The sequence below is a fragment of the Sphingomonas sp. S2-65 genome (genome assembly GCF_021513175.1).
GTDB lineage: Bacteria > Pseudomonadota > Alphaproteobacteria > Sphingomonadales > Sphingomonadaceae > Sphingomonas.
This window is the reverse complement of record NZ_CP090953.1, coordinates 2999320-3056990: the sequence shown is the minus strand read 5'-3', so window position 1 is coordinate 3056990 and position 57671 is coordinate 2999320. Positions and strand designations below refer to the sequence as shown.

General features: G+C 65.7%; 48 protein-coding genes (2 of these 48 only partly in view). 29 read left to right on the top strand and 19 right to left on the bottom strand.

Annotated elements, in window-relative coordinates:
- Positions 1-54 carry the end of an energy transducer TonB gene (locus tag LZ586_RS14385; protein WP_235076967.1) on the top strand. 462 nt of this gene lie to the left of the window's left edge, so only the last 54 of its 516 coding nucleotides appear in the window; its start codon lies off the left edge, out of view; its stop codon occupies positions 52-54.
- Between the two features lie 33 nt (positions 55-87).
- Here the strand turns inward: LZ586_RS14385 and LZ586_RS14380 are convergent, their stop codons facing one another.
- The gene (locus tag LZ586_RS14380) at positions 88-507 is read right to left on the bottom strand and encodes a GNAT family N-acetyltransferase (protein WP_235076966.1); all 420 of its coding nucleotides are present in this window, start codon (positions 505-507) and stop codon (positions 88-90) included.
- Between the two features lie 157 nt (positions 508-664).
- On the opposite strand from LZ586_RS14380, the gene LZ586_RS14375 reads away from it, so the two are divergent.
- Together LZ586_RS14375 and LZ586_RS14370 are read left to right on the top strand one after the other, a co-directional pair.
- On the top strand, positions 665-2764 hold the full coding sequence (locus LZ586_RS14375) for a TonB-dependent receptor (protein ID WP_235076965.1): 2100 nt from the start codon (positions 665-667) through the stop codon (positions 2762-2764).
- A 173-nt stretch (positions 2765-2937) separates the two neighbouring features.
- Positions 2938-3642, top strand: a complete 705-nt coding sequence (locus tag LZ586_RS14370; RefSeq protein WP_235076964.1) for a phosphatase PAP2 family protein — start codon at positions 2938-2940, stop codon at positions 3640-3642.
- A gap of 133 nt (positions 3643-3775) precedes the next feature.
- Here LZ586_RS14370 and galE read toward each other — a convergent pair whose 3' ends face one another.
- A complete protein-coding gene (gene galE / locus LZ586_RS14365; RefSeq protein WP_235079822.1) occupies positions 3776-4774 on the bottom strand; it encodes a UDP-glucose 4-epimerase GalE in 999 nt (332 codons plus the stop codon).
- Positions 4775-4843: 69 nt separating this feature from the next.
- Here galE and msrA point away from each other — a divergent pair, with 69 nt between their 5' ends.
- Positions 4844-5389 (top strand): peptide-methionine (S)-S-oxide reductase MsrA, encoded by a 546-nt coding sequence (gene msrA, locus LZ586_RS14360; RefSeq protein WP_235076963.1) that lies wholly within the window; start codon positions 4844-4846, stop codon positions 5387-5389.
- 138 nt (positions 5390-5527) lie between these two features.
- Here the strand turns inward: msrA and LZ586_RS14355 are convergent, their stop codons facing one another.
- Positions 5528-6475, bottom strand: a complete 948-nt coding sequence (locus LZ586_RS14355; protein WP_413777345.1) for an L-threonylcarbamoyladenylate synthase — start codon at positions 6473-6475, stop codon at positions 5528-5530.
- 47 nt (positions 6476-6522) lie between these two features.
- Between LZ586_RS14355 and LZ586_RS14350 the strand changes: the two genes are divergently transcribed.
- Positions 6523-8208: an acyl-CoA dehydrogenase gene (locus LZ586_RS14350; RefSeq protein WP_235076961.1), complete on the top strand. Its 1686-nt coding sequence runs from the start codon at positions 6523-6525 to the stop codon at positions 8206-8208.
- Between the two features lie 232 nt (positions 8209-8440).
- Here LZ586_RS14350 and LZ586_RS14345 read toward each other — a convergent pair whose 3' ends face one another.
- The 4 genes from LZ586_RS14345 to LZ586_RS14330 are packed head-to-tail and all read right to left on the bottom strand — an operon-like array spanning position 8441 to position 10539.
- Complete coding sequence (locus LZ586_RS14345; RefSeq protein WP_235076960.1) at positions 8441-9091, bottom strand: hypothetical protein; 651 nt, start codon at positions 9089-9091, stop codon at positions 8441-8443.
- 60 nt (positions 9092-9151) lie between these two features.
- Complete coding sequence (locus tag LZ586_RS14340; RefSeq protein ID WP_235076959.1) at positions 9152-9508, bottom strand: GntR family transcriptional regulator; 357 nt, start codon at positions 9506-9508, stop codon at positions 9152-9154.
- A gap of 18 nt (positions 9509-9526) precedes the next feature.
- On the bottom strand, positions 9527-10123 hold the full coding sequence (locus tag LZ586_RS14335; RefSeq protein ID WP_235076958.1) for a nitroreductase: 597 nt from the start codon (positions 10121-10123) through the stop codon (positions 9527-9529).
- Between the two features lie 38 nt (positions 10124-10161).
- Positions 10162-10539 carry a MerC domain-containing protein gene (locus tag LZ586_RS14330; protein WP_235076957.1) on the bottom strand — a complete coding sequence of 126 codons (378 nt, stop codon included), beginning with the start codon at positions 10537-10539 and terminating at the stop codon, positions 10162-10164.
- A gap of 196 nt (positions 10540-10735) precedes the next feature.
- On the opposite strand from LZ586_RS14330, the gene LZ586_RS14325 reads away from it, so the two are divergent.
- Both LZ586_RS14325 and LZ586_RS14320 read left to right on the top strand, forming a co-directional pair.
- Entirely contained in the window at positions 10736-12526 is a 1791-nt protein-coding gene (locus LZ586_RS14325) for a peptide MFS transporter (protein WP_235076956.1), read from the top strand.
- 423 nt (positions 12527-12949) lie between these two features.
- Complete coding sequence (locus LZ586_RS14320) at positions 12950-15712, top strand: TonB-dependent receptor plug domain-containing protein (RefSeq protein WP_235076955.1); 2763 nt, start codon at positions 12950-12952, stop codon at positions 15710-15712.
- A 262-nt stretch (positions 15713-15974) separates the two neighbouring features.
- On the opposite strand, the gene LZ586_RS18175 is transcribed toward LZ586_RS14320, so the two are convergent.
- From LZ586_RS18175 to acs, 5 genes are all read right to left on the bottom strand, one after another.
- A complete protein-coding gene (locus LZ586_RS18175) occupies positions 15975-16109 on the bottom strand; it encodes a hypothetical protein (RefSeq protein WP_261346008.1) in 135 nt (44 codons plus the stop codon).
- A 313-nt stretch (positions 16110-16422) separates the two neighbouring features.
- Entirely contained in the window at positions 16423-19329 is a 2907-nt protein-coding gene (locus LZ586_RS14315; RefSeq protein WP_235076954.1) for a TonB-dependent receptor domain-containing protein, read from the bottom strand.
- 301 nt (positions 19330-19630) lie between these two features.
- The gene (locus LZ586_RS14310) at positions 19631-22663 is read right to left on the bottom strand and encodes a TonB-dependent receptor plug domain-containing protein (protein ID WP_235076953.1); all 3033 of its coding nucleotides are present in this window, start codon (positions 22661-22663) and stop codon (positions 19631-19633) included.
- Between the two features lie 668 nt (positions 22664-23331).
- Complete coding sequence (locus LZ586_RS14305) at positions 23332-25335, bottom strand: M13 family metallopeptidase (protein WP_235076952.1); 2004 nt, start codon at positions 25333-25335, stop codon at positions 23332-23334.
- Between the two features lie 137 nt (positions 25336-25472).
- The gene (gene acs / locus LZ586_RS14300) at positions 25473-27413 is read right to left on the bottom strand and encodes an acetate--CoA ligase (protein ID WP_235076951.1); all 1941 of its coding nucleotides are present in this window, start codon (positions 27411-27413) and stop codon (positions 25473-25475) included.
- A gap of 169 nt (positions 27414-27582) precedes the next feature.
- On the opposite strand from acs, the gene LZ586_RS14295 reads away from it, so the two are divergent.
- Genes LZ586_RS14295 through LZ586_RS14280 form a run of 4 tightly spaced genes read left to right on the top strand, consistent with a single transcriptional unit; the run spans position 27583 to position 32380 of the window.
- A complete protein-coding gene (locus LZ586_RS14295) occupies positions 27583-29058 on the top strand; it encodes an efflux transporter outer membrane subunit (RefSeq protein ID WP_235076950.1) in 1476 nt (491 codons plus the stop codon).
- Positions 29048-30478: an efflux RND transporter periplasmic adaptor subunit gene (locus LZ586_RS14290; protein WP_235076949.1), complete on the top strand. Its 1431-nt coding sequence runs from the start codon at positions 29048-29050 to the stop codon at positions 30476-30478. Before LZ586_RS14295 ends, LZ586_RS14290 begins: the two co-directional genes overlap by 11 nt.
- The gene (locus LZ586_RS14285) at positions 30468-31175 is read left to right on the top strand and encodes an ABC transporter ATP-binding protein (protein WP_235076948.1); all 708 of its coding nucleotides are present in this window, start codon (positions 30468-30470) and stop codon (positions 31173-31175) included. Before LZ586_RS14290 ends, LZ586_RS14285 begins: the two co-directional genes overlap by 11 nt.
- Positions 31175-32380 carry an ABC transporter permease gene (locus tag LZ586_RS14280; RefSeq protein ID WP_235076947.1) on the top strand — a complete coding sequence of 402 codons (1206 nt, stop codon included), beginning with the start codon at positions 31175-31177 and terminating at the stop codon, positions 32378-32380. The genes LZ586_RS14285 and LZ586_RS14280 overlap by 1 nt, the downstream gene beginning before the upstream one ends.
- A 20-nt stretch (positions 32381-32400) precedes the next feature.
- On the opposite strand, the gene LZ586_RS14275 is transcribed toward LZ586_RS14280, so the two are convergent.
- Both LZ586_RS14275 and LZ586_RS14270 read right to left on the bottom strand, forming a co-directional pair.
- Complete coding sequence (locus LZ586_RS14275; protein ID WP_235076946.1) at positions 32401-32997, bottom strand: nucleotidyltransferase family protein; 597 nt, start codon at positions 32995-32997, stop codon at positions 32401-32403.
- Positions 32984-33898 (bottom strand): XdhC family protein, encoded by a 915-nt coding sequence (locus LZ586_RS14270; RefSeq protein ID WP_235076945.1) that lies wholly within the window; start codon positions 33896-33898, stop codon positions 32984-32986. The genes LZ586_RS14275 and LZ586_RS14270 overlap by 14 nt, the downstream gene beginning before the upstream one ends.
- Before the next feature lie 53 nt (positions 33899-33951).
- On the opposite strand from LZ586_RS14270, the gene LZ586_RS14265 reads away from it, so the two are divergent.
- From LZ586_RS14265 to phhA, 3 genes are read left to right on the top strand one after another with little or no spacing between them, the layout of a single operon-like run.
- Positions 33952-35019, top strand: a complete 1068-nt coding sequence (locus LZ586_RS14265) for a glycerophosphodiester phosphodiesterase (protein WP_413777294.1) — start codon at positions 33952-33954, stop codon at positions 35017-35019.
- Between the two features lie 11 nt (positions 35020-35030).
- Positions 35031-35312 (top strand): hypothetical protein, encoded by a 282-nt coding sequence (locus LZ586_RS14260; protein WP_235076944.1) that lies wholly within the window; start codon positions 35031-35033, stop codon positions 35310-35312.
- A gap of 55 nt (positions 35313-35367) precedes the next feature.
- Positions 35368-36240 carry a phenylalanine 4-monooxygenase gene (gene phhA, locus LZ586_RS14255; RefSeq protein WP_235076943.1) on the top strand — a complete coding sequence of 291 codons (873 nt, stop codon included), beginning with the start codon at positions 35368-35370 and terminating at the stop codon, positions 36238-36240.
- Positions 36241-36328: 88 nt separating this feature from the next.
- Here phhA and LZ586_RS14250 read toward each other — a convergent pair whose 3' ends face one another.
- The 4 genes from LZ586_RS14250 to LZ586_RS14235 are packed head-to-tail and all read right to left on the bottom strand — an operon-like array spanning position 36329 to position 40769.
- On the bottom strand, positions 36329-37270 hold the full coding sequence (locus LZ586_RS14250; protein ID WP_235076942.1) for a 50S ribosomal protein L11 methyltransferase: 942 nt from the start codon (positions 37268-37270) through the stop codon (positions 36329-36331).
- Positions 37260-37958: an SDR family NAD(P)-dependent oxidoreductase gene (locus tag LZ586_RS14245; RefSeq protein ID WP_235076941.1), complete on the bottom strand. Its 699-nt coding sequence runs from the start codon at positions 37956-37958 to the stop codon at positions 37260-37262. The genes LZ586_RS14250 and LZ586_RS14245 overlap by 11 nt, the downstream gene beginning before the upstream one ends.
- Before the next feature lie 38 nt (positions 37959-37996).
- Positions 37997-39352, bottom strand: coding sequence for a methyl-accepting chemotaxis protein (locus LZ586_RS14240; protein ID WP_235076940.1), 1356 nt, complete (start codon positions 39350-39352; stop codon positions 37997-37999).
- Positions 39353-39365: 13 nt separating this feature from the next.
- Positions 39366-40769, bottom strand: coding sequence for a methyl-accepting chemotaxis protein (locus LZ586_RS14235; RefSeq protein WP_235076939.1), 1404 nt, complete (start codon positions 40767-40769; stop codon positions 39366-39368).
- A 120-nt stretch (positions 40770-40889) separates the two neighbouring features.
- Here LZ586_RS14235 and sdhC point away from each other — a divergent pair, with 120 nt between their 5' ends.
- From sdhC to LZ586_RS14210, 5 genes are all read left to right on the top strand, one after another.
- Entirely contained in the window at positions 40890-41312 is a 423-nt protein-coding gene (gene sdhC, locus LZ586_RS14230) for a succinate dehydrogenase, cytochrome b556 subunit (protein WP_261346007.1), read from the top strand.
- Positions 41305-41694: a succinate dehydrogenase, hydrophobic membrane anchor protein gene (gene sdhD / locus LZ586_RS14225; protein WP_235076937.1), complete on the top strand. Its 390-nt coding sequence runs from the start codon at positions 41305-41307 to the stop codon at positions 41692-41694. Before sdhC ends, sdhD begins: the two co-directional genes overlap by 8 nt.
- On the top strand, positions 41694-43496 hold the full coding sequence (sdhA, locus tag LZ586_RS14220; protein WP_235076936.1) for a succinate dehydrogenase flavoprotein subunit: 1803 nt from the start codon (positions 41694-41696) through the stop codon (positions 43494-43496). The genes sdhD and sdhA overlap by 1 nt, the downstream gene beginning before the upstream one ends.
- Positions 43497-43730: 234 nt before the next feature.
- On the top strand, positions 43731-44660 hold the full coding sequence (locus LZ586_RS14215) for a C13 family peptidase (RefSeq protein ID WP_235076935.1): 930 nt from the start codon (positions 43731-43733) through the stop codon (positions 44658-44660).
- Between the two features lie 45 nt (positions 44661-44705).
- Positions 44706-45323, top strand: a complete 618-nt coding sequence (locus LZ586_RS14210; protein WP_235076934.1) for an ATP-dependent Clp protease proteolytic subunit — start codon at positions 44706-44708, stop codon at positions 45321-45323.
- Positions 45324-45448: 125 nt separating this feature from the next.
- Here LZ586_RS14210 and LZ586_RS14205 read toward each other — a convergent pair whose 3' ends face one another.
- A complete protein-coding gene (locus tag LZ586_RS14205) occupies positions 45449-46192 on the bottom strand; it encodes an SDR family NAD(P)-dependent oxidoreductase (protein WP_235076933.1) in 744 nt (247 codons plus the stop codon).
- 127 nt (positions 46193-46319) lie between these two features.
- Between LZ586_RS14205 and LZ586_RS14200 the strand changes: the two genes are divergently transcribed.
- From LZ586_RS14200 to lpdA, 10 genes are all read left to right on the top strand, one after another.
- Positions 46320-46625, top strand: coding sequence for an ArsR/SmtB family transcription factor (locus tag LZ586_RS14200; protein WP_235076932.1), 306 nt, complete (start codon positions 46320-46322; stop codon positions 46623-46625).
- Positions 46626-46710: 85 nt separating this feature from the next.
- Positions 46711-47493 carry a succinate dehydrogenase iron-sulfur subunit gene (locus LZ586_RS14195; RefSeq protein ID WP_235076931.1) on the top strand — a complete coding sequence of 261 codons (783 nt, stop codon included), beginning with the start codon at positions 46711-46713 and terminating at the stop codon, positions 47491-47493.
- Positions 47494-47508: 15 nt separating this feature from the next.
- Positions 47509-48621 carry a cell division protein ZapE gene (gene zapE, locus LZ586_RS14190; protein ID WP_235076930.1) on the top strand — a complete coding sequence of 371 codons (1113 nt, stop codon included), beginning with the start codon at positions 47509-47511 and terminating at the stop codon, positions 48619-48621.
- A 30-nt stretch (positions 48622-48651) separates the two neighbouring features.
- Positions 48652-50571 (top strand): glycoside hydrolase family 2 protein, encoded by a 1920-nt coding sequence (locus tag LZ586_RS14185; RefSeq protein WP_235076929.1) that lies wholly within the window; start codon positions 48652-48654, stop codon positions 50569-50571.
- A 226-nt stretch (positions 50572-50797) separates the two neighbouring features.
- The gene (gene mdh, locus LZ586_RS14180) at positions 50798-51760 is read left to right on the top strand and encodes a malate dehydrogenase (RefSeq protein ID WP_235076928.1); all 963 of its coding nucleotides are present in this window, start codon (positions 50798-50800) and stop codon (positions 51758-51760) included.
- A 35-nt stretch (positions 51761-51795) separates the two neighbouring features.
- A complete protein-coding gene (locus tag LZ586_RS14175; RefSeq protein ID WP_235076927.1) occupies positions 51796-52317 on the top strand; it encodes a hypothetical protein in 522 nt (173 codons plus the stop codon).
- Entirely contained in the window at positions 52317-53207 is an 891-nt protein-coding gene (gene sucD, locus LZ586_RS14170) for a succinate--CoA ligase subunit alpha (protein ID WP_235076926.1), read from the top strand. The genes LZ586_RS14175 and sucD overlap by 1 nt, the downstream gene beginning before the upstream one ends.
- A gap of 141 nt (positions 53208-53348) precedes the next feature.
- On the top strand, positions 53349-56282 hold the full coding sequence (locus LZ586_RS14165; RefSeq protein ID WP_235079820.1) for a 2-oxoglutarate dehydrogenase E1 component: 2934 nt from the start codon (positions 53349-53351) through the stop codon (positions 56280-56282).
- A 24-nt stretch (positions 56283-56306) separates the two neighbouring features.
- The gene (odhB, locus tag LZ586_RS14160) at positions 56307-57569 is read left to right on the top strand and encodes a 2-oxoglutarate dehydrogenase complex dihydrolipoyllysine-residue succinyltransferase (RefSeq protein WP_235076925.1); all 1263 of its coding nucleotides are present in this window, start codon (positions 56307-56309) and stop codon (positions 57567-57569) included.
- A 10-nt stretch (positions 57570-57579) separates the two neighbouring features.
- Positions 57580-57671, top strand: the 5' portion of a protein-coding gene (gene lpdA, locus LZ586_RS14155) for a dihydrolipoyl dehydrogenase (protein ID WP_235076924.1). The gene runs 1303 nt beyond the window's last position; the window shows 92 of its 1395 coding nt (coding positions 1-92); it begins with the start codon at positions 57580-57582; its stop codon lies off the right edge, out of view.

Here is a 57671-nt window from a genome sequence, read left to right as displayed (position 1 = left end):
ATTGTTTTCCTGCCGGTGCCGGAAGTCCTCAAGGCAGCCAAAACGAGGCGATAGCGTATCGGTCTGGCGAGCAACCTCCCGCCGCCGTCAGAACCGCTTGCGCAGGAAGAAGCGCTGGTGCCCCACGGGATGATCGTCCAGCGTGCCGAACAGCTCGAACCCCAACTTTTCGTAAAAGCCCGGCCCCTGAAAATCATAGGTGTCGAGCCAGATGCCCACACATCCGCTGTCACGGGCGATCTTCTCCGCCTCCGCCATCAACGCCGTGCCAAGATCCTGCCCGCGATGCGCTTCGGGCACCGCAAGATATTCCACGAACAGCCAGTCATAGCCGGTCTTTCCCCACAGCCCGCCGACATGCGCGCCCTCCGCGTCGGTCAACAGGATGGCGACCGGTGCCACCCGTGGGTCCCCCGCGTGGCTTAGATTATACGCCCTGAGCGGCGCCAGCACGGCTTCGCGGTCGAAATCGGACGGTGCGCCCGGAATGGTGATATGGATCGACATCGGGCGGACGGTAGACGCGGCCGCTCCAAGATCATAGCGGCCAACCGGCACAGGCACCGCCGGCGGATCCGCCCGCTCAATCCATCGAAAAGCGCTTGATACTATATAACATCGCAATTATCGCGGCGTCGAACCTTCCTGTTGAATCGGAATCCTCATGCTGCGTAGCCTGTTGCTTGCCTCTGCTGCACTGATCTCTGCCCCCGCGCTCGCCAACGAAGTCCCGGCACCGAGCGAAACCACCGCTCCCGCCACCGCCCCCGCAGACCAGGACCATCAGCAACCCGCGCAGGAAATCGTCGTCACCGGCGCCCGCCCGCGCGCCACGGCCGATGTGCTCGGCGGCGTCACGGTGCTCGCCAATGAAGAGCTCACCCGCGAGATGCGCTCCACGATCGGCGAGACGCTTGCCCGACAGCCCGGCGTATCCGCCACCTCTTTCGGCCCGAATGCCTCGCGCCCGGTGCTGCGCGGTTTCGTCGGCGCACGCGCGCCGCTGCTGATCGACGGTATCGGCAGCATCGACGTGTCGAACACCTCGGCCGATCATGCCCCGGTCATCAATCCGCTCACCGCCGATCGGATCGAAGTGCTGCGCGGGCCGACCGCCTTGATCTTCGGCCCCTCGGCGATCGGCGGCGTGGTCAACGTCATCGACAGCCGCATCCCGCGCCGGCTTCCGGAGGAAGCGGTGCATGTCGACGGCATCGCCACTTATGGCAGCGCCGCCGATGAGCGGTCGGTCTCGGGCGCGATCGATGTGCCCGCCGCGGGCAAGATCGTCCTCCACGCCGATGGCAGCTATACCAAGACCAACGACCAGAATACCGGCGGCCATGTGCTGAGCCGCGAATTGCGCCGCCAGGCCGCCGCCAGCGCCGTGCCCGAGATCCAGGAACTCGCCGATCTCAAGGGGAAGGTCCCGAATACCGCTGCCGAGACGTGGGAAGTCGCCGGCGGCGCGGCGATCGTCGACGAACGCGGCAATCTCGGCGTCTCGGTCAGCCATTTCGACAGCCTGTACGGCGTGCCCGTCCGCTATTCGCTCGATCCCGCGGTAGAGGCCGAGAAGGTACGCCTCCACGTCAAGCAGGACCGCTTCGACCTGCGCGGCGAAGTGAACACAGGCGACGGCTTCCTCCGCCAGATCCGCCTGCGCGCCGCCGCCGCCGACTATCGGCACCAGGAAATCGAGGACACCGGCGAAGTCGGCACGACCTTCTTCAGCCAGGGCTATGAAGGCCGGCTCGAACTCGTCCAGCGCGCCACGGACACGTGGGACGGCATCATCGGCGGCCAGTTCTCGATCCGTGACATGCATGTCGTCGGCGAGGAGAAGTTCCTGCCCAAGAACGAGGCGCAGCAATTCGGCGCGTTCACGCTCCAGTCGCTCGATTTCGGCGCGCTCAAGGCAGAGGCGGCGCTGCGCTACGAGCATAATCAGCTCACGGCGCAGGCCGATGCCGATATCGGCAACCCGGCTTATGCCCGCAGCTTCGACAGCCTCTCGGGCTCGCTCGGCGCCAGCTATGCGCTGGCACCCAACATCCGCCTCGGCGTCAACGCCTCGCGCAGCGAGCGCGCGCCCACGCCCGAAGAGCTGTTCGCCAACGGCCCGCATGCCGGCACGCAGGCGTTCGAGATCGGCAACCCCGATTTCACCACGGAAAAGGCCTGGGGTGTCGAGGCGACGCTGAAGGGCGCCGGCGAAGGCTGGAGCTTCTCGACCGCGGCCTATTACAACTGGTTCTCGGACTATATCTTCGACGCGCCCACGGGCCAGGCCGAGGATGGCCTGCCGATCTTCCAGTATAATCAGGCCGATGCGCGCTATTACGGCTTCGAAGCCGAAGGCTCGCTCCGGCTCGGCCAGATCGGCGGCTTCAAGCTCAATGCCGATGCCCTCGCCGACTATGTCCATGCCGAAATCGTCGATGGCGGCCCGGTGCCGCGCATCCCGCCGCTGCGGCTGATGGGCGGTCTCGAGGCGCAGTCGGACCGGTTCAACGCCCGCGTCGAAGTCGAGCATGATTTCGAGCAGGAGCGTATCGCCGCCTTCGAAACGCCGACCCGCGGCTTCACGCTGGTCAATGCCTCGGTCGCCTGGAAGCCATGGGGCACCGCCTCCAACACCACGCTGCTGCTATCGGCCAACAACCTCTTCGACGTCGAAGCCCGCCGCCACACCAGCGTCCTCAAGGACTATGCCCCCCTCGCCGGCCGCGACCTCCGCGCAACCCTACGCGTACAGATCTGAACCAGACGGAGGATTGGCTCCCCGGACCCATCCCCCGTCATCCCGGCCTCGAGCCGGGATCCCGCTTCTTCTGCTGACGAGAGGCAGCGGGACCCCGGCTCAAGGCCGGGGTGACGAAAAGGGCCAAGAGCCCCCCAACGCAACCGTCCAGCCATCGGTTCGTTAGCGCAACGATGACTCCGCCTGCGCCACAACTTGAAACGCTCCGCCCCGAAGCCGCAGCGTCGCGCCGCGTCCCCTGGCCGATCGTCGCGGCCGCCGGCTTCGCGCTCCTGCTCCTCGCCCTGCTGTGGCTCGGCCGCAGCCTGGCGCAGGGCCCCGTGTCGCTGGATCGCACGATCATGCTGGCGATGCGCGTGCCGGGGAATCCCGCGCAGCCGATCGGTCCCGCCTGGCTCCCTTCGGCGGTCCGCGACATCACTGCGCTCGGCAGCACGACCGTACTCACCCTGGTGGTGACGCTGACTGCGGTCTTCCTGCTGCTCCAGCGCCGCTTCCGCAGCGCTGCGCTCGTCGTCGCGGCCACCACGCTCGGCGCCTGGGTCATCACGCTGATCAAGGCGCTGGTCAGCCGCGCCCGCCCCGATCTCATCGACCGGCTGATGGCGGAAACCTCGCACAGCTTCCCCAGCGGCCACGCCGCCAACAGCGCGATCGTCTATCTGACCCTCGCCACCCTGCTCTTCCCCGTCGTCAGCGGCTGGCGCACCCGCGCCTATCTGCTCACCGTCGCACTAACCCTGGTGGCAGCGATCGGCATCAGCCGGCTCTACCTCGGCGTCCACTGGCCCAGCGACGTGGCGGCCGGCTGGGCGTTCGGCAGCGCCTGGGCGATGCTGTGGTGGCGCCTCGAGTTGACGCTATTCCGAAAAAAGTGAGCCGCCAAATTCACGGATCACCCCGGCCTTGTGCCGGGGTCCACCGGGCCGCAAACGGTGCGCAAGATCTTCAAGGCTTTCCCTGGCAGCACCGTGGACCCCGGCACAAGGCCGGGGTGACGATCGTGAGGTATTACCCCTGGCGCTCCGCCAGCGCCCGCTCCCACGCCAGCGCATCGGTTACGATCCCCTCGAGATCGTCATGCTTGGGCCGCCACGGCAGCGTCGCCAGGATCTTGCTGTTGTCCGCCACCAGCGCATCCGGGTCGCCCGCGCGCCGACCTTCCATGCGCCGCTCGATCGTCCGGTTGGTCACCCGGTCCACTGCGTCGAGCACCTGCAGCACTGAGAATCCGCGGCCATAGCCGCAATTCATCGTGTGGCTCTCTTGCGGCCGCGCGATCAGCAGGTCGAGCGCGTCGACATGCGCCGCGGCCAGGTCGGTGACGTGGATGTAATCGCGCACCCCGGTGCCATCCTGCGTCGCGAAGTCGGTGCCGAACACGCTGACCGCCGCGCGCTTGCCCGTCGCCGCCTCGGCCGCGATCTTGATCAGGTGCGTCGCGCCCGCGGTGGACTGGCCCGAGCGCCCCTGCGGATCGGCGCCCGCCACGTTGAAATAGCGCAGCGCGCAATAGTTCATCGCATGCGCCGCCGCGACGTCCTTGAGCATGAACTCGGTCATCAGCTTGGACATGCCATAGGGGTTGATCGGCACCTTGGCGCTGTCCTCGCGCACCGGCACGACCTCGGGAATGCCATAGGTAGCCGCGGTCGAGGAGAAGATGAAATGCTTCACCCCCTCGGCCACGGCGCTCTCGATCAGCGAGCGGCTCGCCACCGTGTTGTTGCGGTAATATTTGAGCGGATCGCTCACCGATTCCGGCACCACCACCGATCCGGCGAAGTGCATCACGGCGATGACGCCTTCGTCGCGCATCGTCTGGCGGACCACCGCCTCGTCCTCGATATTGGCGACCACCAGCTTGGCGCGCGGGTCCACTGCCCAGTCGAACCCGGTCACCAGATTGTCGACCACCACGACCTTCCAGCCCGCGTCGAGCAACGCCAGCACCGCATGGCTGCCGATATAGCCCGCGCCCCCCGTCACCAGCACCGTACCGTCGCGCATCATCGTCTCCCTCGTGTCGCGTTGCGGCATAGCCATCCGACACCTACATTCCAAACAAAGGAGATCAGTATGGCAAAGGAAATCGCGACGCTGGCCGGCGGCTGCTTCTGGTGCACCGAGGCGGTGTTCAAGGACGTGATCGGCGTCGAAACGGTGGAAAGCGGCTATATCGGCGGGACGAAGGCCAACCCGACCTACAAGGAAGTGTGCGGCGGCAACACCGGCCATGCCGAGGCGATCCGCGTGACCTTCGACACCGATCAGGTCAGCTATGGCGAGATCCTCGACATCTTCTTCGCCACGCATGACCCGACGCAGCTCAACCGCCAGGGCAACGATGTCGGCACGCAATATCGCTCGGCGGTCTTCCCGCACACGCCCGAGCAGGAAGCCGAAGTGAAGGCCGCGATCGCGCGTGCCAGCGCCGATTGGCCCGCTCCGATCGTCACCACGGTCGAGCCGCTGTCCGAATGGTACCCCGCCGAGGACTATCACCAGGAATATTGGCAGGGCGAGGGCCAGCGGAACCCCTATTGCCTGTCGGTGATCCCGCCCAAGCTGCGCAAATTGCGCAAGAGCTTCGCCGCCCGCGTCAAGGAAGGCGCTGCGGCCTGACGTTAAATCCTCCCCCGGAGGGGGAGGTGGCGCGCGTAGCGTGACGGAGGGGTATTTGCCGCAGGCGACGCCGCTTGTGGAGACTACCCCTCCACCAGCTTCGCTGGTCCCCCTCCCCCTCCGGGGGAGGATTTCAACTCACCGAGGCGCCGCCGCCCTACGCAGCCGATCGTTGATCGCCACCCCAATCCCCAACTCGGGCACCGGCGCCACTGCGATCCCGCCAATCGCCCGCGCATCCGCCCGGTGCAGCGCCGCAAACAGATTCGCCGCTGCCTCGGTCAGATCCCCGCGCAGCGACAGCGTATCGTCGCCCAGCACCACGCCAAAACCGATCAGCCACTCCCCCGCCTCCCGCTCCCGCGCATTCAACCGCAGCGGCTTCGACGGCGCATAATGGCTCTCCAGCTGCCCCGGCGCGACGACCTTCGCATTCCCCGGCGGCGCGACGCTCGGCATCCGGCCCGCACCGGGAAACAGGTCGGCATAAGACAAAGGCCCGGGTCGCAGCACGGTCCGCCCCTGCACGATCGTCGATTCCAGCCCGGCCGGCGTCGCCCCGTCGTCGATCACCAGCGGGATCCGTCCCGCGAGGCTCGCCGCCACATGCTCCGCCCGCGTCGGCGAGATCGCCCCACTGGCATTGGCGGACGGCGCCGCCAGCGGCAGTCCGCTCGCATCGAGCAGCGCCTGCATTGCGCGGTGATCGGGCACCCGCAGCGCGATCGTGTCGAGCCCCGCCGTCACCAGCGGCGATATGCCCGCCTCCGCCCGCACCGGCAGCACCAATGTCAGCGGCCCGGGCCAGAATCGCCGCGCCAGCGCGCGCGCATCCGCGTCGAGCACTGCGATCAGCTCGGCCGCCTCCAGGTCCGGCACATGCACGATCAGCGGGTTGAAGCTCGGCCGCCCCTTCGCCGCGTAAATCCCCGCCACGGCGCGCGAATCGGTCGCGTCCGCCGCCAGGCCATAGACCGTCTCGGTGGGCACCGCGACGCATCCGCCGCTGCGGATCAGCGCGGCGGCTTCGGCGATCGCGGCCTCGCCGTAGGGTAAGATGCGCGGATTTGTCGGGCTCACACCCAGCGCGCTATAGCCCCCGGCAAAGCCGTACAAGAGTAGAGAGGACAGAGATGTTCACCCCCGCCACCACCGAACAGCGTTTCGTGCTCGACCACCTCGTCCGCCTGGCCGAGATCAGCCCCGAGGCGACCGACCTGCTCGATGCCGTGCTGGAAGGCGCTGGCGAATTCGCAGCCGGCGAATGGGCGCCGCTAGAGCGCATCGGCGACACCGTCGGCGCCAAGTGGAGCGAAGACGGTGTGAGGATGCCCGAGGGCTATGCCGCCGCCTACCAGGCCTATGTCGCCAATGGCTGGGGCACGATCGGCTCGCCCACCGAACATGGCGGCCAGGGCCTGCCGGTCAGCCTCGCCGCCGCCGTGCTGGATACGCTGGGCACTGCGAACATGGGCTTCGCGCTCGCCCCAACCCTCACCGTCGGCGCGATCGAAGCGCTCGTCCATCACGGCTCGCCCGAGCAGCAGGCGCTCTATCTGCCCAGGCTGTCGACCGGCGAGTGGACCGGCACGATGAACCTCACCGAGCCGCAGGCCGGCACCGATGTCGGCGCGCTCAAGACCAAGGCCGATCCGGTCGGCGACGGCACGTACCGGATCAAGGGGATCAAGATCTTCATCTCCTTCGGCGACCACGACATGGCCGACAACATCGTCCACCTCGTCCTCGCCCGCACCCCCGGCGCGCCGACGGGCACCAAGGGCCTGTCGCTGTTCCTGGTCCCCAAGTTCCGCCTCGACGAAGACGGCACGCCCGGCGTCCCGAACGACGTCCGCGTCGTGTCGATCGAGCACAAGATGGGCCTCCACGCCTCGCCCACCTGCGTGCTGAGCTTCGGCGATCATGACGATTGCATCGGCGAGCTGATCGGCCCCGAGTTCGGCGGCATCCGCGCGATGTTCACGATGATGAACAACGCCCGCCTCAATGTCGGCCTTCAGGGGGTGCAAGTCGCCGAGCGCGCCACCCAGCGCGCCGTCGCTTATGCCCGCGATCGCATCCAGGGCGCCCGCGCCGGCACTGCCGCAGCGATCATCGAGCATCCCGACGTGCGCCGCATGCTGCTGCGGATGAAGGCGCAGACCCAGGCCGCGCGCGCCCTGGTCTATTACGCCTTTGGCCAGCTCGACCGCGGTCATGCCGGCGACGCTGCGGCCAAGGCGCTGGTCGAGCTCCTCACTCCACTGGCCAAGGCGCACGCCACCGATCTCGGCAACGAAGTCGCCAGCCTGGGGCTCCAGGTCCATGGTGGCATGGGCTATATCGAAGAGACCGGCGCCGCCCAGCACTTTCGCGACGCCCGCATCACGCCGATCTACGAAGGCACCAACGGCATCCAGGCCGCCGACCTGGTCGGCCGCAAGCTGAGCATGGACGGCGGCGCAACGCTGTTCGCGCTGCTCGATCGGATGCGTGGCGATGCCGAGGATAGCGGCCTCGCCCGCCTGATCGGCGCCTGCGACGAAGTCGCGCGCCACTTGCTCGCCTCCGAGACCGACGACCGCCTCGCCGCGAGCTATCCCTTCCTGACGATGCTGTCGGTAGCGGTCTGCGGCTGGCTCATGGAGCAAAGCGGCCGCATCGCCGCCCGCAGCGAAGGCGATCCCGCCTTCCTCAAGATGAAGCAGGTCTCGGCCCGCTTCTATGTCGAGCAGATCGTCCCCGAAGCCCTGGGCCTGAAGGCCGCGGCAATGGCCAAGTCCGACATCCTCTACGCCCTGGAGGCAAGCGCGTTCTAGAACGCGAGGCGAAGGCAGAAAGTAAGGGGTTCACGCGGAGGCGCGGAGGCGCGGAGAGAAGAAGGAATGGCCGCCGCGTAAGCGGCCTTCACCAGCCGCTCCCGAATAGCAAAGGTTCGCAAATGTCTCCCGGACGCGCCGAGTGGCGATCTCCGCGCCTCCGCGCCTCCGCGCGAACCTCTATCTTTCTTCTAAACCTTCTCGCCCACGCGCCGTCGCGTGAAACCCAACCTCACCGGAAGCTGAAGTTCACCGGCTGCACCGTCGCGGCATTCCCGTCGAACGCGCTCGCCGCATAGGGGCCGTCGCGCGTCACCCAGTGCAGGAACAGGTGCGCCGACCAGAGATTGGGATTCGGGATGGTCCGCCCGTGCCGCCGCGTCACGCCCTGGTACAGCATCGCATCGCCGGGCTGCATGGAAACGGACCGGTACGGCACCGCTCCCCAGCTATCCTCCACTGCCGGCCCGGGCTCGGCAGCCTCGCTGCCGATCTCCAGGTCCCAGGCCACGCCGTCGCTATAATCGAGCGTCAGCGACATGCTCACTTCGCACGAATAGCGGTCGCTATGCACCCGACAGACATCGCCCTCGCGATAGATGCGGAAATAATCGTAGCTCGGCAGCAGGTCGCGCCCGAGCAGCCGCGACACGATCGGCGTCAGGCCCCAGAGCAGCCCCAGCATCGGCGGATAATGATAGCCATACAGCTCGACCGCGTCGCGCTTCAGCAGGTTCGATCCCCGCGCCAGCTGGCTCAGCTGGTTCCCGCCTCGCTCGACGTCGCTTTTGAGCTGGTGCAGGAAAGCGCGGCAGACCTCCACCGGCACCAGTCCCTCGACCAGTGCATAGCCGTCGCGATCATAATCCCCGCTGGTGCGCATGCCCCACGCATAGAATCGCGGCGCAAAGGGTACAAGCGGCCGATCGGCGTTGCCCCCGCCTCAGGCGATCTCGCGCCCCAGCAGCTCGTTCACGTCCAGGCCGAGCAGCGCGATATGGTCGCGCACCCGCGGCCACATCCCGGTAAGGAACCGCTCGCGCTCGGCGGTGCGCAGCCGTTCCACCGCGCCGGGCAGCACGAACATGCCCACGCCGCGCCGCACCTCGACATGGCCGTCGTCCTGGAAACTCTGATACGCCTTCGCGACGGTCAGCGGATTGGCGCCATGCTCGGCGGCGAACGCGCGCACCGAAGGCAGCTGGTCGCCCGCGCGATACTCGCCGCGCAGGATCGCGGTCGCAATGATCGCCCGCAGCTTCAGGTACACGGGCGAGTCTTCATGTTCCAGGGCTGTCATGCCGACATAATACAGCACTCAGGCTTCAGGTCCAGCCCCACCCCGCCAATGCCGCACGATTTCAGACAGTTCGCCGCGCGGCCGCTCTTCCAGCGCGCGCTGCGGCGTTCCCAGGAAGACGAATCCGGCGATCCGCTGCGGCGCTTCCCCGAACAGGTCGCGCACTGCGTCGGAATAGGCCGCCCATCCGGTCAGCCATCCGCCGACGAACCCCATGGCGTGCGCGGCATGGAGCAGGTTCATGCACGCCGCGCCCGCGGACAGTTCCTGTTCCCACACCGGCACCTTGTGCCCCACCACCGGTGCCGACAGCACCACCACCAGTCCGGGCGCCTGCGTCGCGAACTGCGCCGCCGCCTCTTCGTCGCGCGCCGTCGCGTCCCGCTTCTCGGCGCGCAGGATCTCGACCAGCTTGAGCGCCAGCGCGGGCCGCTGTTCGTCCGGCACGATCACGAAACGCCACGGCGCCAGCTTGCCATGATCGGGGGTCCGCGCCCCGATCGCCACCATCGCCTCGATCTGATCGAGGCTCGGCCCCGGCGCCCCCATGTCGCGCGGCTTGCCCGATCGGCGGGTGCGCAGGAGCGAAAGCGGCGTGGTGGGATCGTTGAACATCCAGAACCTCTAGGCTTCGCGCCCGACAAGGCCAAGCGTCAGTGCCGTTCGCGACTCTGCGCCAGCACCCAGTTCACTACATGCGCGGCGCTGACGACCACGCTTCCGAACACCGTCGCGGCCAGTTCCGCGCTCGCGCTCTCGGCGCCGAACGCCCCCCAGCCGATCGCGCAGAGCCCGATCGCGGCCAGCCCCAGCGCCCGGATACTGCGGTGCCGGCGAAAGCCCGACAGCAGCGCCACCGAACTGGCCGGCAACGCCACCAGCGCCACCCCGCGGTGAAATCCCTCGGGCACCGCCAGCATTTGGCTCAGCGCCGGCAGCGCCGCGATGAGCAGCGGCAACGCCAGGCAATGCACCAGGCACAACAGCGACACGCTCGCCGCCGCACCATCCAGCCAACCCTGTCTGTGCAATCGTCATGTCCTCGGAAAACGCCGCTCCGCCGAAAGGCGGCCGTGGGCAAGAAGCACATGATATGTTGTATCACGCGTTGCGCTTCAAGGGCTTCGTGGGTCATCCCAAGCTTTACACCCGCGCCAATCGCTCTAGTCTGCCGCGCCATGCACCGGGCGCCCGCCTGGAAACCGACTAAACGGAGCACTCCCCCGCATGGTGGACACACCAACAGCCGACTCTCGCGCAGAGCCGGATATCACCCATATCAACCCGGCCGCCGAAGAAACCTGGTTCGGCCACCCCCGCCAGCTCGCCCGCCTGTTCACCACCGAGATGTGGGAACGCTTCGGCTATTACGGCATGCGCGCGCTGCTGACGCTCTACCTCACCAAGCATTTCGTGTTCGGCGACCGCGAAGCGACCGGCATCTATGGCGGCTTCACGGCCTTGGTCTACCTCACCCCGCTGGTCGGCGGCTATCTCGCCGACCGCTATCTCGGCTCCAAGCGCGCGGTGAAGTTCGGCGCGATCCTGATGTCGCTCGGCTATTTCACCCTGTGCTTTGGCGGCCCGGTATCCCAGCCCTTCGCCACCATCGACGGCCAGCGCTACGAAGTCGCGGTCGAGCAAGTGAACGGCGTCGAGACCCGCTATCTGGTCGACGGCGCCAGCCGCCAGCAGATCAAGGGCAATGACGATGGCAGCGTCTCGCTGCTCGAGAACGGCGCCCCCGTCCGCACCGTCGCCAAGGGCGACTTCCAGTCCGACGCCGAACGCAGCCCGTTCTACGTCGCGCTGCTGCTGATCGCGCTCTCCGCGGTGTCGGTAGGCAATGGCTTCTTCAAGCCCAACATCTCGACGATGGTCGGCGAGCTCTACCGCCAGGGCGACCGCCGCCGCGACACCGGCTTCACCATTTTCTACATGGGCATCAACATGGGATCGTTCCTGTCCCAGCTGCTGTGCCCCTGGCTTGCCGAAGCGGTCGGCTGGTGGGCGGGCTTCGGCCTCGCCGCGATCGGCATGCTGCTGTCCTGGGCGCTGATCCAGTTCGACGGCGGCAAGCTCGCCGGCTTCGGCGAGACCCCGGCCGAGGCGGTCGGCAAGTCGCCCATCTGGATCTATCTCGGCGCGGTCGCCTTCGTGCCGGTATTCTACTTCCTCTACGTCAACCTGATGCACGCTTCCGAACCGGCCCCCGGCTCGGGCATCCTGGGCTACATCGCGTCGCTGCCGGTGATGGGAAAGCTGCTGTTCGGCACCTTCCTGATCGCCGTTCCCGCCATCCTCGTCTGGTCGTTCGTCTCGGGCGACAAGCGCGAGTTCCAGATGATGCTCGCCGCGATGGTGATGATCGTCTTCAACGTCGTGTTCTGGACGCTGTTCGAACAGGCGGGCTCGTCGCTCACCCTGTTCGCCGACCGCAACACCGATCTGTCGGTGTTCGGCTGGTTCAGCATCAACGCCGGCCAGACCCAGTTCTTCAACGCCGCCTTCATCATTCTCCTAGCCCCGCTGATGAGCATGCTCTGGGGCGCGCTCGCACGGCGCGGGCTCGAGCCGTCGATCCCGGTCAAGTTCTCGATAGCGCTGGTCGGAGTCGGCGTCGGCTTCCTGGTGCTGGTCTGGGGCTCGCAATTCGCGGACTCGAACTTCAAGGTCACCTTGTGGTGGCTCGCCGGCCTCTACTTCGTCCACTCCTTCGCCGAGCTGTGCATCTCGCCGGTCGGGCTCAGCATGATCACCAAGCTGTCGATCGCCCGGATCGTCGGCATGATGATGGGCCTGTGGTTCCTGTCGATCTCGGTCGCGCAATATGTCGCCGGCATCATCGCCCAGTTCGCCAGCGTCGAGACGGTCGGCGGCCAGGTCACAAACCTCAAGGTCAGCCTGGACACCTATACCAGCGTGTTCACCACCATATCGCTGTGGGCGATCGCACTCGGCGTGGTGCTGTTCCTGCTCAGCTGGCCGCTCAAGCACTGGATGCACGGAGTGAAGTGATCCTGGCTCCAGCCTGACGCACAAAGAAAAGGGGAGCGGCAACGCTCCCCTTTTTTCGTTCGGCCATCCGGCGCATTGACCGCTCCGGACATAGACTGGAAATACCGCGGAAACATCTACTGTCCCGGCGTAAGAACAAGCAGCCAAATCTTACGCAGACCACGTGTAGTATTGATATACGCCACTAGTACGCTTTGCGAACTGATTTGGTCAATCGAGCAGCAAACCAAGCTCTATCGCACGATTTTTAGGCAGTTCCGCGTCGCGACTGTTGCAAAACTGCGACAGGTTGCGTGCTAACGCACGTTCCTGTCTTCAAGCTTACCTAAAGCGATTGCGGCGTCCCTTCATCTCCTTCTACCCATAGGTTCGTGTGTGGCCGTCCGCGGTCACATTCCAGTTTTCTTTAAAAGGGGTAACAAGATGAAGACCCAGATTCGAAGCGTCCTGCTCGCGAGCACGCTTCTCACGATCGCCGCGCCTGCATGGGCTCAGACCAACCCGGCAGCCGAGTGCGTGCCGGACGAGACGACCAACTGCGATCAGGCAGAAGACAATGGCGAAGTGCTGGTCACCGGCTCGCGCATCGCGCGTCCGGAAGTCGACTCCCCGGTTCCCGTGACCGTCATCGACCGCACCCAGATCCTTCAGGACGGCGCGGCCAACGTGTCGGACTTCATCAACGAACTGCCGCAGGTCGGCATCGGCTCGACCCGTACCAACACCAACTTCCTGACCTCCGGCACCGGCATTGCCACCGTCAACCTGCGCGCGCTGGGCAGCAGCCGCACGCTGACCCTGGTCAATGGCCGCCGCTTCATCGGCGGTTTCGCGGGCGACTCGTCGGTCGATCTGAACAACATCCCGATCGACATGATCGAGCGTACCGAAATCATCACCGGCGGTTCGTCCGCGGTGTACGGTTCGGACGCCATCGCCGGCGTGCTGAACTTCATTCTGGCGCGATCATCGGCTTCCGAAGGGCCTCCAGTTCGGCGCGCGCCACAGGGCACCTATGCGCCCCAGGGCCAGTACCAGCTGGTGAGCGACACTGGCGTTGCGCGCCCGATCCTCGCCGGCGGCAGCAGCACCTTCTCGTTCAACCCGGACAACAGCCTGGCGATCATTCCTCGCCTGGGCACGCCTGGCTATGGCTTCAACCGCAACGGTTCGCGCTACATCGCCACGCCGCTCGAGCGCTACCTCGTCAACGGCGTCTTCAACTATGACGTCGCAGACGGCATGAAGGTTTATGCGGAAGGCACCTATGCCCGCGTTGGCGCGACGTCGCGTATCGAGGCTTACCCGCTCGATCTGCTGAACGACATCTACTTCCGCGACGTCGATCCGTACGGCATTCCGATCACCAACGCGTTCATCCCCGCACCGATCGCGGCTGCAATCGCTGCAGCGAACTCGGACGGGGATCCCAACAATGACGTAGCTTCGATCGGCGGCCGCCGTCGCCAGAACGACGTGTTCAACCGCAGCAATCAGGTACAGCGCGACACCTGGCGGGCGGTCCTTGGCGTCCGCGGCGACCTGGGTTCGAACATCAACTACGATGTCAGCTACGTCTACGGCCACGTGAAGGACTTCAACGCCAGCGAGGACATCGACAACAACCGCTATCGCAATGCGCTCGACGCGCTTCGCGTCGGCCCGGGCAACGTCGTCGGCGTCGACATCGTCTGCCGTGACGTCGCCGCCCGCGCGGATGGTTGTATCCCGATCAACCTGTTCGGGTTCAACACCGCGGATCCGCGCGCTTCCGCCTACGTCCAGGCGGTCGTACCGAAGTCGGAGACGATCACCAACGAGCAGCACGTCTTCACGGCGTCGGTCTCTTCTTCGTCGCTGTTCGATCTGTGGGGCGCCGGCGGCGTCGGCGCGGCGGTCGGTGTCGAGTATCGCTATGACTCGACCTTCGACGATCTCGACGTTCTGACCAACACCGGCGGCAACTCGGGCAACCAGATCCCCGATCTTCGCGGCAATCAGGACGTGTACGAAGTGTTCGGCGAGCTGAACGTACCGCTCATCTCGAACAAGGGCGGTTTCGAATATCTCGGCCTCACCGGCGCGGCGCGCTATTCCGACTATTCGACCATCGGATCGGTGTTCAGCTGGAACGCCGGTGCCGAATGGGAGCCGGTGCAGGGTGTCCGCTTCCGCGGCCGCTACGCCGTTTCCAACCGTGCGCCGAACAACTCCGAGCTGTTCAGCGCCCCGTCCGAGACGTTCGCTGCGGTCACCGATCCCTGCGACGGCATCACTGCAACGTCGACGGGCGAAACCGACGCGGCCTGCCGCGCCATCCCGGGCATCGCGAACTTCTTCGCAGCCAATCCGGGCGGCACGTTCCAGTACACGCTGGCCGACACGCAGGGCGTAAACGGCTTCACGGGCGGTAATCAAAATCTCCAGGAGGAAACCGCCAGGACGATCACTGCCGGCGTGGTCCTGACGCCGCGCGCGCTGCGCGGCTTCTCGTTCTCGGTCGATTACTACGACATCAAGATCGACGACGCGATCAACTCGGTGGGCCGCAGCTACACGGTCGAGCAGTGCCTGCTCACCAACACCCCGGTATATTGCGACAACGTGATCCGCTTCCCCACCGGCATCCTGCAGACGGTGAACTCGCAGCTGATCAACATCGCAGGGTATCAGTCGCGCGGCTTCGATGCGCAGCTGCGCTATGCCACGCCGCTTGGCCTGGCCGGCGATGACCAGCTGTCGCTGAACATCAACTACACCTACGTTCTGGACTTCAAGACGCAGAGCGATCCCTCTTCGGAGCCGGTGGAGAATGCCGGCACCTTCGGCGCCGCCTATTCGACGCACCGCGCTTCGGCACGGGCTACCTATGGGTTCGCAGGGGCCGCGATCAGCTGGCAGACGACGTTCCTGAGCGGCGGTCCGTACCTGCGCGACACGTTCATCAGCAACGATCCTGAGGTCGTGGCTCTGAACGACATCAAGGACTACTGGCTGCACAACGTCCAGCTGTCGCAGAATGTCGGCGAGGACTTCACCTTCTACCTGAACGTGGACAACGTCTTCGACACCAAGCCGCAGTACCTGCCGGGCACGCCTTTCGGCACCCCGACCGGGCTCGAGACCACTGACAACTTCGACGTGTTCGGTCGCCGCTTCACCGCCGGCTTCCGCGCCAAGTTCTAAGCGTCAAAGACCCGGAAGGGAGCAGGGCAGCCGCCCTGCTCCCTTTCTTATGTCCGGATCCGAACCCGGCACGGGGCCGATCCCGGGCACGCAAAAGAAAAGGGGGAGCGGCGACGCTCCCCCTTTTCTCTTGTGCCTTGGTCACCCCGGCCGTGAGCCGGGTCCGCTGCCTCTCACCGATAGAATAAGAAGCGGGATCCGGCCCAAGGCCGGGTAACGGATATTCCTGCGACCTGCGGCATTGCCGCCCGGCCGCACAGCTTCAGGCGGCGAGCGGAAGCTCGATGGCCTGCTTGGCAGCAGCCCGCACCGGCAACGTGGCAACGGTGGCGCGCGCCTGGCGCTCGGCGGAAACCTGGCGGCGATACTGGAAATAGATCGACAGAAGAGAGAACATCGGAAAACCTCGCACAGCAGCATTGTTGCACCGCAACATCATAGATGTATCTGGCGAGGGGGTGCGGTTGTTGCAATTGCAATCATCGCCGGGGCCGGTTGCAGCAAATGACACCGTTGTCTGCCCCGCCATGATCCTCCCCTGCAAGGGGAGGTGGCAGCGCGAAGCGCTGACGGAGGGGTTTCCCGCTCACGAGGAAGCCACCGCCATAACCGCGACATCGCGAGAATGAAAAGGAAAGCGCCAGCTGAGGCAGGACCCCAGCTGGCGCTAAAATCACCCTGGCCCCTCCAATAAGGGGAGGGAACGCGGATCAGAAGCCGTAGCTCAGCCGGGCGTACCCGAACCGGCCCGGGATGTCGTAGGTGGTCGGATCATAGTTGTTCAGGCTGCACGAGACGCAGGCCGGCGGATCCTTGTCGAACAGGTTGTTCACGCCCAGGCTCAGCCCGAAGCGCTCGCCCATCCAGCTTGGCCGGAACGTCGCCTGCACATCGGCATAGAAGCGGCTGTCGAGCGACCTGCCGTTCTGACCCTCGATCACATTGTCGATATAGCGCCCGGTAAAGGCCATCGCCACGGGGCCGATATCCCAGTCGAGCGTCGCCTGGCCCTTGAAGTGGGGATAGGCTTGATCCGGGCTACCGCGCTCGGTGCCGGTATAGTCGGTGCTGGTGAACCCGTCGGTCGCCGGCACCGTCTCCTCGTACTTCAGCAGATAGTTGCCGCTGACCGACAGCCCGAAGGTGCCGGCTCCCGACTGGCGGGTGCGCAGGTTCAGAGTCGCGTCGACGCCGCGGGTGCGGATGCCGCCGGTGTTGAGCAGCACGCCGTTGATCGCCGAGATGAAGCCGGCTGGCGTCCGCTCCACCGCCGCACAGGACAGCGCGTCGCCGTCCTGGGCGCAGCGGCCGAGCAGCACTTCGGCCGGGATCGACTGGATCGCGCCGTCGACCTTGATGTCGTAGTAATTGACTTCGAGGCTCAGCGCGCTGGCGAAGCCGCCGCGTGCCCAGGCCGGGCTGTATACCCCGCCGAACACCCAGGTCTTGGCGGTCTCCGGCTTCACGTCGGCATTGCCGCCAGTCAGCACGCTGATCTGGCCGCCTTGCGGTTCGACATAGCTGCCGCTCGCCGGCACGCCGTTGGCGATGCAGTTGGCGCGCACGGTGGCGTTGCTCTGGAACAGCCCGCCCGCCGCGCTGGTGCACGGATCGTCCAGCGTCTGGTCGAAGCGCGACTGCGCCCCGAACAGCTCGCCGATCGAGGGTGCGCGGAAGCTCTCGGCATATTGCGCGCGCAGCAGCAGGTCGTCGACCGGCTTCCACAGCGCCCCGCCCGACAACGTCGTGTTGCCGCCCGCGGTGGAGAAGTCCGAATGCCGCACCGCGCCGTTCAGCTCCACCAGCCGCAGCAGCGGCACGTCGCGGATCAGCGGCAGGCGAAGCTCGCCATAGACTTCGTCCACGTCGAACGATCCGCGTGCCGCCTGCGCCGGGATGTCCGCGCCCAGCCCCGCCTGGATGATCGGATCGGGCGTGAAGCTGCCCTGCTGGTAGCGATGCTCATATCCCAGCGCGACGCCGACCGGCCCGCCCGGCAAGTCGAACAGCTCGCCCGACACGTTGAAGGTATAGTCCTGCAGCTCCTGCGAGCTGCGCGACTTCTCGTCGAACGTCACGAACGCCAGCATCGCCGGGGTGATCGAGCCCTGCCCGCCGAAGATGTTGAACGGCACGCACGCCCCGGTGCACTGCGCGACCGGACCCAGCGCCTGCGCCAGCCGCGCCGCGTTGAGGTTACCGGTGAACAGCTGGTGCGCGTCGTTGACGCCGAACACCGCGTTCGCGTCGTAATACCAGTTGCGCCCGAACAGATCGAACTTGCCGTCGATCGTGCCGGTCACGCTCAGCGTGTCGACGCTCTGATTGTAGGTCCGCTGCCCCGCCTCGACCAGCCGCCGCCCGATCAGCGAATAGGTCGCCGGCTGGCCATTGGCCCCCGAGTTCAGCGTGATCCCGAACGGATTGAACGGATTGCTCACGTCCACCGAGATTGTGTCGAGCAGATTGCCGTTGCCGGCGTCCGGACCGATGTTGAGCGGCAGGAACGCGGCCTGGTTCTGCGACTCACGGTGCGCCCAGCTCGCCTTGAGCCGCACGTTGAACGCCTCGGAGAACTCCGCGCGCGCGTTCAGGAACCCGCCATAGCGCTCGTTCGGCGTCAGGAAGTAGTTGTACGGCGCGAAGTTGAAGCGGTCGGCGTCGGTGAAGCGGCGGAAGTCGCCGCCCACCAGCGTCGGGTCATACACGCCGCGGCCGGTAAGCGGCGCGTTGCGCACCGTGATCACACCGCCGCCGGGCAGCGACGGGTTTCCGGGATTGAACAGGATGCGGCCATTCACTGCCGCGCCCGAGCATCCGCCGGGCGGCTGGGTGCAGGCCGTCTGGCCGGGATTGACGAATTGCGAGATCTCGCGGTCGCTCGCGCGCACCGAATCCTGCTTGGTGTAGAAGCCGCCGATGTCGAGATGCACCCGGTCGTTGCCGCCGCCCCAGCTCAGCTGATAGTTCTGGGTGTCGCCGTCATGCTCGCTCAGATATTGGCCATATTGCGCGGTGGCGCGAAAGCCCTGCTGGTTCGATCGGGTGATGATGTTGACCACGCCGCCGATCGCGTCCGACCCGTATAGCGCCGAGGCCGCCGACTGCAGCACTTCCACCCGCTGGATCATCACGTCGGGGATCGAGTTCAAGTCGACCGTGCCCGGGATGCCGCTGGCGCTGGCGCCGTTGACGTAGCGCAGCCCATCGACCAGCACGAGCGTCCGCTTGGCGCCCAGATAGCGCAGGTCGATCGCCGCCGATCCCGCGCCGACACCGCCGCCGTCGGGCGGATTGCCGAAATTGCCCGAATTGTTGAACTTTGAATTGAGCCCGCCCGACGAGGCCGGGATCCGCTGCAGCACGTCCGCGATCGACGATAGCCCGGTCTTCTGGATCGCCGCTTCGTCCACCACGGTTACCGGCGAAGGATTGTCGAGCGGATCGCGCCGGATGCGCGAGCCGGTGATCACGACATCTTCCGGGTTCTCGGCCGCCGCGTCCTGCGGCAACGCCTCGGGCGCGGCCTGCGCGAACGCGCTGAGCGGAAGCGCCAGCGCCGAGATCGCCAGGGCGAGAACGCTGGCGCGTGCTGTGACGGAGGATCGTTTCATCATGTCCCTCGGGTTGTGGTGCTGCATCGCAGCAGGACATCATGCTGCGGCGAAAGCACACATTCAGCAACATGAAGAATGCCGAGCCAGGCTGCGCGCGACCTTTATTATAACATTTGTGTCATAACGGCCACATCCGCGAGCGCGTCGTATCCCGCCAAAAGAAAACGACCGCCCCCATGCAAGAGCATCGCTCCCGCACGCGAACGGTCGTCTGAAGTCTTGCCCGGGCGCCGCCCCGCTTCGCAGCGGCGGGCGGCAGGGCCGCGTCCCGGGACAGCTGCCCCGAGACGCGTGCTTGCGGTTACAGCCGGATCGAAACACCCGCGACGAGCTGACGGCCGAGCAGGTCGTAGCCCATGATCGTGTTGCCGCGCAGCAACCCGATCTGCGCGCGGCTGTCCGGCACCAGCGGCGGATCGCGGTCGAAGATGTTGTTCATGGCAAGCCGGAACGTCATCTGCTTGTTCACGTCGAACGACAGCGCGATGTCGAACCAGTCATACGCCTTGATGCCCGGATAGTCCGGACGCTCTGCGCTCGGGTCCTGCGCCGGAATGCCGGTGTCGGCCGGTGCGTAGAAGGTCAGCGGCATGGCGCTGCGGTGACGCCAGTTCAGCGACACGCTGGCGATCCGGTCGGCGGAGGTCCAGGTGGTGCGGAACTGGTGTTGCCAGGTGGGCATGCTCTCGCCACAGCCGCTGCCCCAGTAACCGGTGCAGTCGCGCGCTTCGACGGTCGGTGCGCCCTGGTTGCCGACGAGCGTCATCAGCGTGCCGTTGAAGCTCATGTCGAGCCGGCCGACGTCGCCCAGGCCGACATTATACTGGCCCTGGAAATCCCAGCCATGCGACTGCGACTTGTAGCCGTTGACCGAACCACGCGAGACCCAGCCGCTCGACGGATTGGAAGCCGGCGAGCTCGACAGCGTGCCATTCGGCGCACGGACGATGCCGCGGCAGAAATAGTCGTTGCCGGTGGCAAGGCACTCGTTGATCCAGTCGTTCGGGTTGAGGAACGTCAGCTGGTCCTCCAGATCGATCAGCCAGCGGTCCACCGAGACGGTCAGGCCGGGGATGAAGCGCGGACGCAGCACCACGCCGAAAGTTGTGGTGAACGCGCTTTCCGGCGCCAGGCCGAAACCGCCTTCGCGCACCGTGCAGCGGTCGTCCGGGCAGATCAGCGTCGCGCTGCCATATAGGGCGTCCGGCAGTCCGGTGTTGCGGCACTGCGCGAGCGACGCGGAAGGCGCGATACGCGGGCCGCCCGGGTTGGCCGGGTTGATCCGCGGGGCGCAGGGATCGGCATAGAAGCCTTGGTTGAAGAACACGTTGCCCGCATCGGCCGCCGCGCCGACACCCGGTGCCGCCTGCGACTTGTTGTACGATCCGCGGAACGTGATGTCCGGAACCGGCGACCAGATGCCTTCCACCTTCCAGGTGTCGAACTTGCCTTCGAGCTGGTTGTACTTCGACACGCGATAGCCGGCGTTCAGCTGGAGCAGCTTGGTCCAGGACTGGTTCTCGACCAGCGGTGCCTGGATTTCGATGTTCGATTCCAGGATGTTCTGCGTGACGCGGCGATTTTCCCCACCAGTGTTCTGCTGGTAGATTTCGTTGACGATCGTCCGCTCCATCTCGTCGCGGTATTCGGCGCCCAGCGCGATCGCGAGGCCCTGCTCGGCGAATGGCGACGTGATGCCGTACTTGCCCAGATCGCCGCTGATCGTGCCGACGAACTGCAGCAGGCGCGGAATACGCGTGCTGATGCCGCCGGTCTCGCCACCGTTGCCGCCGAACAGATAGTTGTTGAGCGCCGCGTCCTGGTTGAAGGGGCGGAAGGCATTGAACGGCACGCAGTTCGGATCGGTGCCGTTGATCACCGAACGGCAGGTCGGGGTGCCGTTGACGTTGACCACGTCGAGCGAGCGATTGACGTTCTCGAAGCGCGCGAACGGCACGTCGATCGTGTCGAGCTGCGCCCGCGAGACCATGCCGGCAACATCATAGGTCCAGGCGTCGCCGAAGCCCTTGCCACGCAGGCCGGCGACGATGCGGTAGCCCTCGTTGGTGAACTTCTGCTCCACCAGCGGCAGACCGTCGAAGCGGTAGCGCACATCCAGGTTCGCGTACTGGCCTGCCCGGCCAGCGTTCGCGCCGCACAGCGTCTGTGCCTGCGATGGCGAGAGGAACGGGTTGTCGCAGTTTACCCGGAACGGATCCGAGCCATAGGCGGTGTACGAGTAGTTGCGGTTGAGCTGCGTGTTGTACGACTTGTCGCGATAATAGAGCCCGGTGAGGTAGAACTCGACATCATCGGCGACCTGCGCGGTGATGAAGCCACCGGCGTTGATGCGGTCGAACGGCCGCTGGAACGCCCAATCGTCATACGGGTTGGCCGATGCGGCGGCCGGCCCGCTGTTGATCGGAATGAAGGTGCCGTCGCCATTGGGGTTGTTGACCAGCGTCGGGCCGCCCTGCGGGATGATCGTGCCGGCCGGCGTGTAGCTGGCGCGCGAGCACGACAGCACTGCGGTGCTCGTCGGCTGCACCACTTCGCACTGGGAGTAGGAACGGTCGCGCAGGCGCACCAGGTCCGACTTGCGGTAGTTGACGAAGCCGCTGATGTTGACCTTGTCGTCGAACAGGTTGACGCCCGCCGCCAGGCTGACATCGGCACGGCCGCCGTCATTGGTCATGCCGGTCGACGAGTTGAAGCCGGCCCGGCGAACCGCGTCGGTGACGTCGCCGGCACGGTTCTCGTGGTTGAAGAAGCTGTAGTTGCCGTCGATGCGGACGCCTTCGAAGTTCTTCTTCAGCACGAAGTTGACGACGCCGGACACGGCGTCGGAACCATAGACCGACGATGCGCCGCCGGTCAGCACGTCGATGCGGTCGACCAGCGCGGTGGGGATGATGCCCACGTCGACGGTGTTGGGCAGGCCGACGCGCAGCCCATCGATCAGCGTCAGCGTGCGCTCATAGCCCAGGCTGCGCAGCTTGATGCGCTGGCGCCCTTCGGAGTCGCTGAAATTCTGCTCGGAATTGACCTGCACCTGCGGCAGGCGGTTGAGCACTTCCTCGATCGTCGTCGCGCCCTGCGCGGCGATCTCGGCCGAGGTGGTGGTCACGATCGGCGCGGCCGACCGGTTGTTCGGGCGCTGGATGCGCGTACCCGTGACGATCACGTCGTTGCTCTCGCCCGCTTCGCGAACGTCGGCACGGTCCGAATCGGCGGCCAGCTTGGCGGACGCTACCGGATCGCCGATCGGCGCGGATGCGCCCTGGCTATCGGTGGTATCCTGCGCATAGGCAGGCAACGCAACCAATGCAGCCACACAACAACTCGTGGCCAGCAGTCCCTTGAACAGCATTATTATACCCTTTCGCTCCCTGCCGCGCCGAATGGAGATAGCCTGGCGCCGCTGCTTCCCCAGCCTGCGCCCCCCAGCATCCGCGCGACGGGCTGTTTGCCCTTTCCCGCGATCTGCTCTTCCCTTCAACGTCGGTACAGGGATGCTGTCACAGAGGACTGATCCGAACAATACCAATTCCGCAAATTGGTTTACGAACTTCGGATACCTGTGCCCTGAAAACTTCACTTTGCACGAACTCGAGGCTGATAACCTCACCGGCGTCCTGCCGACAACGTTGACGGTACTTAGTATCCGGCACCGGCACTGGAGCAGGGCAGACCGGATCGCCCTGGATTCTTCGGGGGTTCCTGCGGCTGCAAAGCCGGGACATGTCTCGCGCGCCGGTCCCGCCGCAAAACGCTTGGATGCGAAGCCGCCTTCCTGTTCAGCCTGCCTCGGCGAACGACAGGACGCGCCGCACGCGGTGGCGGCGCGAGAACCACAGCGAGCCGGTGCCACTGGGTGGCGGTCCGAAGCGCACCCGCGACCATACCAGTTCGGCTACGGCCCCTTCCCGGTGGCTCGAAACGAAAATCGCCCCGGCATTGCTGCCGAGGCGACTTCGCATCATCGAACCGGCGGGGTGCCGATTACCAGATATGCACCCGCTTCTCCGGCGCCAGGTAGAGCGCGTCACCGGGCTTCACGTTGAACGCCGTGTACCAGGCGTCGACGTTGCGGACGATGCCGTTCACGCGGAACATCGCCGGCGAATGCGGGTCGGTCAGCAGCGCCTGGCGCTGGCTTTCCTCGCGCACCTTGGTCTGCCACGCCTGGGCATAGGCCAGGAAGAAGCGCTGGTCGCCCGTCAGCCCGCCGATCACCGGCGCCTTGCCGTGCTTGGCCTGGTACTTCTGGTACGCGCCATAGGCAGCCTCCACGCCGCCCAGATCGCCGATATTCTCGCCCAGCGTCAGCGCGCCGTTCACCTTGGTGCCCGGGATCGGCTCATAGCCATTATACTGCGTCGACAGTGCCGCGGTGCGCTCGGCAAAGGCTTTCTTGGCCGCGTCGGTCCACCAGTTCTCGAACTTGCCGGTGGGGCCGAACTGGCTGCCTTGGTCGTCGAAGCCATGGCCCATTTCGTGACCGATCACGGCGCCGATCGCCCCGTAATTGACCGCCGGATCGGCGTTGGGGTCGAAGAACGGCGCCTGCAGGATCGCCGCGGGGAAGGTGATCTGGTTCGACAGCGGATTATAATAGGCGTTCACTGTTTGCGGCGTCATGTCCCACAGCGACCGGTCGACCGGCTTGGGGAAGCGCTGCAGCTGGAGCTGGTGCTCGAACTCGCTCGCGCGCATGGCGTTGCCTAGCAGGTCGCCGCGGACCACCTGCATCGACGAATAGTCGATATAGCTCGCCGGGTGGCCGATGCGCGGCTCGAACGCCGCCAGCTTGGCCAGCGCCGCGGTCTTGGTCGCGGGGTCCATCCAGCTCGAACCCTGGATCCGCTCCTGATAGGCGGCGCGCAGATTTTCGATCAGCTCGCCCATCTGCTTCTCGGACGCCGGCGGGAAGTATTTCGCGACATAGATCGCGCCGACTGCCTCGCCCAGCGATCCGTTGACCAGCTGCACGCCGCGCTTCCAGCGGTCGCGCTTCACCTGCACGCCGCCCAGTGTCTTGGAATAGAAGTCGAAGCGCGTGTCGTCGAACGCCTTGGGCAGGAACTGGGCGTGATCGCTGACGAAGCGATAGGCTAGGTAATCCTTCCAGGTCGCAAGCGGGGTCGCGACCAGGATCTTGCCTGCCGCCGTCACCGCGGTGTTCTGGCCCATGATGATCGTCGGCGCGGTTTCGATGCCCGCAGTCTTGAGCATCAGCGCCCAGTCGAACTCCGGCGCCTTCTTCTCCAGCCCGGCGATCGACTGCGGATCGTTGAGCTTCGCGATGTCGCGGCTTTCGGCCGGCGACCATTGCGACTTGGCGAGCGTGGTTTCCAGCGCGACGATCGCATCGGCCTTGGCGCTGGCGTTCGGGATTCCCGCCAGTTCCTGCACGCGCTGGACATAGGCGCGATAGGCCGTGCGGAAGGCGTCGTACTTCGCGCCTTCGAGCAGGTAATAATCGCGCGGCATGCCCAGGCTGCCCTGCCCGGTCATCGCCGTGTAGCGGGTCGGGTCTGCCAGGTCGGGCAGGATGCCGAGCTCGACCGGCGAGGCATAGCCGACGGTGGCGAACAGGACCTGGAGGTCCTGGAGGTTCTTCACGCCGGCGATGCGGCCCAGATACGGCTTGAGCGGGGCGGTGCCGCGCGCTTCGATGCCGGCCTCGTCCATCCAGCTGGCGTAATAGTCACCGACCTGGCGGCCCGAGGCGCCATAGGTCGCCGGGTTCTTGGCCATGTCGTCCAGGATCGCGCGGACATTCGCCTCGGCTTCGATCGACAGTTCGGTGCCGAAACCGGCGGATCCGCGGTCCGGGGCGATCTGGACGCGGTCGGCCCAGCCGCCGTTCGCGAACGTCCAGAAGTCGTCGCCGGGCTTCACGCTGGCCTTTTGCGCGCTCAAATCGACGCCGAAACTGCCATAACGCGGCGCTTTTTGTGCGCTTGCGGTTTGCGCGAAAGCGGGCGCCGAGAGCGTCAACAACGCGCTTCCGGCCAGCAAAATCAATCTCTTAGCGATCACGTGGCGAGTCCCCCAGGGTAGTGTATTAGCGGAGGCTAACAGCGGGCGGACGAGCCTGCAATCGCAATCTTCTCGCGCGACTTCAACAACTTGGGGGCTCAACCGCGATCGATCCGGGCGTCAACCAGATGCTCCACCACCCCAGGATCCGCCAACGTGCTGATGTCTCCCAAATTGCTCACATCCCCCTCCGCGATCTTGCGCAAAATCCGCCGCATGATCTTCCCCGACCGCGTTTTCGGCAGCCCCGGCGCGAACTGCAAAGCGTCCGGCGTCGCGATCGCCCCGATCTCGCGCCGCACCCAGTCGCGCAGCTCCGTCCGCAGCGCGTCGGAGGGGTCCACTCCGATATTCAGCGTCACATAGGCATAGATGCCCTGTCCCTTCACGTCGTGCGGCATCCCCACCACGGCCGCTTCGGCAACCTTGGGATGCAGCACCAACGCGGATTCCACCTCGGCAGTGCCCATCCGGTGCCCCGACACGTTGATGACATCGTCCACCCGCCCGGTGATCCAGTAATAGCCATCCTCGTCGCGCCGACATCCGTCGCCGGTGAAGTATTTGCCGCGATAGGTCGTGAAATAGGTCTGGAAGAACCGGTCATGGTCGCCCCACACTGTGCGCATCTGCCCCGGCCAGCTCCGCGCGATCACCAGATTGCCTTCCGCTGGCCCGTGCAGCACCGCGCCCTCGGTATCGACGATCTGTGGATCGACACCGGGAAACGGCAGCGTCGCGGACCCAGGCTTCAGTGCGGTGGCGCCAGGCAGCGGCGTGATCAGATGCCCGCCCGTCTCGGTCTGCCACCACGTGTCGACGATCGGGCAGCGTCCCTCTCCCACAACGTCATGATACCAGCGCCATGCCTCTGGATTGATTGGCTCGCCTACCGTGCCCAGCAGCTTCAGCGACGCGCGCGACGTGGCGGTGACATACTGGTCGCCCTCCCGCATCAGCGCCCGCAGCGCGGTCGGCGCGGTGTAGAGGATCTCCACCTTGTGCCGATCCACCACCTGCCAGATCCGCGAGGCATCGGGCCAGGTCGGCACGCCTTCGAACATCACCGTCGTGGCACCGTTGGCCAGCGGTCCGTAGACGATGTAGCTGTGTCCGGTGACCCAGCCGATATCGGCCGCGCACCAATAAACCTGCCCCGGCCTGTAATCGAACACCAGCTCGTGGGTCAGGCTCGCCCAAAGCAGATAGCCGCCGCTGGTATGCAGCACGCCCTTCGGCTTGCCGGTCGACCCGGAGGTATAGAGGATGAACAACGGATCCTCCGCGCCCATCGGTTCGGCTGGGCATTCGGCGGACACTTCTGCTGCCGCCTCGTGGTACCAGATGTCCCGACCCGGCTGCATCGCGACATCGCCGCCCGTTGCGCGGATCACGATGACCTTCTCCATTGCCGGCGCGTGCTCGGCGGCGGCATCGACATTGGCCTTGAGCGGCACGCGCTTGCCCCCGCGCCGTCCTTCGTCGGCAGTGATGATCACGCCGCTGTCGCAATCGGTGATCCGCCCGGCCAGCGACTCTGGCGAGAACCCGCCGAACACGACCGAATGCACCGCCCCGATCCGCGCACACGCCAGCAGCGCGAATGCCGCCTCGGGGATCATCGGCAGATAGATGGTGACGCGGTCGCCTTTGGAGACGCCTTGCGCCTTGAGCACGTTGGCGAAGCGGCAAACCTCCTGGTGCAGCTGCCGATAGGTATAGCGCCGCGGCTCTTCGCCTGGCTCGTCCGGTTCCCAGATGATCGCCGTCTCGTTCCCGCGCTTCGCCAAGTGCCTGTCGATGCAGTTCGCCGCGACGTTGAGCTTGCCGTCGCCGAACCAGCGGATGTGGAAGTCGTCCTCGTCGAACGACCAGTCTCCGGCAATTTCCGGCCGCTTGATCCATTCCAGCCGCCGGGCCTGCTCGAGCCAGAAGCTGCCCGGATCGGCGATGCTGCGGCCATACAGCCTGTCATACCCCTCCGCGTCGATGCGGGCGCGGCGGGCCCATTCTTGCGGGACGGGGTACAGGTCGGACATGCGTATCTCTCCTTGGCGGAGCGCGTTCTAGGTCGAGGACCGCGCACTTCGCAAGCAGGGCTTCTCCGCGCGCTATGTCGGTAGGTTGCCACCTAACAGTCCGTCGCTGCGACACTTAGCGACAACAAATCAGTGGAACTGAACCGCTGACGAAACCATGTACGGCGCTATGGCTTATCGCCCCTTAGTCTTTCTCGTAACGGCGGCGTTCGCGCTCGCCGCCTGTTCCGTAGGCCCCGACTACCGTCCGCGCGGCGCAGGGGAGCTGGGCGTTCCGCAACGCTACTCTGTCCCCGCCGAACAGCGGGCACGTGAAGACCTGACGCGTTGGTGGAACAAGTTCGACGACCCGCACCTCGCCTCGGTGGTCGAACGCGCCCAAGCCGCCAATCTCGATGTGGCGCAAGCCGTCACCCGCCTGCGGCAGGCGCGTGAGTCCCTAGTCCAGGCTCGTTCTTCACTGTTTCCCAGCCTGAGCGCCTCGGCAGGGTATTCGCGCAGCCAGCCACTGCGCGGCGGAAGCACGACCACTACGCTCCCCGATGGAACCGTGACTTCGTTTTCGCAGGGCGCGCGGAACAGCTTCTCGCTCGGAGGCGACGCCAACTACCAACTCGATCTGTTCGGCGGCATCGGGCGCGGCGTGGAGTCCGCGCGGGCAGGGTATGAGGCGTCCGGTTTCGACTTGGCCTCCGTGCTGATCTCGGTCGAGGCGGAAACCGCGCGTAATTATGTGCTGGCGCGCGCCGCCCAGGCGCAACTCGCCAATGCCCGCTCTGCTCTGGCGCTGCAGGAGGATAACCTGCAGATCGCACAGTGGCGGGTCCAGGCGGGCCTTGTCTCGACGCTCGATCAGGAACAGGCCCGCGCCCAGCGCGCTCAGACGGCCGCGACCATTCCGACGCTCGAGGCGAACTATAACGGGTTCGTCTCGCGCCTTGGCGTGCTCACCGGTCGGGAGCCCGGCGCGCTGAAGGCGGAGATGGAGACGGTCAAGCCTATCCCAGTCGGTCCGGCAACCGTTGCCGCCGGCATCCCGGCCGACACGCTTCGTCAGCGGCCGGACATTCGCGCAGCCGAGCGCAATCTGGCTTCGGCAACCGCGCAGATCGGTGTGGCCCAAGCCCAGCTCTATCCTGCCCTGGCGATCGGCGGCAGCATCGATGCCGGCTCAGGCAGGCTCAGTTCGTTATTCGACGTTCTCACCGGAAGGCTGTTTGCGAACATCGCACAGACGATCTTCGATGCGGGCCGCACGCGCAGTCAGGTCCGCAGCGCTCAGGCTGCGGCGGACAGTGCGTTGATCACCTACAAGCAGACGGTACTGACCTCGCTTGAGGATATCGAAAACGCAATCGTAGCGCGCCAGTCGGCGGAACGCCGCGAAGCCGAATTTCGCGAAGCACTGGACGCCGCCAACAACCAGGCCATCCTCGCTCGTCTCCAGTACCGCTCCGGGCTTACGGATTTCACCACGTTGAACCAGGCCGAAAACCAGCTGCTGTCCGCGCAGAACGGGCTGACACAGGCCCGGTCCGATCAGTCCACCGCGCTCATTCAGCTGTACTTGGCGCTTGGTGGCGGATGGGACAGCAGCGTCACTCCTCAGGCTCCCACCACAGGCAGCACCGTCAATGGCAACTGACTCCAACCAGAATCTCGACGCCTTCCTGGGAACCCCTGCGCGTCCTTGGTGGCGGCGCTGGCTCAAATGGATCGTCATAGCGGTCGTAGTGATAGGATTGGGGCTGCTCCTCACGCGGTGCGTGTTCGGTGGCGCAGTCGAGACCCAATACTCGACCGAGGAAGCCGAGCGCGGGAACCTTACGGTCACGGTATCGGCGACTGGCAAGCTCGCGCCCACCAATCAGGTGCAAGTCGGCTCGGAATTGTCGGGCCTGATCGAAACGGTTAGCGTCGACGTCAACGATCGCGTGGTGAAGGGTCAGCCGCTCGCGGTGCTCGACACCTCGCAGCTCGATGACGAGATCACCCAGGGGCGAGCGCAGCTCAATGCCAACCAGGCGCAGGTCGCCCAGGCACAGGCCACCGCCGCGGAGAGCCGGGCACAGCTTTCGCGGCTCGAAGAGGTCAGCCGGCTATCTGGCGGGCGCGTGCCGGCCAAGGTCGAGATGGAGCAGGCACGTGCGGCGGTGCAACGCGCGGTTGCGGCGCTTAGAGCGGCGCAGGCGCAGGTCGTATCTGCGCGCGCTGCGCTCTCTTCCAACGAGACGCGTCGCTACAAGGCGGTGATCCGCTCCCCCGTAAATGGCGTAGTGCTCGCGCGTCAGATCGACGCGGGGCAGACCGTGGCCGCGTCGTTCAACACGCCCACGCTGTTCGTCATCGCAGAGGATCTGTCCGCGATGGAGTTGCAAGTCGCGATCGACGAAGCCGATGTGGGTTCGGTCAAGGAGGGGCAGATTGCGAGCTTCACCGTAGACGCTTTTCCCGGCAAGACCTTCCCGGCGACAATCACCCGCGTGGATCTCGGCTCCAACCTGTCGGCTCAGGCTTCTGCGAGTTCGAGCGGGGCGAGCAGCACGAGCAGCACGACCGGGCAAGTCGTATCCTATGCTGCGACCCTCAGCGTTACCAATGCCGACCAGCAGCTGCGTCCCGGCATGACCGCTACGGCAGAAATCATCACCCGATCCAGGCCGAACGTCCTGCTCGTGCCCAACGCGGCGCTTCGCTTCACACCCGCCGTGGCTGGTCAGGGCCAGGGCGCCAGCGGCAGCCAGGGCGGCATCACCGGCGCCTTGGTGCCTCGTGGGCGTCGCCGCGGCAACGACGCACAGAAATCGGCTACGGTTACCCGTGGCGCTGGACAGACCGTGTATGTGCTCGGCCCCGAGAACCAGCCCCAGCCAGTTCAGGTCACCATCGGGGATACCAACGGAACGCTCACCGAGATTACGGGCGGGGGCCTCAAACCGAGCATGAAGGTCATCACCGGCCAGCTTGCCAACGGTAACGGACCTCAGCGCCGTCCAGGCGGCAGCGGCGGGCAGCGGCGGCAAGGAACGGGCGGTTCGGGCAGCGGAGGGCAACGTGGCCAATGATCCGATCATCCAGATGCGCCGCGTTACCAAGGTCTATGGCGAAGGTCCCACTGCGTTCCAGGCGCTGAAGGGGGTCGATCTCGAAATCGCGGCCGGCGACTTCGTGGCGGTGATGGGCCCGTCCGGTTCGGGCAAATCGACGACGATGAACATCCTGGGCTGTCTCGACGTCCCCTCGGGTGGCGAGTTCCTGTTCCGGGGTGTGCATGTCGAGCGATTGGGCCGCGATCAGCGTGCGCTGTTGCGCCGCAAGTATCTCGGCTTCGTGTTTCAGGGGTTCAACCTGCTCGCCCGCACCAGCGCATTGGAGAATGTCGAGCTGCCCCTGCTCTACCGCGGCGACCCGAAAAAAGAGCGCCGAGAAATGGCGCTGGCGGCGCTGGACAAGGTAGGGCTCAAGGAGTGGTGGGACCACACCCCGGCCGAGCTGTCGGGAGGTCAGCAACAGCGCGTCGCCATCGCTCGCGCGATCGTCACCAACCCGGACGTACTGCTCGCCGACGAGCCTACCGGCAATCTCGATTCGGAACGTTCGGTAGAGATCATGCGGCTGCTCACCGACCTAAACCAGACAAGCGGCATCACCGTGCTGATGGTCACCCACGAGCCCGACATGGCCGAATTCGCGCGCACCATCGTCCACTTCAAGGACGGATTGGTCGAACGCATCGACAACAAAGCGCACGAGCTCGCCTGATGTTCGGCACGACCTTTCTTCTCGCGGTTCGCTCGATCTTCCGGCACAAGCTGCGCTCATTCCTGACCACGCTCGGCATCATCATCGGTGTCGCTGCCGTGGTTGCGATGGTGACGCTGGGGCAAGCGACCACCAAGGCTGCACAAGCGCAGGTTGCAAGCCTTGGGACCAACATCCTCCAGGTCCGCCCCGGCCAAGGATTCGGGCGAGGCGGTGGCGGTCCGCGTCCGCCCGACTTCAAGCAGGAGGATGTCGGCGCGATTGCCCAGCAGGTGGCCGGAGTCACCGCCGTCGCGCCCCAGGCGCAGGCAACCGGTACCGTGATCTATCAGGGTGCCAATTGGTCCACGACGATCAACGGTACGACCAATGCCTTCTTCCAGGTGCAGCCCTGGCCGCTGGTTTCGGGCAGAGTGTTCAACCGGCAGGAAGAACAGGCCGGCAAGGCAGTCTGCATCATCGGCAACACGATCAGAACCAACCTCTTCCGCGGCGGCGAGGCGGTAGGTGAGCGGATGCGCGTCAACGGCATCTCTTGTGACGTTATCGGCGTGCTGTCGACCCGCGGCCAAGGCGGCTTCGGTGATCAGGACGACGTGGTCATCATGCCGATCAAGCAGGTCCAGCGTCGCTTCACCGGTAACCGCGACATCCGGCTCATGCTGGTCGGCGTGGATCCCGGCTATGACGGCCAGCAAATCCAGGCGTCGATCAGCCAAGTCCTGCGCGAACGCCGCAGCGTCACCGGCAGCAAGGAAGATGATTTCAACATCTTCGACACCGCGCAGATCAGCCAGACTTTGACCGGAATCACCACGCTGCTGACGCAGATCGTCACGGCGGTGGCGGCAATCAGCCTGGTCGTCGGCGGCATCGGCATCATGAACATCATGCTGGTGTCGGTTACCGAACGCACGCGAGAGATCGGTATCCGCCTGGCGATCGGGGCGGTCGCCAGCGAGGTGCTCATGCAGTTTCTGATGGAAGCCGTCGTCCTGTCATGCCTCGGCGGCCTGGTTGGGCTGGTTGTCGCGCAGCTGGTGGTGCTCGGGCTCGCGCCACTGATGCAAGTGGAATGGATGTTCGAGCCGAAGATCAACGTCATCGCGTTCCTGATCTCCGCACTGATCGGCATCGTCTTCGGCTACTTCCCGGCGCGGCGCGCGGCCAGTCTCAATCCGATCGACGCGCTGCGCCATGAATAGACGGTGGCCCGACGGGACATTCACATCCTGTCGGTTCCCAGACCGTATAGCTCGTTCAACCGCTCCAGATCTTCCGGTGTATCGACGTCGACCAGCTCGGTAGAGCTGGTCACAACCTGACGCCCACGCCGAACGAGATCGCGGGCGCCCTGATCGCCTTTCAGGTCCATCAGCACCTCGAACCAGCCTTGCCCGAACAGTGCGGGCGGACTCGACTTCGTACCGTCGGACGAAGCGACAATGGCGTCTGTACCCGCAGCCGTAGCGAACAATCGCCGCACATGCCCTGCCGAAACCAGGGGCATGTCCGCCAAGACGACCAGCACTGCGTCGGCACCAGCATTGCGTGCGACGGCGACGCCGTGGCTAAGCGATTGAGACTGACCGAGGTCGGGTGCGGAGTTGTGCACCGCCTTGTAGCCGAATGCGGTGAAATCCACCTTGGTTCCCGCCACCACAGCCACCCGCATCAGGAAGGGCAGGTCCATCAAGGCTGTCACCGCATGCAGGGCGAGCGGCTTTCCCAAATACGGCATGGCTAGCTTGTCGAGCGTGCCGAACCGCTGAGAGCGCCCTGCGGCGAGCAGGAGGAGCGCCGTCCGCTCAGGCGTCAGCATGGAAGCGCTTCACCATCGCCGCGGCGATCGAAAGCGCGATTTCGGCGGGGCCGATCGCGCCGATGCTGAGGCCTGCCGGTCCCTCGATCCGGTCGAGATCGGCCGCAGCGATGCCAGCGGCGGTCAGCCGCTCCAGCCGGGCGGCATGGCTGCGGCGCGATCCAAGCGCGGCGATATAACCGGTTGCATGGCGAAGCGCGGCGATGAGGGCGGCATCGTCGATCTTGGGATCGTGGCTGAGCGTGACCACCGCCGTCGCCGCGTCCGGCTTCAGGGCTGCCACCGCCTCGTCTGGCCACCGGTCGTCGAGGGTTACGGCACCAAAGCGCTCCTCTGTCAGGAAGCGGGCACGCGGATCGATCACCGTGGTCGCGATGCCGAGTTCGCGCGCGAGCCCGACCAGCGTCTGGGCGATCTGCACCGCCCCGACGATGATCAGCCGGCGCGGCGGATCGTAGCGGTTGACGAAGTCGCCCGCCGAGCCCGGCGCGCTGCGACCGGTGGCGAAGTCGGTCGCTACTTCCAGCGGCGTTCCCCCTGCCCGAGCTTCCTCGACCGCGTCGAACAGTTGCGGCGGGAAACCCTGCTCCGACACGGGCTGGACCATGACGGCGATCTCACCGCCGCACGGCAGTCCCACTTCCCAGGCCGCGTCATCGGCGACGCCGTAGCGCTTCACGACCGATGGAGCGCCGGCGATCACCTCGGCCGCTGTGGCCAGGATGTCGGTTTCCACGCAACCGCCCGACACGGATCCTTCGAAGCGGCCATCTTCGTGCACCAGCATGTGGCTGCCGCGCGGCCTGGGCGCCGAGCCCCAGGTGGAAACCACTGTGGCGAGCGCCAACCGGGCACCGCTCCAGGCACGCGCAGCCGCCAACACGCTGTCGTTATCCGCCACTGCCTCGCTCCCGTAACATCCGCCGCATAGCGCCCTATCCAAAGGGGAGTTCCATGGCGAGATTGTTCCTGTTGGCCGCATCGTTGCTGGTGCAATCCCCCGAAGCCGCGCAGGATCCTGTCATGACTCAGCCGCCGAAGCCCATCGTCATCGCGCATCGCGGCGCCAGCGGCGGGCGGCCCGAGCACACGCGGCTCGCCTATGACCGCGCGATCGACCAGGGCGCGGACTTCATCGAGCCCGATCTGGTGCCAACCAGGGACGGCGTGCTCGTCGCGCGCCATGAGAACAACATCGCCGACACCACCGACGTGGCGGCGCATCCCGAATTCGCCGCGCGCAAGACTACCAAGACGATCGACGCACAGCAGGTGACCGGCTGGTTCACTGAGGATTTCACATTGGCCGAGCTGAAGACGCTGCGTGCCAAGGAACGGCTGCCTCAGCTTCGCCCGGGCAATCAGCGGTTCGATGGCCAGGCGGAGATACTGACATTGGCCGAAGTGATCGCCATCGCCAAGGCCGGCAGCGCCAGAACCGGGCGCACCATCGGCATCTATCCCGAGACCAAGCACCCGACCTACTTCGCCTCGATCGGTCTGCCGCTGGAAGGCCGTTTGATAGATGGGCTAAGGCAGGCCGGCTGGGACCGCGCCGACGCCCCGGTATTCATCCAGTCGTTCGAAGTGAACAACCTCAAGCGGCTCAAGAACAGGACGCCTGTGCGTCTTATCCAGTTGCTGGCTCCGGCTGGCGCGCCCGCCGATGGCGCAGCGCCAAGCTATGCCAGCATGGAGACTGCCGAGGGCTTGAAGGCGATCGCCGCCTACGCAGCGGGCGTGGGGCCGGAACTTACCATGGTGGTCTCCGCCGCGGGCAACCCCTCGACGCTGGTCGCCGATGCCCATGCCGCAGGGCTGAAGGTCCACCCCTGGACCTTCCGCGCCGAGAATTATTTCCTGCCCCCCGCCTATCGCGCGGAGGGTACCCCCGCGACCCATGGCAGGGTGGAAGCGGCGATCCGGTACTTCATCGGGCTTGGCGTCGACGGCTTTTTCACCGATTATCCTGCACTAGGCGTATCCGCGCGCAGCTCCGTCACGGCTGCTCGCCCATCCTGAAGGTGCCGTTCATGCGTAAACTGACTCTCCCGTTTCTCCTCGCGCTGCCACTGCTGTCGGGCTGCATCGCCAAGACCGCCTGGGACGTCGCGACCCTGCCGGTGAAGGCGGGCAGTCAGGTCGTCGACTGGAGCACCACCAGCCAGGAAGAGTCGGACCGCAACTACGGTCGTAAGATGCGCGAAAAGGAAGCGCGCGAGGGTAAGGAGCGCCGCAAGCACGAGAAAGAATGCCGCAAGCGCCCAGAAGCCTGCGAAGCCTATGACGGCTATCGCGCGGCCACGCCGGACTGACGGGCTGCGCCCGGCACGCTTCCACCCGCGCCGGGCGCCATGCTATGCTGCCGCAATGGCAGAAGAAACCCACGTACTGGAACACCCGCCGGAAGGCGCATCGGCCGATTGGACGATCCCGCAGAACTGGCGCGCCTACACGCCGGAGGAACACGCCACCTGGGACACTCTGTTCGAGCGCCAGGCCAAGCTGCTGCCCGGTCGCGCGTCCAAGGCATATCTGAAGGGACTTGATGCCCTGAAGCTATCCGACTCGGGCATTCCCAACTTCGAGGAGCTTTCGGAGCGGCTGATGAGGCTGACCGGGTGGCAGGTCGTCGCCGTCCCGGGCCTTGTCCCCGACGACGTGTTCTTCGATCACATGGCCAATCGCCGCTTCGTCGCGGGCAACTTCATTCGGCGTCCGGACCAGCTCGACTATATCCAGGAACCGGACGTGTTCCATGACGTGTTCGGCCATGTGCCGATGCTCGCCGATCCGGTATTCGCCGATTATCTAGAGGCCTATGGCCGCGGCGGCAAACGCGCGCTGGAACTCGGCGCCCTGAAGCAGCTTGGGCGGCTCTACTGGTACACGGTCGAATTCGGCCTTGTGCAGGAGGAGGATGATCTCCGCATCTACGGCTCGGGCATCGTGTCGAGCTCGGCCGAAAGCCGGTTCGCGCTGGAAAGCGATAGCCCCAACCGTATTCGCTTCGATCTCAAGCGCGTCATGCGAACCGAGTACCGGATCGACGATTTCCAGCAGAACTACTTCGTCATCCCGAGCTTCGACGAGCTGCTGCGGCTGACCGTGGAGACCGACTTTGCGCCCCTTTACGGCGAGCTGCTGCAACTGCCGGACATTGCGGTAGCGGCGATCCTACCCGAGGATGATTTGATCACGCGCGGAACGCAGGAATATGCGACGGGCAAGCTAGTGGGCTGAAGACCAGGTTCCCCGACGAAGACTGGAGCCGGCCCTTTGTCCACAGCATCGCAGCTGGGCCGACCCTCGCCAGGGACTAGCGCACGAACTAGATATCAAGCGCCCAGCCATCGCGCCCCTTGGGGTTCGGCGGCGTGGTCGGCACGTAGCGCGTGGTCCCTGCGGTCAGGCGCAGGATCGTCCAGTCGCCGCGGCGGTCGACTTCCTCCAGCGTGCAGCCACAGCCTTGGAACGCAGCCACGACCTGCTCGCGTTGCGTCTCCAGCAACCCGGCAAGCACGATGCTGGCGCCAGCATCGGCGATCGCCGCCACTTCGGGCGCCATCGACACCAGCGGACCCGCCAGGATGTTGGCGATCAGCAGATCATAGGGCGCATGCGCGGCGATCGTGTCGCTGAGCGCGCCGTCGGCGACGATCAGTTCGATCGGTTTGATGCCGTTGCGCCCGCCATTTTCTCGCGTGACGTCCACCGCGTGCGGGTCGATGTCGGTCGCGATGATCTCGGCCTCTGGCCACAACTCGGCGGCGGCGAAGGCGAGCAGGCCGGTGCCGGTGCCGATATCGATGACCTTGGCGAAGCGCCGGTCTGCCATGCGGTCGAGCATCGCAAGGCAGCCCGAAGTCGTCGCATGATGGCCAGTGCCGAATGCGCGCCCGGCATCGATCAGGAACGCACGGCCGCCAGCGGGCGGCTCCACCGGATGCGCGCTGGTGTGCACCACGAAGCGACCTTCGCGGATCGGCTCCAGCCCCTCCTGGCTCAATGCCACCCAATCTTCCGGCGTCAGCGCGACGATTTCAGGCTCGATGTCGCCCGCGCTCGGCACCAGCGCGCGCAGAGCCGCAAGCAGCGCCGCGTCGGGCTCGGCATCGGTATAGGCGTCGAGCCGCCAATGCTCACGGTCGTCTTCGACCTCCTCGGTCGTCATCAGCACCGCGTCCAGCGGCACTTCGGCGGCATCGATCGCCTCGGCCTCGGCGCGCGTGCACGGGAAGCTGGTGCGCCAGCTGTCGGGCTCAGCGGACATAGCTTGCTCCATTGGCGTCGAGCACCGCGCCCGTCATCGAGGGCGGGGCCTCGAGTGCACAAAAGCGCGCCAGCGTGGCGATCTCTTCCGGGGCTGCAACCCGGCCCAGCGGGATGTCGGCCAGCAACTTGTCGCCTCCCCGGCTAGCCAAATACTCCTCCGCCATGCCGGTCATGGTGAAGCCGGGACATATCGCAAAGGCGAGAATACCCTGGGCCGCATAGCCCCGCGCGATCGACTTGGTCATCGCCACCATGCCGGCCTTCGATGCGGCATAATGCCAATGCGCCGGGCTGTCGCCGCGATAGGCCGCCCGGCTGGCGACGTTGACGATCCGTCCGGGCCGTCCTTCGGCTTGCCAGTGCCGGATTGCCAGACGGCAAAGCTCCGCCGACGCCGTCAGGTTGATGCGCATGGTCCGCTCCCACCCTGCAACCCAGTCGTCATGGTCAAGGTCGAGCGGAGTGGCCTCGAACACGCCGGCATTGTTGATCAGCACGTCGATGCGGCCATCAAGTGCCGCGAGCGCCTTCTCCCAGAGAGCCCGGGGCGCCGCCGGGTCGGCGAAGTCCGCAGAGATGCCGCTTTGTGTGCCGTGGCCGACCAGCCGGAGCCCGTCGCCGGTCAGTGTCTGGGCAATAGCAGCGCCGATGCCGCGGCTGCTGCCGGTAAGCAGGATATTCGTCATCGCCCTGCCCTAGCGGCAAGGCAGCGCGCGAGAAAGCGTCACGCCGCGACCGAACTGGAAAAACTGTCGGCGGCCTCACGAAGCTGCCCCAGCCGATCATCCACTTCGGCGACATCGCGCTGCAGCGTGTCGATCTCGCTGGTGACCGTCTTCGTATCTTCCCGGATCGCGCCAATGGTCGCGGACATCGAATCCGCGGCAAGCGCAGTCTCGTCGACCGCCGCCGTGATCGCAGTCACCGTCTGCGCCTGCACTTCCATCGCGCTGCGAATCCGATCGGCGCTCTCCTGCACTTCGGCCACTGTCGAGCGAATGGACGCGTTGGTTTCAACCGTCGAGCGTGTCGCCGACTGGATCGCCGCGATCTTGGCGGCAATATCGTCGGTCGCACGGGCGGTCTGGCTGGCGAGGCTCTTCACTTCCTGCGCCACCACTGCGAAGCCGCGCCCGGCGTCTCCAGCGCGCGCCGCCTCGATCGTCGCGTTCAGCGCCAGCAGGTTGGTCTGCCCGGCGATGTCGCGGATCAGGCCCAGGATCGACTCGATCGATTTCGCATGATCGCTCAGCGCCTCCGACATGCCGACCGCAGTGCCCGCCTGGCTCGATGCGCGTGTGGCGATGTCTGCCGCCGCTTCCACTTCGGTACGGGCGTCCTCGATCGCCCGGATCAGCCCGGCCGCTGTCTGCGCGGCTTCGCGCATCGCCACGGCCGACTGCTCGGCAGCTGCCGCCACTTCGGACGCCTTGCCCAGCATGCCGCGTGCCGAACTCGACGCGCCCTGAGCTTGCACGCGAATGCGGTTTCCGGCGTCGGTTGCGCTGAGGATCGATTGCGCGATGGCGTCGCGAAACTCGGTCGAGCGCTCGCGACGCTTGCTGATGTTCCGCTCCGCCACCAACGCGCCGACGTGCATCGCCATCAGGTTGGTTTCGACCAACCCCACCCGGTTCACTGCGTCACAAAGCTCGCCCAGCCGGCCGGTCTCTCCGGCAAGCTTCTCCGCCAGGATTGCCATCGTGATGCTGTGAGTGTTGGCGAAGCCCGCCAGCATCGCGGCCGCCGGGACACGCATGCGATATGCGTAATCCGCATGATAGATCGCCATCTGCATCCACTCGTCGCTGAACGGCTGCTCGTAGCGGATGCGGCTATAGCGGGCGCTAAGGGTCCGCAACGCAGTGAGCCGCTCCTCGTCGAACCCGGCCTTGAGATTGCGGAAGAAGGGAAGTTCGAGGAAATGGGTCCAGAAACCCTCGGCGATGCGGTCATGCTCGGCTTCGAGCAACTGCGCTATCTCCGGGCAGCGCCGGGTGATCGCACCGTCCCAGTCATAATCGGACACAGAGCCGATTGTCTTGCGCGCATTCTCCAATGCGCTCTGATTGTCGAACATCGGCTCTCTCCCCTCAGGCCGCGACCTTGGCGATGAACTCGCCCGCGCTGCCCTTTAATGTGCCCAACTGCGCATCCAGCGCAGCAAAGCCCTGCCCCACTCGGTCGATCTCCGAGGCCACTGTCTCGGTGTCTTCGCGGATTGCCCCGATCGTCGCGGACATCGAGTCCGCGGCAAGGGCCGTCTCGTCGACCGCGGCGGTGATTGCCGTCACGGTCTGCGCCTGCACTTCCATCGCGGAACGGATGCGGTCGGCGCTCTCTTGCACCTCGCTCACCGTCGAACGGATGGAGGCGTTGGTCTCCACCGTGGAACGCGTGGCAGATTGAATAGCGGCGATCTTGGCCGCGATGTCGTCGGTCGCGCGGGCGGTCTGGTTGGCCAGGCTCTTCACTTCCTGCGCCACCACTGCAAAGCCGCGTCCGGCATCGCCTGCGCGCGCCGCTTCGATAGTTGCGTTCAATGCCAGCAAATTGGTCTGGCCGGCGATGTCGCGAATCAGCCCGAGGATCGACTCGATCGACTTCGCATGCTCGCTGAGCGTCTCGGACATGCCGACGGCGGTACCCGCCTGGCTTGAAGCGCGCGTAGCGATGGCGGCCGCTGCCTCCACTTCGGTGCGCGCGTCCTCGATTGCGCGGATCAGCCCGGCTGCGGTCTGGGCGGCTTCGCGCATTGCGACCGCCGACTGCTCGGCCGCAGCAGCCACTTCGGACGCCTTGCCCAGCATGCCGCGGGCCGAGGCGGAGGTCTGCACCGCCTGCACGCGAAGTTGGCCGCCGTCCCGCGACGCCTGTTCGACCGTTGCACCGATCGAGAGCTGGAAATCCGTCGCGAGCCGATCGCGCGCCGCCTGCGCGCTATGCTCGCGGTACATGTTGTAGAGTTCGACGGTGATGTCGCACTCGAGCGCGGACAGCCGCATCAGCGTATCCACCAGGCGCTGGACACGCGCAGGATCGTCGCTCGCGCGTCGGATCACGACCTCCAGCGCGGCGCGGTCGCTGGCGCTGATCATCGACAACAGGGTCATTGGCGGCACGTCGGCGCCATAGGCTGCCGCGACCGAGCGCTCGATCGACTCGACCCACTCGCTACCTTGCGTGTCCAGAAAGCGGTTGCGGAGGAACACGACCCCCAAATCGATCATCTTCGGCGTTTCGTCGGGCACCCATCGGGCAGTGTCGGCGAAACAGCGCTGCCATTGTTCCCAATATGCGCCGGAAACCTCGCGGATCTCGGGCTCCAGCACATTCCAGGTCTCTCGACTCCAGTTGAGGAGCGCACCATCGAAATCGAAAATACGCAGCCGTTCGCGCACGTCGATGCGCGCGCTCATGGTGCCGGCCGGCGGAAGATCCTTCGTCAGTGCCACAGTGAACAGGTCCTCGATGCGGCCGAACAACACGCCGCTCATGCTTCCGGCTATGCGGCAAAGACGTTAAGACCCGGTTAGCCAAACGCTTGAAGAGCTTAAGCCGGCTTGCATCCCGTGACCGCCGGATTAAGGAGGCGCGTCGACCCGAAAGGAATACCCTTGGCCAACGTCCGCAATACGGCGCGCCCATTATCGCCGCACCTCTCGATCTGGAAATGGGGACCGCACATGACGGTCTCGATCGTCCACCGCGTCACCGGCAGTGGCATGGCGACGGTCGGCACCTTCCTGTTCGTGTGGTGGCTGAGTGCGCTGGCATCGGGACCTGCGGCCTATGCGTCGTTCATGGACCTGTTCACGCTGAGCTCGGGCAAGCTGAACATCGCCGGATACATCCTCGGCATCGGCCTCTCGCTTTCCTTCTTCCAGCACATGGCGTCGGGCGTGCGCCACTTGTTCATGGATGCAGGCGCTGCGTTCGAGCTCGGCGTCAACAAGCGCTCGGCGCTGGCAACCTTCGTCGTCTCGGTGATCCTCACCATCGCCTTCTGGGCCGTCATCGTGGAGAAGAGCATTGGGTAACGGCACCGAACTCGGCCGCGTCCGCGGCCTCGGCTCCGCGCACGAAGGCGCCGACGACTGGTGGCACCACAAGCTGAGCGCCGGGTCGAACCTGATCCTGGTGCTGTGGTTCCTGATCTCGATCGCGCTGCTGCCGGCCTATGACCATGCGACCGTAACCGCCTGGATGGCCGAGCCGCTCGTCGCGGTGCCGCTGATCCTGCTCGTCGTCAGCGTCTTCTACCATTTCCACCACGGCCTCACGGTGGTGATCGAGGATTATCAGCACGACCACACCCGCTTCGTGCTGCTCGCCCTGCTCAAATATTTCACCATCGCGACGGCGACACTCGCGATCTTCTCGATCCTCAAGGTGGCCTTCACGGCCGGAGCGGCCCTGTAATGCCCAGCGCATACAAGATCATCGACCACACCTATGACGCAGTCGTCGTGGGTGCCGGCGGCGCCGGGCTGCGCGCCACCATGGGCATCGCCGAAAGCGGGCTGAAGACCGCCTGCATCACCAAGGTGTTCCCGACTCGCTCGCACACCGTCGCGGCGCAGGGCGGCATCGCCGCCAGCCTCGGCAACATGGGTCCGGACCATTGGACCTGGCACATGTACGACACGGTCAAGGGCTCCGACTGGCTCGGCGACCAGGACGCGATCGAGTATCTGACGCGCGAGGCACCCGCCGCGGTCTACGAGCTCGAACATGCCGGCATGCCGTTCAGCCGCACGGCCGAAGGCAAGATCTACCAGCGTCCGTTCGGCGGCATGATGCAGAACATGGGCGCCGGCCCGCCCGCGCAGCGCACCTGCGCCGCCGCCGACCGCACCGGCCATGCCATGCTGCACACGCTCTACCAGCAGAGCCTGAAGTATGACGCCGACTTCTTCATCGAATATTTCGCGCTCGACCTGATCATGGAGAACGGCCAGTGCCGCGGCGTGATCGCCCTGTGCATGGAAGACGGCTCGATCCACCGCTTCCGTTCGCACGCCGTCGTGCTCGCGACCGGCGGCTATGGCCGCGTCTACCAGTCGGCGACTTCGGCGCACACCTGCACCGGTGACGGCAACGCCATGGTGCTGCGCGCCGGCCTGCCGCTCCAGGACATGGAGTTCGTCCAGTTCCACCCGACCGGCATCTACGGCGCGGGCGTGCTCATCACCGAAGGTGCGCGCGGCGAAGGCGGCTACCTCACCAACTCCGAGGGCGAGCGCTTCATGGAGCGCTATGCGCCCTCCGCCAAGGATCTCGCATCGCGTGACGTCGTGTCACGCTCGATGGCGATGGAGATCCGCGAAGGCCGCGGCGTGGGCAAGGAGAAGGACCATATCTACCTTCACTTGAACCACATCGACCCGAAGATCCTGCACGAACGGCTCCCCGGCATCACCGAGACCGGCAAGGTCTTCGCGGGCGTCGACCTGACCCGCCAGCCGCTGCCGGTGGTTCCGACCGTCCACTATAATATGGGCGGCATCCCGACCAATTATCACGGTGAAGTCGTGACGCTCGGCGCCGATGGCCCCGACACGATCGTCCCCGGCCTGTTCGCGGTCGGCGAAGCGGCGTGCGTGTCGGTGCACGGCGCCAATCGCCTAGGCTCGAACTCGCTGATCGATCTCGTGGTGTTCGGCCGCGCGACCGGCAAGCGCATCGCCGAGATCATCAAGCCCAACACCGCGCACAACCCGCTGCCACAGGGATCGGAGGAGCTGGCACTCGGCCGCCTCGACCATTTCCGCTACGCCGCCGGCGCGACGCCCACCTCGGCGATCCGCCGCGACATGCAGAGGACGATGCAGCGCCATTGCGCTGTGTTCCGCACCGATGAGCTGATGCGTGAGGGCATCGCCCATATGGATCAGGTCTATGCCTCGATGCAGGACGTCGGCGTCGCCGACCGTTCGCTGATCTGGAACACCGACCTGATCGAGACGCTGGAGCTCGACAATCTGCTCGGCCAGGCCCAGGTGACGATCCGCTCTGCGGTGAACCGCAAGGAAAGCCGCGGCGCCCACATGCACGAGGACTTCCCGGATCGTCATGACGATGAGTGGATGAAGCACACCGTCTATTGGTTCGATGGCTGGGGCGGCAAGGGCGGCGAGAGCCGCATCGATTACCGCCCGGTGCACGAATACACGCTGACCGACGACATCAAATATATCGAGCCGAAGAAGCGCGTGTACTGACCCAAGCGATGGAGGCGATGCCCTCCTGACGATGCCGAAATGCGAGGCCCGCTTCCACCAGGAGGCGGGCCTTTCTTCTTCAATCCCTTCGTCTTTCCCAAGGGGATGGATCGCCTCAGCACCGCTTGACTCGATCCTCCACGCAGTCAGACTGTTTTCCGTTCGACGAACGGGGGCGGTCCGATGCGCGTTTCTCATCTTGTACGGCTAGCCGCTGTGTCTGCACTCGCAGCAGTGGCCGCACCCGCCACTTCACAGACCGCGCACAACAAGGAATGGCCGCCGATGCTCGGCGCCACGCCAGCGGAAATCAACGACTCCCTGCCACAAGGTCCGCAGCTCGAACGCGGCCGCCCGGCCAAATGGCTGCTTGCCGAGCACCGCAAGCTTGACGCCGCGCTCCATGTGCTGGTCCCGCAACGCAAGGACCGCGTCGACGCCTATGTCGTCTCGGTCGCGCTCGACAGCGACGCGGTGTTCGGACGCGAGGCGCGGGAGGCGGCCAGGGTGCTGTCCCACCGTTTCGACGCCGCCGGACGTACGGTGACACTCGCGGGAAGCGTCGGCGGCGGCCCCGGCGACCTGCCGAACGGCAGCCTGAACGCCCTGACCGTCACCCTCGCCCGCGTCGCCGAACTGATGGACAAGGACCAGGACGTGCTGGTGCTCTACACCACCAGCCACGGCGCGCAGGTCGGCATCGCCTATCATGACGGCGATCAGGGATATGGCATCCTCTCCCCTGCCCGGCTCGGCGCCGTCCTCGACGAGCTCGGCATCCGCAACCGCGTGCTGATCCTTTCGGCCTGCTATTCGGGCATCTTCGTTCCCGCACTCGCCAACGACACCACCGCGCTGCTCACCGCCGCCTCAGCCGATCGCACTTCGTTCGGATGCCAGGCCGAGAACGACTGGACCTTCTTCGGCGACGCGCTGATCAATCACGCGCTACGTAAGCCACAACCCTTGGATGCGGCAGGAGCCGAGGCGCGCGATACCATCGGCAAATGGGAAGCGGCCGGCAGCCTCACGCCATCGAAGCCGCAGATCGTGATCGGCAGCCGCGTGGCACGCTGGCTTGCGCCACTCGAAGACCGCATGCCGGCGACCGCCACTTCCCCCGTCGGGCGCCCCGCTGCGGATGCGCTGGAACAGGCTAACTAGTTGAGATATGGGAACTGGCCGACGCCTGGACGGTTGTCCGCTGCTATGACAGATCTCCATCAGCCCCACTCTCAGACCGTGGCGGAAGATGCCGAGGCGGCCAGCCGAGCGGCACGCTATCCGCTGCTCGCTACTCCGCACATCGTGCTGCACGGCTCGGTCGATCACGACATGTATGTCAATTTCCGGCAGCAACTCATCAACGCCCCGGTCGAAGGATCGCTGGTCGTTTCCGTCTCGACGCTGGGCGGCGACCCCGAAGTCGCGCGCCTGATGGGCGACGAGCTTCGCCTGCTGCGGGAATATACCGGCCGCGAGACGCTGTTCCTGGGCAAGGTCGCCGTGTATTCCGCCGGTGCCACCTTCATGTCGAGTTTTCCGGTCGATAAGCGGTTCCTCACTCGCGGCACCCGCATCATGATACACGAGCGGATCATCAGCAAAACGGTCAACATACAGGGCCCGCTGAAAACGGTGATCGCAGGGCTGCAGGCCAATCTTCACGAGATCGAACATTCGATCCGCATCGAGGAGGAAGGGTTCCGCGACTTGGTCGCCGGCTCCAACATCTCGTTCGAAGAGGTGCAGAAGCGCGCCCCATCCAACTGGTATATCGAAGCGGAAGAGGCGCGCGACTTGGGTCTGGTGCTCGACGTCATCTAACCCGATCCTCCCCGCGCAAGGGGGAGTGGGCGCCGACGGCGAAGGCGGGGGAGGTAAAGGAACTCCTGGCGTCGCTTTCCTCCCCCCGTCATGCTCCGCTTGCCTCCTTGCGGAAGGACTGGCCTCTACACGAACGCGCCACCACTCACGTCGATGGTCGCGCCGGTGATGTACGAAGCATCGTCGCTGGCCAGGAACGACGCTACCCCCGCGATCTCCTCCGGCCGGCCATAGCGCTTGAGCACCACCATGTTTCGTACGCTCTCGGCGAATTCGGTGTCGGCCGGGTTCATGTCGGTGTCGATGGGTCCTGGCTGGATTGCGTTCACCAGAATGCCGCGCGAGCCCAGATCGTGCGCCCAGGTGCGGGCGAACATCGACACGGCGGCCTTGCTTGCCGCATAGACGCTGTTGCCTGCGAACGCTGCAGTGTCGGCCGAAACCGAGCTCACCAGAATGATGCGGCTGCCATCGCCCAGATGCGGGAGAGCCGCTGCGGTTCCCGCCAGCACGCCTTCGACATTGACGCTGAAAATGCGATCATAAATGTCCAGCGCTTCGGGCCCGACCGGCGCGAAGGTCGCAACACCCGCATTGTGTATCAAGATGTCGATTCCACCGAGGGCAGCGGCAGCCTCATCCACCGCGCGCTTGACCGCCGCTTTGTCGGCGGCGTCGGCCTGGATCGCTTTGCCCTTGACGCCCTCCGCCTCGATAGCCGCGACGGTTGCGTTCGCGCCGTCATGATTGCCGGCATAGGTGATGACGACATCGGCGCCGTCGGCGGCCAGCCGCTTGGCGATCGCCGCGCCGATCCCACGCGATCCGCCGGTCACCAGCGCGCGCTTGCCTGCGAGTTTCTTGGACATCTCGTATCTCCGATCCCCAGCCGGTCGAAACGCCGGCTGCCGGGACGGACGCTGATCTGGGGAGCGACTCTGATAGTTCAATATTACCGAACTATGGAATCGACGAAATGATCCTATATCCTAACGCATGGACCGCTTGGTGCACCCCGATCTGAAAGATGTGAGCCTTGCCGCGGCGCTGCACGCGCTTGCCGATCCCGTGCGGCTGGACATAATCGCCAGGCTCACCGAATGCCCGTGCCTGAATGCGAGCACAGCGTGCGCGGACGGCACACCCAAGAGTACGATCTCCAACCACCTCAATGTCCTGCGCGCTGCGGGGCTGGTCGAGACTCGCGTCGATGGGCGCGAGCGGATCAACCGGTTGCGCTGTGCCGATTTCGACGCGCGTTTTCCGGGGCTTCTCGCCACGGTGCTCGCCAACAAAGGCTGAGTATCGCGTGCCCAATGGGGTTGCACTGCGGATGCGAAAGGCATAGCCCGCCCCTCAAACATTGTTTGTCCAAGGATTCAACGGAATGGCCGAGTTTCGCCTGCCCAAGAACAGCCGCATCACCAAGGGCAAGGAGCACAAGGCGGAGGCTTCGGCCGCGCGGGTGAAGAAGTTCAAGGTCTACCGCTACGATCCGGATTCGGGCGAGAACCCGCGCTACGACACGTTCGAAGTCGATCTCGACGATTGCGGCCCGATGGTCCTCGACGCGCTGATCAAGATCAAGTCTGAGCAGGACAGCTCGCTGACCTTCCGCCGCTCGTGCCGTGAAGGCATTTGCGGATCGTGCTCGATGAACATGGACGGCCGCAATGGCCTCGCCTGCACCACTGCGATCGAGGACATCAAGGGCGAGATCCGCATCACTCCGCTGCCGCATATGGACGTGATCAAGGACCTCGTTCCGGACTTCACGCACTTCTATGCGCAGTACAGCTCGATCAAGCCCTGGCTGCAGACGGTCACGACCACACCTTCGGGCAAGGAGCGGCTCCAGACCCCGGAACAGCGCGACAAGCTCGACGGCCTGTACGAGTGCATCCTGTGCGCCTGCTGCTCGACGTCTTGCCCCAGCTATTGGTGGAACAGCGACAAGTTCCTCGGTCCGGCGATCCTGCTCCAGGCCTATCGCTGGCTCGCCGATTCGCGCGACGAGATGACCGGCGAGCGCCTCGACCAGCTCGAGGATCCGTTCCGCCTGTATCGCTGCCATACCATCATGAACTGCGCGAACGTCTGCCCCAAGGGCCTGAATCCCGCCAAGGCGATTGCCGAGGTCAAGAAGATGGCGGCCGAGCGCGCGCTCTGAGCGCCGCCTGATCTCTTGAGCAAGGTCCTGGCCCGCTACCGGGAGCTCGTCGCCGCCGGCGAGCTCCGCGCAGACCCTGAGCAGCAGTCCGCCGCCGAGCGGCTGGACCGCTTGGCCCAGGAACTCGAAGCGGGACCGCGCAAGGGCAGCGTGCTCTGGCGGCTCGCCGGGCGCAAGCCGGAGGCGCCGCGCGGCTTGTATCTGTGGGGTGGCGTTGGTCGCGGCAAATCGATGCTGATGGACCTGTTCAGCGATTGCGTGGACATCCGCCGCAAGCGCCGCGTCCATTTCCACGAATTCATGCTCGAAGTGCATCAGCGCCTGAATGTCGAGCGGCAGAAGAATACTCCCGATCCAGTCGTCGCCGTCGCCGATGCGCTCGCCGACGATGTCCGCCTGCTCGCCTTCGACGAGATGGTGGTGAACAACCCTCCCGACGCGATGATCCTGTCCCGGCTGTTCACGGAGATGATGCGCCACGGCCTCACGATAGTCGCCACTTCGAACCGGCCGCCGCAGGACCTCTACAAGGACGGGCTGAACCGCGACCTGTTCCTGCCGTTCATCGACCTGATCGAAGAGCGGATGGACGTGCTGACGCTGAACGGCCCGGTCGACTATCGGCTCAACCGGCTGGGCAAGGTGCGCACCTGGCTGGTACCCAACGGGCCAGAGGCCACCGCCGAGCTATCCGCCGCGTTCTTCAGGCTGACCGATTACCCGCCGGAAGACCGCGCGCATGTCCCTTCGACGGAAATCCCCGTCTCGGCCGGGCGCACGCTGCACGTGCCGAAATGCCTCAAGGGCGTGGCCGTGTTCTCGTTCAAGCGGCTGTGTGGCGAGCCGCGCGGGGCGTCCGACTATCTCGCCATCGCCCGGCGCTTCCATACCGTGATCGTCGTCGGCATTCCCCGCCTCGGCCCGGAGAACCGCAACGAGGCTGCGCGGTTCGTCACGCTGATCGACGCGCTGTACGAGAACCGCGTGAAGCTGCTCGCCGCGGCGGATGCCGAGCCCGATCAGCTCTACACCGCCGGCGACGGCGCATTCGAGTTCGAACGCACCGCCTCGCGGCTGCATGAGATGGCATCGGACAGCTATCTGGCCGAGGGACACGGGGCACAGTAAGGCGTCCGCGCACAACCAACAGGAGGTCGCATGTTGCAGCGTATTTTCCGGCTGATCATCGGGCTTGCAGCCATGACGACCGGCTGCGCAGCGGCGGCCCAGTCCAAGCCGCCACGGCCTGCCCTGGTCGCCGCGGATCTGCGCCCGCATCAGAGCCTGGATGGCGCGTGGCGCTGGTCGATCGACCCGTACCGCGATGGGTTCGCGGGATTTCACGGCGGTGAGCCAGGTCCGAGCGCGCGCCGGTGGCAGGATCGCACGATCGCCGACGTCGAGCGCGGCGACCCGCGTGCGCTGTTCGAGTTCGATCTCCAGCGCTCGCCGATCGCCCAGCTCCCGGCTTCGTGGATCGGCCACGCGCCCGAGATGCGGCTCTACCAGGGCCTTGTCTGGTACCAGCGCAACTTCGAGGCTGCAGCACCCAAGTCGGGCCAGCGCACCCTGCTGCGCTTCGGCGCGGCGGACTACACCGCCCGCGTCTATTTGAACGGCAAGGAGATCGGCCGCCACTCGGGCGGCTTCACGCCGTTCGCCTTCGACGTGACCAAGGCCCTGCGCGCCGGCACAAACCAGATCACCGTCGCGGTCGATTCCGCGCGCACCGACGCCGATGTACCGCCCCCGGTCACCGACTGGGAGACCTATGGCGGCATCACGCGCTCCGTCACTCTGGTCACCGTGCCCGACACTTATGTCGACGATGCCTGGATCCGCCTGACCAATGATGGACGGATCGCCGCGACCGTGCGCCTCGACGGCCTCAACCAGGCCGGCCGCACCGTGCGCGTCCGCATCCCTACGCTCGACCTCGAGTTCGAAGGCACCACCGACGCCCGCGGTGTCTGGACCGGCAGCGCCCCCGCCCCGAAGACCCTCAAGCGCTGGTCGCCCGAGGCGCCGACGCTGTATGACGTTCTCGTTGAGTCCGGAGCAGACACGCTGACCGATCATATCGGCTTCAGAACGATCGAAGTGCGCGGCGACGAGATCCTGCTCAACGGCCACTCGATCTTCCTGCGCGGCATCTCGATGCACGAGGAGGAACTGGGCAAGAACCCGGTGCGCGCGATGACACCCGCCGCCGCCCGCGCCCTGCTCACGGAGATCAAGCAGGGGCTCAACGGCAACTTCGTCCGCCTGGCGCACTATCCCCACAGCGAAGTGGTCACGCGCCTCGCCGACGAGATGGGCCTGCTCGTGTGGAGCGAAGTCCCGGTCTATTGGCGCGTCGCCTGGGACAACCCCGAAACGCTCGCCGCCGCCCGTGCGATGATGTCGGAGAACATCACGCGCGACCGCAACCGTGCCTCGATCATCCTGTGGAGCGTCGCCAACGAAACCCCGGTCGGCGAGGCGCGCAACAAGTTCCTGCGTACGCTGATCGGCGACGTCCGCGCGCTCGACGACAGCCGCCTGGTCACTGCCGCGTTGCTCAGCCGACGCGAGGGCGACGTGTCGACCATCGACGATCCGCTGATCCCGGATCTCGATGTGCTCGCGATCAACACGTATAACGGCTGGTATTCGGACGACCGCCTGGCAAAGCTGCCGAACATCAGCTGGCGCTCGCCCGCGACCAAGCCGCTGATCTTCTCCGAATTCGGCGCCGACGCGCTCGCCGGCTATCACGACACCGGCGCCGACCCGCACAAGTTCAGCGAGGAATTCCAGGCCGAATATTACCGCCGCACGCTGGAGATGGCCGCCAAGGTGCCGTTCCTGCGCGGCATGAGCCCGTGGATCCTCAAGGACTTCCGCTCGCCGCGCCGCCAGCACCCGGTCTACCAGCAGGGCTGGAACCGCAAGGGCCTGATCTCGGAGACCGGTGCCCACAAGGCCGCGTTCGACGTCTTGTCGGAGGACTATCGCCGCCGTGCCGAAGCCAGTGCCAAGCTGAACGCACAGCGCGGTGACAAGGCGGACGACAGCCGCAAAGCGCCCGCGTTCTGAGCTACCGAACCAGCGTGAGCGGCACGCGTTATATCGAGTGGCCCAACACTGCGACGGCAGAGAGATCGGCAGAACAAAGCTTATTGCTCCTGCGAACGATTTGCAGATATAATCACTGGCAAAGCGAATCCCGGGTTGCCGAGGCTCTATAATGGGCCTAAGCCGCCCCCGTTCATGGACGCCCATGCGCGTCCGTGCGGTTGCTTTACGGAAGCAGGAGAGTTCATTGGCCCGCAAGAAGATCGCGCTTATCGGCGCCGGCAATATCGGCGGCACGCTCGCCCACCTCGCAGCACTCAAGGGTTTGGGCGACATCGTCCTGTTCGACGTGGTCGAAGGCGTTCCCCAGGGTAAGGCGCTCGATCTCAGCCAGTGCGGGCCCGTCGAGGGCTTCGACGCCAAGATCATCGGCACCAACGACTATGCCGACATCGCTGGCGCCGACGTGATCATCGTCACCGCCGGCGTCGCCCGCAAGCCGGGCATGAGCCGCGACGACCTGCTCGGCATCAACCTGAAGGTCATGAAGGCCGTTGGCGAAGGCATCGCCGCCAACGCGCCCGACGCGTTCGTGATCTGCATCACCAACCCGCTCGACGCGATGGTCTGGGCGCTGCGCGAATTCTCCGGGCTCCCGCACCACAAGGTTGTCGGCATGGCCGGCGTGCTCGACTCGGCGCGCTTCAGCCACTTCCTCGCCGAGGAGTTCAAGGTTTCGGTCAAGGACGTCACCAGCTTCGTGCTCGGCGGCCATGGCGATACGATGGTCCCGGTGATCGAATATTCGACCGTCAGCGGCATCCCCGTCCCCGACCTGATCGAGATGGGCTTCTCGACTCAGGAGCGCATCGACGCGATCGTCCAGCGCACCCGCTCGGGCGGCGGCGAGATCGTCGGCCTGCTCAAGACCGGCTCGGCTTTCTACGCCCCAGCCACCTCGGGCATCGCCATGGCGGAGAGCTATCTCTACGACCAGAAGCGCGTCCTGCCCGCAGCGGCGCACCTCACCGGCCAGTATGGCGTCGACGATCTCTATGTCGGCGTACCGGTGATCATCGGTGCCGGCGGCGTCGAGAAGGTCGTCGAGATCAAGCTGACCGACGAAGCCAAGGCCAATCTCACCGTGTCGGTCGACGCGGTCAAGGAACTGCTAGTCGCCTGCAAGGGCATCGACGAGAGCCTGGCGTGATCCGGCGCCGATCCGGCACGTGCATGCTTGTAGCGGTGGCACTCGCCGCCGTCTGCGTCGGCGCGCGTCCGGCATCGGCGCAGCTCTACGGCCCGATTACCGATCCAGCGCCGCTGGTCGACAGCTTCGGCGCGACGTGCGGAGCCGGATTCCCGGATTTGGCGCGCGTCGCCGAGGCGGCCAAAGCCGGCGGGTTCATCGAGCGCCAGACCTCGATTCCGTCGGGCAGCAGCCTCAAGCCCGGCACCGTATTGCCGCGCATGTTTCAGAAGGCCGAGTTGATGCTCAGCCTGTACCGACCCGGTCCGGCGTTTCCCAAGGCACCACTCAGCTGCCAGATCTCGGCGCAGGCCAAGGGCAAGCCCGACGTGCGCGCCTTCGCGGCGCTCGCGGCGGGCCGGCTGGCGCTCCCCGCGCCCGTCTGGACCGGCAAGGGCGACGATCTCACCGCCGAATGGCCCTCGGGGGCCGGGCAAATTATTCACCTAAACATCAGCCGCTACGGAAAGGTGCGTTCCTTCTCCATGCAGCTGCGAACCATAGGAAGCCTGCGCTAATGAGCATCCTCGTCGACAAGAATACCAAGGTCATCACGCAAGGGATGACCGGCAAGACCGGCACTTTCCACACCAAGGCGGCGCTGGAGTACGGCACGCAGATGGTCGGCGGCGTGACTCCCGGCAAGGGCGGCACGACGCATGAGGAACTGGGCCTGCCCAACTTCGACACCGTGGCAGAAGCGGTCGAAAAGACCGGCGCCACTGCGTCGGTGATCTACGTTCCGCCCCCCTTCGCGGCGGATTCGATCCTGGAAGCGATCGACGCCGAAGTGCCGCTGATCGTCGCGATCACCGAAGGCATCCCGGTGCTCGACATGGTTCGCGTCAAGCGCGCCCTCTCGGGTTCCAAGTCGCGCCTGATCGGCCCGAACTGCCCCGGCGTGCTGACGCCCGGCGAGTGCAAGATCGGCATCATGCCCGGCAGCATCTTCTCCAAGGGCTCGGTCGGCGTCGTGTCGCGTTCGGGCACGCTGACCTATGAGGCGGTGTTCCAGACCACCAATGCGGGCCTGGGTCAGACCACTGCGGTCGGCATCGGCGGCGATCCGGTCAACGGCACCAACTTCATCGACGTGCTCGAGCTGTTCCTGGCCGACGACGCGACCACTTCGATCATCATGATCGGCGAAATCGGCGGCGACGCCGAGGAGCAGGCCGCGCAGTTCCTGATCGACGAGGCCAAGCGTGGCCGCAAGAAGCCGATGGCCGGCTTCATCGCGGGCCGCACCGCGCCTCCGGGCCGTCGCATGGGCCATGCCGGTGCGATCGTGTCGGGCGGCAAGGGCGATGCCGAGAGCAAGATCGCGGCGATGGAAGCCGCCGGCATCCGCGTCGCGGCATCTCCGTCCGAGCTCGGCTCGACGCTGGTGGACGTGCTCAAGGGTTGAAATGGATGAACCTCCTTCCTTGATGGGAGGAGGCTGGATGAGGGCGAGCGGGCACGAGCCGCGATCTCGCCCTCACCTTCCCAGGCTTCGGCTTGGGCCTCCCTCTCCCATCAGGGGAGAGGAGAAGCGAGGATGAAGACAATGGGCTACGAAGGCCTGGATTTCGAGCAGATCGCCGGCGGGGTAAGCCCCGCCTTCATCGAAACGCTGTACCGCCGCTACAAGGCCGATCCCACGGGTATCGAGCCGCAGTGGCAGCAGTTCTTCGAAGGTCTCGAGAACAGTGCCTCGGGCCCGAGCTGGGCCAATCCGCGCTGGCCGCTGAGCGACACCGACGCGCTCACCGCCGGTCTCGATCCGACCCAGATGGAGCCTGCGCCCAAGCCCGCCAAGGGCGGCGCGCCCAAGGCTGCCCCCGCCCCGGCGGCGGCGTCCGAGGCTGACATCGCCAAGGCTGCCGGTGACTCGATCCGCGCGATGCTCCTGATCCGCACCTACCGTGTGCGCGGGCACCTCGCTGCCGATCTCGATCCGCTGGGCCTCGCCCGCCAGGATCTGCCGGCCGACATGACGCCGGAATATCACGGCTTCACCAGCGCCGATCTCGATCGCCCGATCTATCTCGGCGGAACGCTCGGCCTGGAAAAGGCGACCGTGCGCGAGCTCGTCCAGATCCTGCAGGCGAATTATTGCGGCAAGGTCGGCCTTGAGTACATGCACATCGCCGATGTCGAGGAGCGCCGCTTCCTCCAGGATCGGATGGAAGGCAAGGACAAGGAGATCACCTTCACGCCCGATGGCAAGAAGGCGATCCTGTCCAAGGTGATCGAAGCCGAGCAGTGGGAAAAATTCCTCGGCAAGAAATATGTCGGCACCAAGCGGTTCGGCCTCGACGGCGGCGAATCGATGATCCCGGCGATGGAATCGATCATCAAATATGGCGGCCAGCTCGGCGTCCGTGAGATCGTCTATGGCATGGCCCATCGCGGCCGCCTCAACATGCTCACCAACGTCATGGAAAAGCCATACCGCGTGCTGTTCCACGAATTCGCCGGCGGATCGGCGAACCCCGAGGATGTCGGCGGTTCGGGCGACGTGAAATATCACCTCGGCACCTCCACCGACCGCGAGTTCGACGGCATCAAGGTGCATATGTCGCTGGTCGCCAACCCCTCGCACCTCGAGGCAGTGAACCCGGTCGTGCTCGGCAAGTCGCGCGCGCTGCAGACGCTGCGCAGCGACCTGGAAGAGCATGAGCAGGTCCTGCCGGTGCTGATCCACGGCGACGCGGCGTTTGCCGGCCAGGGCATCGTCTGGGAATGCCTCGGCTTCTCGGGCATTCGCGGTTACAACACCGGCGGCTGCGTCCACTTCGTCATCAACAACCAGGTCGGCTTCACGACGAGCCCCCAGTTCGCGCGCTCCTCGCCCTACCCGTCCGACGTGGCGAAGGGCGTCCAGGCGCCGATCCTGCACGTCAACGGCGACGATCCCGAAGCCGTGACCTTCGCGACCAAGGTCGCGATCGAGTTCCGCCAGAAGTTCAAGCGCGACGTCGTGATCGACATGTGGTGCTATCGCCGCTTCGGCCACAATGAAGGCGACGAGCCGAGCTTCACCCAGCCGCTGATGTACGCCAAGATCAAGAGCCATCCGGGTGTCAGCGAGATCTATGGCAAACGCCTGATCTCCGAAGGCGTGATCGACCAGGGCTTCGTCGACGAGAAGACCAACCAGTACAACACGCTGCTGGAAGGCGAGTTCGAGGCGGGCAAGTCCTATTCGCCGAACAAGGCGGACTGGTTCGCCGGCCGCTGGTCGGGCCTGTCGGCCCCGGCCGATCCCGAGAGCGCGCGTCGCAGCGTCGATACCGGCATCGAGCAGAAGCTGTTCGACGGTCTCGGCCGCACGCTGACCACCGTTCCCGAGGGTCACGAGATCCACAAGACGCTGGGCCGCGTGATCGAGGCGAAGCGCGAGATGTTCCGCTCCGGCGCGAACTTCGACTGGGCGACCGGCGAGGCGCTGGCGTTCGGATCGCTGCTGTCGGAAGGCTTCGGCGTCCGCCTGTCGGGCCAGGATTCGGGCCGCGGCACTTTCTCGCAGCGTCACGCCGTCTGGGTCGATCAGAAGACCGAGGCGAAGTACGTGCCGCTGACGACGATCCCGCACGGGTCGTTCGAAGTGCTCGACTCGCCGCTCAGCGAATATGGCGTGCTCGGCTTCGAGTACGGCTATGCGCTGGCCGATCCCAAGGCGCTGGTGCTGTGGGAGGCGCAGTTCGGCGACTTCGTCAACGGCGCCCAGATCATGATCGACCAGTTCATCGCGTCGGGCGAATCCAAGTGGCTGCGCGCCAACGGCCTCGTGATGCTGCTGCCGCATGGCTATGAGGGCCAGGGGCCCGAGCATAGCTCGGCGCGTCCGGAGCGCTTCCTCCAGCTGTGCGCCGGCGACAACATGCAGGTCGCCAACGTCACTACGCCGGCGAACTACTTCCACTTGCTGCGCCGGCAGATGCACCGCAATTTCCGCAAGCCGCTGATCCTGATGACGCCCAAGTCGCTGCTCCGCCACAAGCTGGCGGTGTCGAAGACCGAGGATTTCCTGGGCGACAGCCATTTCCACCGGCTGCTCTCGGACCCGAAGGCGCCGATGGATGGCGAGGTTCGCCGTCTGGTGCTCTGCACCGGCAAGGTGGCCTACGACCTGATGGAAGCGCGCGACGCCGCGGGCGACCAGAACACCGCGATCGTTCGCGTCGAGCAGCTTTATCCCTTCCCGGGCGAGCCGCTGATCGCGCGCCTGAAGCGGATGACCAACCTCGAAGAGGTGGTCTGGGCGCAGGAAGAGCCGAAGAACAACGGCTATTGGACCTTCGTCGAGCCGTTCATCGAAGCGTGCATGGTCGAAGCCGGCGTTACGCCGCAGCGTCCGCGCTATGCGGGCCGTGCTGCGGCGGCATCGCCGGCCACGGGCCTGATGAAGCGCCACCAGACCGAACAGGCCGCGCTCGTCGCCGACGCGCTTGGCCACAACGTCCGCGAAGAAATTCGCCGGACGCGCAAGAACTAAGACTGGGAACGAGGAAGAAAAGACATGGCAGACGTTAAGGTCCCAGTGCTGGGTGAATCGATCACCGAGGCAACCGTCGGCGAGTGGCTGAAGAATCCCGGCGATCCCGTGAAGGTCGACGAGCCGATCGCCAGCCTCGAGACCGACAAGGTCTCGGTCGAGGTTCCCTCGACCGTCGCCGGCATCATGGGCGAGCAGCTCGCCAAGGTCGGCGACACGGTGGAAGTCGGCGCGGTCATCGCGACGATCACCGAAGGCGGTTCCGCCGCCGCTTCGCCTGCGGCTGCACCTGCGCCTGCTGCGGCTCCTGCTCCCGCCGCTGCGCCGGCGGCACCCGCCGCAATCGCTTCCTATGGCTCGTCCTCGCCCGCCCAGGGCCAGGCGCCGGGCAGCGACGCGGCCGCCGCGCTCTCGCCCTCGGTCCGCCGCGCGGTGCTCGAGACCGGCGTCGATCCCTCGAGCGTCCAGGGCACCGGCCGAGACGGCCGCCTGACCAAGGACGATGTGCTGACCGCCGCGCAGAACAAGCCTGCCGCTGCGCCCGCCGCCGCCGCTGCACCGGCAGCCGCACCGGCGTCGACCGGCGGCCGCAAGGAAGAACGCGTCCGCATGACGCGCCTGCGCCAGACCGTCGCCAAGCGCCTCAAGGAAGCGCAGAACACCGCCGCCATGCTCACCACGTTCAACGACGTGGACATGACCGCGGTGATCGAGGCGCGCGCCAAGTACAAGGACCTGTTCGAGAAGAAGCACGGCGTCCGCTTGGGCTTCATGGGCTTCTTCGTGAAGGCGGCCGTCCAGGCGCTGCGCGACATCCCGTCGGTCAACGCCTCGATCGAAGGCGATGAGATCGTCTATCACGATTATGCCGACATCTCGGTCGCGGTTTCCGCGCCCAACGGCTTGGTCGTGCCGGTCATCCGCGACGCGCAGGATCTGTCGGTCTCGGGCATCGAAAAGACGATCGGCGACTTCGGCAAGCGCGCCAAGGACGGCACGCTCAAGATGGACGAGATGAAGGGCGGTACCTTCACCATCTCGAACGGCGGCGTGTTCGGCTCGCTGATGTCGACGCCGATCATCAACCCGCCCCAGTCGGCCGTGCTCGGCCTGCACCGCATCGAGGAGCGCCCGGTCGTCCGCGACGGCCAGGTCGTCGTCCGCCCGATGATGTACCTCGCGCTCTCCTACGATCACCGCCTGATCGACGGCCGCGAAGCCGTGACCTTCCTCGTCGCGCTCAAGAACGCGATCGAGGATCCGACCCGCCTGCTGATCGATCTCTGAGGACAAGACCATGGCTGAATACGACTTCGACGTCCTTGTCATCGGTTCGGGTCCCGGCGGCTATGTCGCCGCGATCCGCGCCGCGCAGCTGGGCCTCCGGAC

Bases quoted from the DNA above. Each gene is read 5' to 3' on its own strand.
- LZ586_RS14380 (WP_235076966.1), bottom strand. From the start codon at position 507: ATGTCGATCCATATCACCATTCCGGGCGCACCGTCCGATTTCGACCGC.
- LZ586_RS14375 (WP_235076965.1), top strand. From the start codon at position 665: ATGCTGCGTAGCCTGTTGCTTGCCTCTGCTGCACTGATCTCTGCCCCC.
- LZ586_RS14370 (WP_235076964.1), top strand. From the start codon at position 2,938: ATGACTCCGCCTGCGCCACAACTTGAAACGCTCCGCCCCGAAGCCGCA.
- galE (WP_235079822.1), bottom strand. From the start codon at position 4,774: ATGCGCGACGGTACGGTGCTGGTGACGGGGGGCGCGGGCTATATCGGC.
- msrA (WP_235076963.1), top strand. From the start codon at position 4,844: ATGGCAAAGGAAATCGCGACGCTGGCCGGCGGCTGCTTCTGGTGCACC.
- LZ586_RS14350 (WP_235076961.1), top strand. From the start codon at position 6,523: ATGTTCACCCCCGCCACCACCGAACAGCGTTTCGTGCTCGACCACCTC.
- LZ586_RS14345 (WP_235076960.1), bottom strand. From the start codon at position 9,091: ATGCGCACCAGCGGGGATTATGATCGCGACGGCTATGCACTGGTCGAG.
- LZ586_RS14340 (WP_235076959.1), bottom strand. From the start codon at position 9,508: ATGACAGCCCTGGAACATGAAGACTCGCCCGTGTACCTGAAGCTGCGG.
- LZ586_RS14335 (WP_235076958.1), bottom strand. From the start codon at position 10,123: ATGTTCAACGATCCCACCACGCCGCTTTCGCTCCTGCGCACCCGCCGA.
- LZ586_RS14325 (WP_235076956.1), top strand. From the start codon at position 10,736: ATGGTGGACACACCAACAGCCGACTCTCGCGCAGAGCCGGATATCACC.
- LZ586_RS14320 (WP_235076955.1), top strand. From the start codon at position 12,950: ATGAAGACCCAGATTCGAAGCGTCCTGCTCGCGAGCACGCTTCTCACG.
- LZ586_RS18175 (WP_261346008.1), bottom strand. From the start codon at position 16,109: ATGTTCTCTCTTCTGTCGATCTATTTCCAGTATCGCCGCCAGGTTTCC.
- LZ586_RS14315 (WP_235076954.1), bottom strand. From the start codon at position 19,329: ATGATGAAACGATCCTCCGTCACAGCACGCGCCAGCGTTCTCGCCCTG.
- acs (WP_235076951.1), bottom strand. From the start codon at position 27,413: ATGTCCGACCTGTACCCCGTCCCGCAAGAATGGGCCCGCCGCGCCCGC.
- LZ586_RS14295 (WP_235076950.1), top strand. From the start codon at position 27,583: ATGGCTTATCGCCCCTTAGTCTTTCTCGTAACGGCGGCGTTCGCGCTC.
- LZ586_RS14290 (WP_235076949.1), top strand. From the start codon at position 29,048: ATGGCAACTGACTCCAACCAGAATCTCGACGCCTTCCTGGGAACCCCT.
- LZ586_RS14280 (WP_235076947.1), top strand. From the start codon at position 31,175: ATGTTCGGCACGACCTTTCTTCTCGCGGTTCGCTCGATCTTCCGGCAC.
- LZ586_RS14275 (WP_235076946.1), bottom strand. From the start codon at position 32,997: ATGCTGACGCCTGAGCGGACGGCGCTCCTCCTGCTCGCCGCAGGGCGC.
- LZ586_RS14265 (WP_413777294.1), top strand. From the start codon at position 33,952: ATGGCGAGATTGTTCCTGTTGGCCGCATCGTTGCTGGTGCAATCCCCC.
- LZ586_RS14260 (WP_235076944.1), top strand. From the start codon at position 35,031: ATGCGTAAACTGACTCTCCCGTTTCTCCTCGCGCTGCCACTGCTGTCG.
- phhA (WP_235076943.1), top strand. From the start codon at position 35,368: ATGGCAGAAGAAACCCACGTACTGGAACACCCGCCGGAAGGCGCATCG.
- LZ586_RS14250 (WP_235076942.1), bottom strand. From the start codon at position 37,270: ATGTCCGCTGAGCCCGACAGCTGGCGCACCAGCTTCCCGTGCACGCGC.
- LZ586_RS14245 (WP_235076941.1), bottom strand. From the start codon at position 37,958: ATGACGAATATCCTGCTTACCGGCAGCAGCCGCGGCATCGGCGCTGCT.
- LZ586_RS14240 (WP_235076940.1), bottom strand. From the start codon at position 39,352: ATGTTCGACAATCAGAGCGCATTGGAGAATGCGCGCAAGACAATCGGC.
- LZ586_RS14235 (WP_235076939.1), bottom strand. From the start codon at position 40,769: ATGAGCGGCGTGTTGTTCGGCCGCATCGAGGACCTGTTCACTGTGGCA.
- sdhA (WP_235076936.1), top strand. From the start codon at position 41,694: ATGCCCAGCGCATACAAGATCATCGACCACACCTATGACGCAGTCGTC.
- LZ586_RS14210 (WP_235076934.1), top strand. From the start codon at position 44,706: ATGACAGATCTCCATCAGCCCCACTCTCAGACCGTGGCGGAAGATGCC.
- LZ586_RS14205 (WP_235076933.1), bottom strand. From the start codon at position 46,192: ATGTCCAAGAAACTCGCAGGCAAGCGCGCGCTGGTGACCGGCGGATCG.
- LZ586_RS14200 (WP_235076932.1), top strand. From the start codon at position 46,320: ATGGACCGCTTGGTGCACCCCGATCTGAAAGATGTGAGCCTTGCCGCG.
- LZ586_RS14195 (WP_235076931.1), top strand. From the start codon at position 46,711: ATGGCCGAGTTTCGCCTGCCCAAGAACAGCCGCATCACCAAGGGCAAG.
- LZ586_RS14185 (WP_235076929.1), top strand. From the start codon at position 48,652: ATGTTGCAGCGTATTTTCCGGCTGATCATCGGGCTTGCAGCCATGACG.
- sucD (WP_235076926.1), top strand. From the start codon at position 52,317: ATGAGCATCCTCGTCGACAAGAATACCAAGGTCATCACGCAAGGGATG.
- LZ586_RS14165 (WP_235079820.1), top strand. From the start codon at position 53,349: ATGGGCTACGAAGGCCTGGATTTCGAGCAGATCGCCGGCGGGGTAAGC.
- odhB (WP_235076925.1), top strand. From the start codon at position 56,307: ATGGCAGACGTTAAGGTCCCAGTGCTGGGTGAATCGATCACCGAGGCA.